The organism is Blautia wexlerae (assembly GCF_013300825.1).
In the GTDB taxonomy this organism is placed as follows: domain Bacteria; phylum Bacillota; class Clostridia; order Lachnospirales; family Lachnospiraceae; genus Blautia_A; species Blautia_A wexlerae_B.
In genome coordinates, this window is the sequence record NZ_JAAIMY010000016.1 from 1 (window position 1) to 57,671 (window position 57,671).

The window sequence follows — 57,671 nt, forward strand, 5'->3', positions numbered from 1 at the left end:
ACACCCTGCTGCATCACACCCAGGAAACGGTGAAAGAACTGACAGAGTTGTCCGAAAAATTTGAAACGAATTGAGCCAGTGAGTGAAATTTAACGATTCTCTCACTGGTTCTTTTCATTTCATATAAAATTAAAATTTCAATCAAATAAAAAAGTCAACTTGTACATATCAAATTTCTCTTCATAGGTTATAACTTATATTTTTATTTTCAAAGTATACCATATCCCATGATTGTTCCGTTATTAATATTATAGCTTCTCTGGTTCACGGCATTGCTGGAGTTTCCTTCTACGGTGTATACGGTACTGCCTTCGGTTTTCTCCACGATTCCCACATGGTCTGAGGTTCCGTCCCCGTTCCAGTCAAAAAAGATCAGGGTTCCGGGTGCTGGGGAATATCCCCGGCTTTTCCACTTTCCCTTGCTCTGGAACCATGCGATTCCATCATCGCACAGGGAGAATTTTGGCATCTTGCCGCTCTCGATGAGTCCTGCCTGATCCCCACACCAGCTGGCAAAGCAGGCACACCATGCCACATGGCTGTCAAAGCCATACCACGACCAGAACTTCTGGCCTCCCTCATTTCCAAGCTGGGTAAGTGCCACCGATACGATCTGGCCGCTGCCTCCAAACAGGCCGGCAAACAATCCGCCGCTGGAATAATACCGCAGGACATGTGGGACGTACTCTGGGTCGCCATAGGCACTCCATCCATGCGAAGCCGCCTGCTCGTTGGAGAACTGCAGGGCATTTTCGGCACTGTAACCGCCATACTTCCGTATCGCCCACGTTATGTATCCGTTGCCGTAGTTATATCCTTGCAGGGACAGTTTCAGCTTATCCATATCCTGTGGACTGGTGCATCCGGCTTCCTTCAGGCAGTCTGCATAATACTGGATTCCTACCTGTATGGAGTAATCTGCGTCCTGGATGGCATTGGGACTGTTGGAGTACCTAGTGTTGTATGGGCACTCACTGCTCTGCATGGGATCGGTTCCCCGGCCGCCGGATTCCTGCATCATGATTGCCTGTATCACGGAAACGTATTCGGGGATTCCGTACTGGTTGGCATATTTCTGGATAGCTGTTGTATAGGAAAGGACTTCCTGACTCAATGCTTCGTTGCTCTCTGAGCTTCCTGAAAATGCCGCACCGCCAATGATTCCAACCATGATAACCAATAAAAGAACGATAACTGCTCCGGCGGCTCCCAGTGCAGCCATCATGGACTGCACGGTTTTCGCTGCCACTTCCACGGCGGCCCTAGCTGCCTTGAATGTATTCTCCCCTGCCCTTGCCGTTTTCTGTATCCGACGGATTCCATCAGAAGTCTGCAAGGCTGCTTTCTTCGCCGCCTGTTTCGCTGCCCTTCGTTCCATCTGCTTCTGCATCCGGGCTGTCAGGGCGTTGGAGCTGGCCGCACGGAGCTTCTGCTCTGGCTGGACGCTGATCTTCGCAGACTGGGGAGCCGTCTTGATGATACGCTTCTGTATGGTTTTCGGCTCCGGCTGTTTCCTTGGTTTTTCTTTAATCCGAATGGTTTCCGGCTGTTTCTGTCGGATGGCGGTCTGCCTTACTGTATCTTTTGCTTCCTTCTTCCGGCTCTGTTCTCGGATGGAGAGCTGCTTCATTTCTGCTATTTCCTGTCTGTTCTGGATTCTTGGTGTCTCCCTGGCAGCCCGGATCTTCTGCTCTTTCGTTTTGACGGCATCTGAAACCACCTTTTGCCGCTGGGCTTCCTGGATCTGTACTTCCCGGATCTGTGCTTCCTGAGCTTCCCGGCTGGCAGGATTGGCGGTCTGTGTGTCCCCTGTTCCTCTGGCGGTTTCTTTCTCCGCTTCTTTTTTGCCAGCGGCTCTCTGTTTGATCTTCTCGTAGGAAGTCTGTGCGGCTGTCTTTCCGGCTCTGGTTACAGTTCTGCCTGTCTTTCTTGCAGCCCATTCCTCTGCGGATGTGACTTTCCCACTGGCATATTCGGATGGGGACTGTTCTCCCATGTCATTGTCCCTGGCATTTGCGATGGTCTGGGATTTTTCCTTGCTCTCCAGTATGGCCGTCCGCATCAGCTCCTTGGGGATTCTGGAGGCAGGATTTTTGGTCTTTGGTTTTGTTGTAACTTCTTTGGTTTTGATATCCTTCATCTCTCACCTCCAGTCCCGGCTTGTCCCGCTCTTACGCTTCGCCCGGCTTGGTTGTCATCAGGCGGTACAGTTTTGTATTTCTTGGAAACGAATTTTCAAACGGCACCAGATTCCCGGAACAGCGGATCAGACCATGGCCGGCACCCACATTGGTGATGTAGGATAACTGATTGTCTGAAATATTCAGAAGTGCCGCCAGCTCATCCCGGTCGGTGGTAGCCTGATTCAAAAGGATCAGGAACTCACTGTTCGCCAGCATCAGGCGGGCGGTATCGGATTTCAGAAGTTCCTCAACGTTCTGGGTAAGTCCGGTTACAAATCCGGAATACTTACGGATACGCTTGTACAGGCGGTAGAAAAAGTCCGCACTGTATTCATAGCGGAACAGCAGATAAAACTCATCCGCAAAGATCCATGTCGTTTTTCCCTTCTTCCAGTTCTGGATCACACGGTTAAAAATCGAATCCAATGTGACCAGCATGCCAAGGGGCATCAGCTGTTCGCCCAGCTCCCGGATGTCATAGTCGATGATACGGCTCTTCGTGTTGACATTGGTTTCCTGGGCAAAGGTGTTCAGACTGCCATTGATAAACAGTTCCGAAGACAGAGCCAGCCCTCTGGCTTCTTCCTCCGGCTGGAGCATGAGTTGTCGGTACAGGTCCTTTAAGGTCGGCACCTGCCCTTTGTAACCGCCCCTCATATAATCCCGGTACACATCTGCGGTGCAGCGGTCAAGGATGGATTTCTCCTTTGCCGAAAGGTTTCCGGCTCCTACGAGCTGCTCAAACAGGGAAAGGATAAATTCTGACTTCTCAATCAGAGGATTTCGGTCATTGCCATAGGCAGAATCCATATCCAGTGCATTCAGATGGGTATCCGAGGTTGCCGAGATCCGGATGACCTCTCCGTTTAAGGCTTCCACCAGAGAAGCAAACTCCGACTCCGGATCGAGGATGAGGATGTCATCTTCCGTGGAAAGGGCAAGGTCTACGATCTCCTCTTTTGCCGAGAAGCTCTTGCCGGAGCCGCTGACACCCAGTCGGAAAGAGTTGCCGTTTAACAGCTTCCTTCGGTCTGCCACCAGCATATTTTTGCTGACGGCATTCTGCCCATAATAGATGCCTCCCGGCTGCATGATTTCCTGCGTATGGAACGGGATCAGGACGGCGGTGGATTCTGTAGTAAGGGTACGCACTGCATCGATTTTCCGCAGGCCATACGGCAGGACGGTATTCAGTCCATCGACCTGTTGCCACTTCAAAGTTGCCATCTGGCAGAGGTGTTTTCTCGCAATGGAATACAGGGTTTCCGTATCGGAGTCCAGTTGTTTCTTGCTGTCTGCCATATGTACCATTGTCAGGATGCCGAACATCATCCTCTGATCCCTGGTGGTCAGATCGTCCAGCATTTCCTTGGTCTCTTTTCTCTGCAGCTCCATGTCATAGGGAACTACGGCTGAAAAGTTATTGTTGGCATTCTGGCGTCTCTGCCAGTTGGTGACGTTTGTCTCCACGCCCAGCAGTCGGTTCTGGATCTCACGCACCGCTTCGTCTGTCGGTACGGGGATGATATCAATGGACAGCATCAGGTTCCTGCCAAGGCTGCACAGTTCGGAGATCATCTCATCCTTTACATAGCTGGCGTAATCTTCCATAAAAAGGACTCTGCCGTACTGCTCGCCCAGCTTGAAATGGTCGTTATGGAATTCCATTGTGTCCGGGCAGATCCAGTCTTTGAAGCTGTGTCCTTTTTTCGCAAAGGCTTTCATGTCAAATGGAAAACTCTGTGGAACGTCTGCCTTGAAAAAGTCCCGGAAGATCTGTAGCCTCTGCTCTGCATCCAGCTCTTCCCCAATAGAGGACAGCTTGGCCAGATGGGTGATGATGTCCGTTCCCACACGTGCGAAATAGGTTCTGGCTTCATCGATGTTTTTCTTGTGGACGCTGATGGTCAGATAGCGTTCCTGGTAGATACTGTTGTTGGTACCGGAGATCTTGGAAAGGAGCATGTCATTGTACTCTTTCCGGTACTCGTCCAGACCGTCCCCTTTCATCGGGATCAGCAGGGACTGCTCAAACTCTTCCTTGTTGATCTTACGATTGTTCAGGGTGATCTTCGCCGTACAGCCAGAATCCAGTGCATTTAAAAGTTCAGAGTAGTCCAGGAACATTTCCGTCTTATCCGCTTTACTGGCAATGGAATAGTTGATATCCGTAAACCGGAATGTCCTGGAATACTTGCTCTCCACCTGAAAAATACCATCTGGCCAGATCTTGCGAATCGGGATGGCCTGCTGGACAGACTTCGGTACTTTAAATTTTTCCTTGTCCTGTTTCAGTGTCTGACTCAGGGTTTTAATCAAAGGCATCACCCCTTCCTCTTCGCTTCTTTGGTTTCTTCTGTTTCGTCCGCTTCTTTTCCAGAAGTTCCGCTCCGTTTCCCATCATCTTTTCACCCAGCCGCAGGCTCTCTTCCATGCAGGAAAAGTACAGGTTCTCTGATTTGAATACCAGCCGTTTCGGGTACAGCAGTTCGGATTTGATGACTGCCCATGCGAACTGTTCTGCCGTCATGCCGTGGTAACGGAAAAAGCCGCAGGCTGCAAAGGGAGCCGCCCCAAGCACGCACAGCCATCCGGTTACCTGTTCCCCGGCATATTTCCGGGTGACAAAATAGATTCCAAGGGCTGCCAGGATCGCCAGTACCGAAAATAAGCACTGCCGGAAGCTTAAGCCCCAGAACATTGACTCCTGATAGTCTCGGATTTCTTTATTCATTTTCACTTCCATGTTGTTTCCTACCTTTCTCTTTGTAATCTCTGTTTTTTCTTTTGTTTCTGTTTTGGTACATCCCTTTGCCGGATGCCATTTCTTTCCATAAATCTTTTTGTTCCTTCCGGATCAAGCTCTGCCAGTTTTTTCAGGTCGAATGCAACCCTCTGGAAGATGCAGTAACCGGAGGATGCGGTATCCGGCTGTATCGTTCCCAGCTTATGCTGCTTTATAAAACGAAGCTTTTCTTTGCTGAAATTGTGGTCGATATAGGCTTCATTGATACCGCCCAGCGGAGCAAAAGGCAGGTTTACCGTAAGGTCTGCAAAGCTTTCCGGGTATCCATCTTCCATATGGTAAAGCCCGATATAGAGATTGTCATCGCTCATGTAACTGTCTACCCTGAGAAATAATTCCTCCCGGCCATACTGCCAGTCGTAGCTCAGTGTCTTTGGTTCTTCCATTTTTTTCGCCTCCTATAATCCCATGATTTCTTTTACGATACGGTCGGATGCCTTGACTGCCCCGACCAGTACCAGCAGGTTAAATACCAGTTCCCCGACGTAATTCCAGACAATGGTCACGGCGGACAGGCTGGTGTCCCCGATGGCCGGCGGACTTGATGCAAACACCGAAAAGATGATGCAGGCCAGTGCGATGATGGCTCCTTCCAGACATACCCCGGCGTAGGAACGGATAAAGTTCTTTCCTACAGACTGGGTTGGCTCCCCGGCAAAGGTTGCCAATGGAATCGGTGCGATGGCTGTGTACATATACAGCTTAAACATTCTCCCGTATACAGTCAGAATCATGACAAATGACAATACCGTAATCAGCAGGCTTCCTAATAAAGTTACGATCCACAAAGGGATAGATTCCAGCATCCCGACCGCTTCGATCTTGTCCACGATCTCCGAGGGCAGTTCCGTTACGGTTCCCCCTGCCATCCCGGAGTGGGACATGATGTTGGTCACGATGCCCTGCACAATGGAAAAGATCGCTGTCAGAAGCTCCATGCCGGACATAACGGCTCCCTGTGCCAGTGCAAAACGGATAAAGGCTTTCACTACGTGTTCCGGCTTTTTCATATCCGTGAAACTCCCACAGGTTTTTACCAGCCCTGCCGCAAAGAACAGAACCAGCAGGCCGTACCCGATGGCTTTCAGTCCACCGTTGATGTTCGTCATCACGCTCCAGATTGCCCCGCCCTTGAAATTCTCCGGGCTTTGCGTCAGCAGTGTCCAGATTTCAGCCAGCTTGTCGCTCCAGGTCTGCAAGGCAGAATTTAGATTCTGTACGATCCAGTTATCACTCAAACAGTTTCACCTCCCATCCTCAAAAGTGAGCAGGGAGCCGGCATTTCGCATGGCTCCCCTTCTGGACTCTTCTCCTATCCCATGATTAGGTCCAGGATCTCTTTTGCAAAGGTAATGATGATACCGCCTGCCAGTGTCAAAAATCCGTTTGCCCTCTGGCTTGGATCGTGGCTCTTTAAGGACAGACCGACCTGCACGATACCAAATCCCAGCAGAATCAGGCCAATGGCGCGGATCAGGGAAAAGATAAACGTGGATAGGTTATTGACTACGGTCAGCGGATCGCCTGCGGCATAAACGCAGGTCGCCCCAATGCAGATCGACAGTACCATGACTGCATACAGAGCAAACAGTTTCTTCTGCCCTCTCTTCATCTTTAGCGGTGCGGTCTCTTTCCTGATTTCTGTGTGTTTCTTATTTTTCAGTAAATTCATTGGCATTCCTCCCATCAAAAAAGCTCCCCGATGATGTCCTCATCCAGAAGCAGTTCGTAATCGTCATATCTTGTTTCGTCAAATGTAAAATCGTCATGCGCCAGCGGTGCTTTCGCATAATTGAACGGGCCGGCACCTCCGTCCTCGGTATACCGGATGTTGGGATGCTTCATCAGGTCATACTTGGCATCCAGTATGGGCCGCTCCCCGCGGATAAACAGAAGTGCATTCTGGTTATCCAGCATACGGACTTCATCCGGCTGTAACAGCTCCCTTCCGCTCTGCTGGAAGTTGGTGGAGTAGCTGCCGGATTTTCCTTTGGTTTGCCCGTAGGTGTTGGTGTCTATGGTTTCTTTCCCCAGTAATTCTGATACATATTTGTGTGTCTCTTTTTCATTGCCGCCCAGGTACAAAAACTCATCGCAGTTGCCCACCAGACTTTCCCAGGAGTCCTTGAACAGAGCCTTTAGCTGGCTCATGTTCTGGATGATGATGCTGCAGTAAATGGAACGGGAACGGCAGGTTGCCAGGATCTTCTCAAACTCATTTGGCAGGGATACGTTTGGAAACTCATCCATGATGCAGTTGACCGGAACCGGGAGGGCACCGCCATGCACACGGTCTGCCATGTAATAAAGCGTCTGGAAAAGCTGGCTGTAGATCATGCCTACCAGATAATTCAAAGAGGTGTCTGCATCCGGGATACAGCAGAAAAGGGCAACTTTTCTTTCTCCCATGTTGGAAAGATCCAGTTCATCAGTATTGGTCAGCTTGGCAATCTGCGGCAGATTGAAGGCTGCCAGCCGGACACCTACACTGATCAGGATGGACTTGGCGGTCTTTCCTGCCGCCTGCTTGTAAATGTGATACTGCTTGACGGCAATGCTGTCCGGGTCCCGCATCTCCAGACGGTCAAACAAAATGTCCAGAGGGGACTCGTAGTCCTCGTCCTCTTCTTTTACCTGTGCCGAGCCTAACATCTCCATAATCATGGCGAAGTTCTGTTCTTCCGGCGGAGCTTCGTGGAGCAGATACAGCATCAGTGCCTGAAGCAGTGCGGTTTCGCTCTTCTCCCAGAAGGGATCGGAGGACTGGGAACCTTTGGGTGTGGTGTTTTGTATCAGATTGGAAATAAGACGGAGCACGTCTTTGTCATCGTGGACATACTCGAATGGATTGTAGCAAAAAGATGTGTCGGGATTGATGAGGTCAAAGACACGCACCTCATATCCTTTCTTTTCCAGCAGACCGCCTGTCTTTCGGAGCAGCTCGGCTTTCGGATCGGTGATGACCATCGAACAGCAGCACTGCATGATGTTTGGCAGGGCAAAGCCTCTGGATTTTCCTGCACCGGAGCCTCCCACTACGAGAATGTTGAGACATCTGCGGTGCTTGTGGGTGTCAAGGCTAATGCGGAAGTTCTGTGTCAGCAGGATGTTCTGGGAGTACGGCTTCTTGCTATATTTCTTACAGATCTGCCGGGCATCGCCCCATCTGGCAGAGCCATGTTCTTCCCCTCTGCGGTAGTTCTTCTGACTGGAATAAAAAATGCCGATCCCGGCTGCGTAAAGTAACGTGCAGACCAGCATCGACTTGATGGTGTATTCCGTATAATGAAACTGGAAGGGATGGTTCAGCTTTTCTGTGAGAACCTCCATCAGCTCGAAAAGATTCCTGCCCGGCTGGATGGCATCCGCAAGCAGGATTGCTACCCACCAGATGACAGGCAGTCCGGCAAGCCAAATCACCCAGTCTGACTTCCGGCTGTTTGTTACCGGGATGGCTGCTGTTTGGGCCTCTCTGCTCTTGGCAGGTCCGTAATGTGGAAGCTGTCCACTCCCGGAACGAGGGCAAGGCTGCTTCCATTCTCCCAGTTTACGTGGATCTGCCCTGCATCGTCTACCATATCCACCTTACCTTTTAAGCCGGGTGGCATGTGGCTCTCCCCCTCCATGCTGTTAAGCATGACCTCGGTTCCCGGCGGATATCTTCTCCGCATGGCTTCTATTCTTTCTTGTGTCATATTTCTGTATATTTGTACCACATCCTTTCTTCATCTTCCCCTTCCACGGTATGGGCGGTATCTGGATTTCATGATCTTTAACAGGACGCTGTCGATCCCATCGGAATAGCGTCCGTTTTTCAGGTATGTGTCCCGGAGCTGGTTTAAGGCTTCCACGGATTTGCTGTGTTCGGCTTCTGTCAGGTAGAGCTTTCCCTCTTCCTGCTCTGCCAGCTTCAGAACCAGATCCCGTGTGGTATCCACCGGAAGCCCCTGTTCTTTTTCCTGCCGGAACACTTCCCGGAGTGCATGGATCAGCATGTGGTTCATGATCCGGTCCATCTTTACATATCGCATTCTTGTCATAGGCGAGCCTCCTTTTTTCCTCTTTTTTCTCAACCACAACATACCACACTTCCTCCCGGAAAGCTACTGCAAAAGAGCCGGAAAAGCCCCTTTTTATCAGCGTTCCGGAGACTTTTTACTCTTGGCAGGTTTCTCCGTTTTTTCCTCCGGGATGGCAAATTCATCGGTCATAAATTCCTGCTCGCTTTTGCCAAGGTTGCGGTCTACCTGCTTGCCAATGGAATAGGCTGCACTCTTTACATCCTGGATAAAGGAGCGGAGTTCTTTCGGATCTTTCTGTCCGAATGCCTGCATCTGGCATACCTTGTCAAAGGAAAAACCGGAGACATCCACGCCGTATTTCTGTGCTGTCACATACGCCGCACAATAGGCCTGTGCCGATACCCCTGCCCGGCTGTAGCTTCCATCGTGATGGTCAAGGGATGCACAGGCCAGCTCCCGGCTGATGGAATGGAACGTTGCATTTTCGCTCATGCCATTTCGGACATAGATCGTCCGCTTATTCGGGATGTACTGTGCCTGTACCTTATCCGGCAGATTGTCTGCGATCTGAATCCGTACCTCGCTGTCGGTCAGCAGTGCTTCCATCAGCTGGTCCATCGGCTTTGGCTCTGCCTCTTCTGGCTGCTTGGTACGGATCTGGCTGATGTCATAGGCTTTCTGGATGGAGTACCCCTGCTGGATGACACCGTCCTTTTCATATTCCTGTCCGACAATGAAGTTGTATCCCTTGCTTCCGGTCTTGACTACCTTGCCTTCTTCCTTCCATTTTTCAAAGGTCTTGACCTGCCGGATCTCCGGATTCTGTGCATAAAGCAGGAACAGGTTGTCTGTCCTCTGCGGCTTGCACTGTCCCATAAAATCAAGGAATCCTTTTAAGGAGTCCCCATTCTGGAAGACCTCCTGTGCCTTTCCATCGATCATACCCCAGATTTCTTCCCTCTCCTGCTTTTTCTGTGCGGCATATTCTTCTTTCGATAACCGCTGGGCGGACTGCTCCTGCGAGTCCTGCCCTAAAAATTTTGTCAGGTCCATCTCCTACCTCGCTTTCACCTTTCGTTTCTTTCTTGCTTTCTTCTGCGTTTTCCTTGGTCCACGGTTCTTTTCCCGGCTCCGCTTCTGGGATTCCTCTGCTTTCTCCCGTTTGATGTTCTCCAGCTCCCGGCGGACACTGGGACGCTCCTGTTCCCTCTGCCCTGCATCAGTCCCTTTTTCCTGCCCGGTAGAAATATTTCTGCTGTGCAAGGAAGAGCCGGACAGATTCTCTTCCCCCTCTTCCTGCACCGGGATAAAATTTTCCGGTTCGGAAAACTCCTTTTCGGGATGATTCTGGTTCTTTTCCTCTTCAGAAAAGTCCATGTCACCGACCTGGAATGCTTCGTCCAGATCGCTGATTTCAAACTGCACCTCGCCCTCCGGCATCTGCACAGTTTCCTGTACTGCTTCGGTTTCCGGTGCTTCCATTCCGGCGGTTACCTCATGGACAGCTTCCCCGACTTCGCTCCTTACAAAATCAAGGTTCATCTTATCCATGACACGGTTGACTTTGGCTGCATCATCGGCAAAGACCATGACCTCGCTCATCTCCGGGTTCTTTTTATCCCGGATGATCACATAGAGCAGTCCTCGTTTCCTGCCCTCACTGCAGAATTCACGCAGGCGGTCAGATGGCACAGTGAAGAACTTCAATGGCTTGTTCTCCTTTAACATCCGCACCATTCTGGTCTTGCCCCTCGTTTTCTTCTGGTCTTTTAATACGGCGGCAACAAATACCGCCAGATGCTTTGCCAGCGTACCCGAAAGCCTGAGCCCGTGGTCCACGCCGTCTAGGGAATACCGGACGATCTGGTCCGCCGCATCGCCTCCATAATTCATGTTGTTCACCTGCTTTCTGTTCTCGGTTTTCTGTTTTTCTCCGTCTGTTCTTCTTCCTGTCTCTGGATCTGCTCTGCCAGACGCATCTTTTCTTCCATCTCCTGGGACTGCTGTTCGATCCGGATACAAATGCGGATATCCTTTCGAAGCGGCTTCAGTTCTTCGGTGATCTGACCGATCCTGACACTGTCCGGTTCGCTCCGGTAGAGCCGCTTCCGCTCTTTCGTGAGTGCCTGTACCCTCTCTTCCAACGATGTGCGGTAGGCGAGTAGCTCTTCACGGCTAGTAATCTGATGCTTCTGTAGAAATTCCATCTGCTCGATCCTGGCATCCAGTTTTCGGATGTCTGCCCGGAGCACCGGGGAAATCCTTTTCGGCTTCTGCTTTAGTGCACCCATCTGGTACAGATAGGAATAGTACAGGGCCTGTATCCCTTTTAACTTCTTTTTCGGGAATCTGGAATCTCCTTCTTTTCCAGCAGGTATCCTGCTCTTGGGCTGCAAGATCCACTGCCGGATGCTCTCTTCCGAGTAATGCTTCCCAAGGCTCCGCAGACGGATATACCGTTCCATCCCCGGTGCTTTTAATGCAATGTACTTCCGGTTCAGCTTCCACTGGTATCCCCTCTGCTTCATCTGTTCCAGAAACTGTTTCCATGTGAAGCTCTCTGCCACAGCATCCCGGATGTCCAGACGGATCGAGGTTCTCCAGGTCGGCTTTCCGTCCTGTTCTGCCATCCACTGTGCATAGGATTTCCCTTTGCCGTTTTTCGGTTCGATGACAGATAAGCCGTATTTCAGGCATAAGGCATCCGAAGCTTTCCGCACATCCTCATAGTAACTCCTGCTGTTGCTGTGGTACTTTTTCCCATCTTCCATGCTCACGGAATTAAACACGATGTGGTTGTGGTAATGCTCCGTATTCAGATGGGTGGTGATGACTGCTTCGTATTTTCCCTGAAGGAGCCTTTCTGCCATTTCCATGCCGATCTGGTGAGCAAGCTCCGGGGTGACTTCCCCTTTGACAAAGCTCTGCACCAGATGGTACCCCTGTACTCCGTCCATCTTGTGGTATCGTTTCTTCGTAGCTACCATATCTTGATAGGCAGTCTCACAGACGCAGCCGATGGCATCCTCAAAAACGGAACGCTCCGTCTTGTCCCGATTCATGGCGTAATCGATGGCTTCTTCCAGAGAGCCGGCACTCTGCCCTTTCTTGGTGGTCTTATCCTTGTTTCGGATGTACGTGATGGAATTGTCCAGACGGCTGACCGGGATGATACTGGTGTATGCCATCGGCTACCATTCCTCTTTGACCAGCCTCCATGTCTCTTTCGTCATGCGGAGCATTTCCCGGATACTCTCTTCCCCGGCCATCCCACAGCCGTTGGCTACATGGGCAAGCTGATTGGCGTTGTTGCACAGACCGGATATTTTCCGCAAAAGCTCCGTATGATGCTCACAGGGTCTTGCCCGGACTTCGCCACCCATGACAATGGAACGGATGTATTCCTCACGGGACAGGCCGCTTTTTTCTACCTGCTCTTCCAGAAAACGCAGCTCTTTTGCATTGAGGCGGACTGGTATCACATGGTTCCTTTTTCTCATCTCTTCACCTGCTTTCCAACGGGTTATTGGTTGCGTCATTACATTTCACGATTTTTCCAGATCAGGAAACCTGCCAGAACGCCGATGGCTACCGCTGCAGCAATGATCTTTTTCTTCATATGGGCCTCACCCCCTTTCCGATACCTGGCACAGCTCCATCGGGGCGAACATGATCCCTCTCTTTTCCATCTCTTTTGCGAATTCCAGGAGGTTCCATTTTTTCCCATCAATCATAGCAGAATCGGCATCCAGATAGTGGCAGGTGGATACGTTCCGCTCTCCATTTGGGGCATTCTGCACAAGGCTTTCCCCGTCTGCCAGACGGAACAGTTCCTCTCCCTGGCTGTTTACAAAACAGATGCACACGCCGTGGTCAATGATCTCCTTTGGTTTCATCCGGCACCGCTCCAGTGCCTCATCCTCACGTTTTCCAGCTATGAAAAGACACATTGCAAAAACGCCCATTACTCCTCCGGTCATTGTGCCAAGTATAAATCCCAACATTTTTTCGTTCTCCTTTCGTCTGTTTACGGCTCGGTATGGGGGATTGGGGTTCTCCCCAAAGTGCGTTTGGATATCCAAACGCTATGCTTGCAAAACCAGTCGCATCCGGTTTCGTCCCCTCTGAACCAGTCGTTTTTCTGAATCATTCATTTTCCTTGATTTTGCTCAACCCATCCAGTGTGGTACAGATGATATGGAGTCTGTCAGCCATGCTGATCTCCGTGTTCATCGTCCCGGTGGTCTCTTTTCCGCAGACAACCACCATCCTGCACCGCCTTAATATCTGGTGGGACATTCTCCGCATGGCCTGCATATCCTCTGCATCCCCGTCATCAAGGAATGGGGAAAAGCTGTACTGCGGGCAGATCGGCACATATCCCAGTTCGTAGATCTTCCGGCAGTACCGCTGTACTTTGGTCTTTCCTTCTTCTGCAGAACAGCAGACATAAGCAAGTGCCTGTTCCAATACGACCATCTCCTTTCCTGGCCGGACAGGTTTCCTCTGCCCGGCGTTTTTCCAAAAAGAAACACCCACAAAGCATTCCGCTCTGTGGATGTCTTGTGGACATCTGGATTCTTTTCTTCTCTTTTTCAGATGTCTGCCAGACATCCGGCTACTGTGGTTCTTTGTTTTCCGCTTCTTCCCCAGCTTCCAGTGCAATGCGGACACGGTCGCTTCCCAGCTTATAATACGCATCGGTCACTTCAATGCCGACTGCCTGAAACCCCGACTCTGCCGCCGCAAGGATGGTAGTACCAGCTCCGGCAAACGGGTCTAAGATCAGGCCGCCCGGCTCACAGATCTGGATGACATCCTTCATCAGCTGGAGCGGCTTTTCTGTCACATGGATGCGGTTCTGGGGATTCCCATAACGGAACACACCCGGAAGGCAGGACACCGGGCGGTTGATCGGCATCGGTCCGTTGCTTCCCCATACAATATATTCTGCCTGCTGGCGGAATCTGCCTTTCTGCGGACGGGAGTTCCCCTTGTCCCAGACGGCAGTCCCTCTCCAGATCCACCCTGCCCACTGGAGGGCATCGGTGATGGACGGGTACTGTCTCCAGTCAATAAAGAGGCAGATCGGAGCCCCTCTCTTGCAGGCTTTCCGCACATCGTACAGCCATTCTGCCATCCAGTGGGTCCAGGAACGCTGGTCTTTATTATCCCCATCAAAATCCGGCAGGGCATTTTCTGCTTTCATGCTGCTGTACTTCTGGTTGGTAGTTCGGTTGCGTTCGTTCTGCTTGGTTCCCCCGGACGCATAGGGCGGATCGGTTATAACTGCATCAAAGATCCCCGGCTGGAATCCTTTGACCAGTTTTAAGGTATCTCCATGCAGGATACGCCAGTTCTCCCCTCCGGCAGACTCATCCGGCACACAGTCCGGTTTTAAAAGATCTTCAAGTTTCAGGGTATTTCCCATAGGCATCATCCTTTCGGTCGCTTATTTTCCAGATTTCTCTGGAAGTGCTTTTCTTTATGGAACTGCTCATCGGCAGGTATCCTCTTTTTTCAGTGTTTCTTTTCTTGGCGTTCTGGGCTGTTCACGGTGGTCCGACAGCTCGGTTTCCACGTATTCGCTGATGATTCCCAGCGCTTCATAGTAATTGCTGCTCTTGTGGACACGATCCGCCATTTCGTTGGCCTGTTCGGACATCCCAGCACGTCTAAGCAGTCTTGCGGCATCCCCAAGGATTGAGAAAATATTTCCGTCATGCCCTAAGAGCTTAAGTTCTGGACGGGACGGCTTTTGTTCCGGCTGCTTTTCCTGCACACCGTTTTCCGGTGCTTTCACCTGTATCTGGAAATCCGAGCCGGCACCAACATAGAAATGTAAGTATAATTCACCACCGTCTACCTTGATCTCCCGCTGTTCCAGACTTTCTCCCCAGCCATCGCTGTACTGCCCTCTCAGATACTGCCCCACCACACGGTATTCCTCTGGTGTCAGATTCTCCCGGAGTGTCAGGTTTGCACAGCCATATAAAACGCCCTCCTGTTCCTTTACCGCCATTGTAATGCGTTCCACTTTTTCCTTAATGTCCTTGTTTTGGTCAAAATAATCGATCAGGTTGCATGGCTGGTTGTCAGGCATACCGAGCCGATTGATCTCGTCAACCTTTTCTGCGATGGATGTCTGATACTGCACCAGGTCAGGTCCTTCCAATGGCTCCGCATCATCCAGATCCACAATGTCTGAATAGTCCGGAATAAACTCTGCCATCAGAGGTGACAGCATTCCCACTTCTATTTTATCTTTCAAAGCATCACCTCGCTTCCCTATTCTGCCGTTTCTCCGGTGTACGGGCAGCCATTTTTGCCATGTCTGCCCAGTCTGCCCCTTCGATTTCCGGCAGGTTCTCGATGATCCGATAGCTTCCCTCGTAGGCTTTTCGGATATGTTCACACGCCCACCGTCCGGCAAAGTCATTGTCGGTACACACTTCGATCTCGGTGATCTCCGGGTGCTGGGACAGAAAATGTTCCAATGCCTGCGGCTTTTTCATGCTCCGCTGGCTCTGCCCTTCTTTTGGTGCGCTGATCCCGCCAAGCTCCAGACGGTACTTATCCCGGCTTCCTTGTCTCTGTTCCAATGTCATGTGGGCAAGCACATCCACACAGGCTTCATAAACAGCAACCCGTCTGCATCCCGATTTCGCCGGAACACAAAAAGCGTATGCCTTTTCACTTCCGGCCTGTTCCATCTTAAAAGACTTTCCGCTGGCATCGTAAATCCCACGCAGGAAAGCATATCTTGCCACCTGGTTTTCATCCCGTCCTATGAACACGGCATTGTGGTAGGGCAGACTCTCATATAAGATTCCCAAATGAACACACCGCTGTAAGACCTCGCCACTGATGCCCCGCTCTTTCAGATAGCGGAACACCCTGCGGCAGTCTGGGCTGGCCGTAGGCAGGACAAATGGCTTCTTTGGCTTTGCTTCCACTGGAGGAGGGATATAGGTGGGATACTCATCTTTCAGCATTTGCACTGCCTCCAGAAAAGAACACCCGTCTACATGAATCAGGAAACTTAAAGCACTGGTGCCCCCGATATCTCTGGATTTCCAGTGCCACTGGCTGGTCTGCTCGTTAATCTTAAAGCTGTCGTGGTCTGTCAGCTCCCATTCATTTCTGGCTGAAGATTTTTTCAGACGGTTTGGCTGATATTTCTTCAGGTATTCAATGGCGGTGATCTCCCTTGCACGTTTGATTTCTTCTTCCGGAATCCACGGCATTACATCACGGTATCCCGGAGCTGCTCTGCCTTATCCGTTTTCTCCCACGGGAATTCCTTTCTTCCAAAATGCCCGAACACCGCACTCTGTCGGTAGATTGGCCGCTTCAGGTGCAGGGTGTCACAGATCTGGCTTGGGGTAAGCCCGAACACCAGAGGGATCGCTGCGGCGAGGCAGTCATCCGCACAGATCTTTCCCGTTCCAAAGGTATCCACCTGCACCATGACTGGCTGGGCAACCCCAATGGCATAGGCAAGGGACACCTGGCATCGGCTGGCAAGTCCGGCAGCTACCATGTTTTTGGCGATGTAACGGGCCATGTATGCCCCGGAACGGTCAACTTTGGAACAATCCTTCCCGGAGAATGCACCGCCGCCATGCGGTACCAGGCTGCCGTAGGTATCCACCATTAGTTTCCTTCCGGTCAGTCCGGTGTCTGCATCCAGACCTCCGCACACAAATCTGCCCGATGGGTTAATCAGGATCTTGGTATCCTCATCCGGTGGCAGCATACGGAGTGCCGGGCGTAACACTTTCTCCCGGATCTCATGCTCCAGCTTCCGAAGGGATTTTTCCTTTTCATGCTGGCAGGACACAATGACGGTATCCAGCCGGGCAGGTCTGTCATCTTCATACTCCACGGTCACCTGCGCCTTTCCATCTGGCAAGATTCCCGTGATATATCCGCTTCTACGGCTTGCAGACAGTTCCCTTACAATGCGGTTCGCCAGAACCACTGGCATCGGCATAAGCTGCGGTGTCTCATCGCAGGCGTAGCCAATCATGATGCCCTGATCCCCGGTACCGCTGGCAAGTCCGCTCTGAACAAAAACAGTCCCTGCCCTTCGTTCTCTGGATCTCTCCACTGCCCCGGCGATATCCGGACTCTGTTTGTGGATGAGGGCATCCATGTGGATTTCCTCTGCTTCATAGCCTGCACTCTCCAGCACCTTTTTGATGATTTCAAACACCTGTGGCTCAAATCGGCTGGTGATCTCTCCTGCTACAATGATGTTCCTTTTGGTCGCCAGCACCTCGCAGGCCACTCTGGAATTTTCGTCCTCTTTCAGACACGCGTCCAGAATGCTGTCTGCGATCAGGTCGCAGAGCTTATCCGGATGTCCTTCTGTTACGGATTCTGCTGTATAAAATCGTTTCATAATCGTTACCATCCTTTCCAAGTAAATAATAACGGCAGGAAACGCTCCTTTCTGGAACACTTTCTGCCGGATCTGGGTTATAAGTTGTCTCACATTCTGCACTTTTCTGGTACTTTCAGACACTTTTTTCAACCTAAATACTACCAATGCACACCCTTCATAATCCCCCTGTTTTGAACACATCCCTGCCCGTGCGGTCATTATTTGTCTCATTTTCTGCACTTTTCGGGTACTTACGAACACTTCTGACTCCACACTGCCCCGGAAACCGGCACCGCCAGGACGATGTTCCTGGCACCGCTCCATTCATATGAACACGTGACGAGCGTCAAAACCTTATCGTATATACACTTCAGGTAATCATCCCCGGTTTCGAACACTTCCCTCTGCTTAGCTGCTTTTAAATATTCCTGCACTGCCTCCGCATCTGCGAGTTTCTGCTGGAATGGGAACAAATTCCTGTCTGCTTTCAGCACCGTGACAATTCGGTATTCCTGAATGCTATCCTCTGTCTGAAGATAAGCAAAGGGATGCTCCTGATAGTACGTTTCATCTGCATATAAGTCCAGATTTCCGAACATTGCCCCACTGTTCATGTTGTGACCGTAAATGATAAGGTTCCGACTTTCAGACACTTTACAGTCTGCCTGTAAAAACAGGCTTCCGTTGATGTCATATTCCTTTTTGTAATTCCGTTTCAGGTAAAACTCCCCATTCTCCTGTTCGGACTGAAGCACCGGGTAATCAATCCCGGTATCCGGTATTGTCAGCCATCCCTGCACATCCGGGTATTGTTCCCGAAGAGAAACAAGGTCTACCGCAGCCACCGGGCATTTTCTTCCAGCTGGTTGGTCTTTCTTTTCAGAGCCTGAGGCTCCCGGAGCTTCCGGCTCCGGGAAATTCCCTTTCAGCTCTGCCATCAGCTTTTTGTTCTCCATTGGAAGATATACCATGTGGTAAATCAGAAACCCGGCACTTGTCAGCGTCACTGCAAGGCAGATGATCTTGAAAAACCTCTGTAAGATTCCTGTCTTTGGTTTTTTCTTCATCGTTCCTGTCCGGCTTTTCTCTGCTTCTTTGGCTGACTCTTCTGCGTCTTTCCCGGCACAGGCGGTTTCCTTGCTGCTTTCAGGATCGGCTCTGTCGGGATTTGGTTCTGTCTGCAGCCCTTTAAGATCCCAGTCAGGTACGACCGTCCGGGCGGATTAAAGTTCTGCATGTAATCTTTTGTCATGATATAGACAATGGCTTTGATCTCTCTTCCATCTTTGTTCTTGACAGTGATCTCCTGCTTGTCGTAAAAATCAGGATAGCCTTCATAAAGATCCAGGCTCTTTTCACAGTCCCCGGTCAGTGACCAGAGGACGCCGTCCACATGGCTTCCCTCTTCCGGGAAGATGGTGGCAAGGCCGCTTCCTGCGGCTGCAAAGGTCAGCCGATACCCCTCCAGGCGGACGATTTCTACCACCTCCGCCTTTGGGCACCGATATGCCATCTGGTCCAGATCCATGTTGCTTCCATACGCAAAATATAATTGTTTCAGCCTATCTGCCCCCTTTTTTCTTCTTTCTTCTGGATGCCACACCCATGCCGATCAGACCGCCTGCGGAAAGAATCAGGCACAGGGCCGGAATCCAGAGGTTGGTGTCATCGCCTGTTTTCGGGTTGCTTACAAACGGGGTATCCTCCGGCAGCTTCTCGTTCGTCACTTTCTGGATGACTTCGATCACTGGAGTTTTGTCATCTACATAGGTAAATGTCACCTCATGTTTGGTCTCATCCAGCTGATAGCCCTCCGGTGCTTTGGTCTCAACCAGATAATAGGTGGCTGCCTTATCAAATTTGCCGTCCTTATAAGTTCCGATTGCAAGCAGTCCGCTGGTTGCATGGCCGTTTTCATCAGTGGTCAGGGTTTCTACCACTTTGCCATCCGCATCCCTCAGTTCAAATTCTGCATCTTTCAGTGCTGCTCCGGCATCCTTATCTGTTTTCTCAATGATCAGGCGTCCCTTTGCGGTGTCATCTTTCATGGCTACCTTCTGGATCTCTGCGGTATCTGCCACCTCGAAGGTGATCTCCTCTGCAACGACATAACCGTTTGGAGCCTGCTCTTCTTTCAGGGTGTATTTACCAATCGGAAGTTTTTCGATATAATGCGGCTCTTTACCGGAAGTCCAGGTTTCTACGATGTTGCCATTTTCATCTGTGATGGTCAGTTTGGCTCCTTCGATCTCATTATCTCCGGTAATATCCGTTTTGCTGATCTTCACTTTGGTCACGTCATCTTCCATTACCTGTTTCTGGATCTCCGCAGTATTCTCTACGGTGAATGTGATGCTTTCCGCAGTGGCATATCCATCGGCCGGCTTGTTTTCTGTCAGGGTGTAAGATTTTCCTACAACCAGTTCTTTGATGATGTGCGGCTCCTTGGTGGATGTCCATTCCTCAACAACAGCCCCGTTTTCATCCGTCAGCTGTAATCTGGCTCCCGGCAGTTCCTCGCCCGTGGTCAGATCGGTTTTGGAAAGCTCCACGGTTGTCGGCTCATCTTCAAATACAAATTCATAGGATGCTTCTGCTTCTTTATCCCCCTGGTACTCAAAAACAAATTCCTGCTCTTCTCCGGTGGTGACAAATCCATCCGGTGCATACAGCTCCTTCACATAATAGGTTCCGTCGATCGGCAGGTCTGCAATAAAGGAAATCTTTCCATCTGCATCTGTTGTTTTTAACTCGATCAGGGTATCTGCTTCCATCAGCACCTTTCCAGATGCGGACAGGATGTCGTTTCTGGTGTACAGTCCAAAGATGCCGCCTTTTAATACACGGTCGGTATCCTTTTCTTTCTTCAGGACGTTCACTTTTACTTTCTGACGGTTGTTCTGCCAGTCCTCATCGTATACGACAACCGGGGTATCCTGGTCACGGTAGGAAAGATCTACATATCGTGGTTTTTCATCCAGCACATAACCATATGCTGTGCCCACCTCTTTGACATAGTATTTTCCAACCGGAAGGTCAGATACTTCTGCAACACCGTTTGCATCAGTAGTCACGGTTGCCACCAGCTCGTCCTTAGCATAATAATCCGGGCTTACACCATCGGCTGCTTTGATATCCTCTGCAGTGTAAATCTCAAAGGTAACGTCTGACAGGCTTCCTGTGATGTACTCAAACAGATGCTCTACAACGCCTTTGACATTGTCCAGCAGGGTGATCTTATCAAGGAATTCACCCTTCTTGTTTACGATCAGCAGGGCTTTCGGCACATCGTCTTTCATTTCCACTTTCTGTACTTTTGCGGTATCCTGAACGGTGAATTCCACATCCGTGGTCTTTAAATAACCAAGCGGTGCAAGAGATTCACGGAGGGTATAAGTTTTTCCAACGGTCAGGTATTTGATCACATGAGGCTCATCCTTTACGGAAGTCCAGCTGTCGATCACATTTCCATCCTTGTCCAGAACAGAAAGGGATGCCCCGTTCAGCTCTACGCCTGTGGTCAGGTCGGATTTTGTCACCTCGATGGTGGTCGGCTGGTTCTTCTTCACAGATTTCAGCTTGATGGTCGGAATGTCCTGCCCCTGATAGGTGGCATCAAATTCCAGTATCTCGTCAGAAGATACAAAACCATCCGGTGCAGAAATTTCTTTCACATAATAAGTTCCAAGCGGCAGGTCCAGGGTGAAGTGTGCCTGTCCTTTTTCATCGCTTGTGATCTCCTGTAATAAGGTATCTGCTTTCACAATAATCTTGTCACCGGATTTGATCTCGTTCTTATTGTAAAGACCGAATGTAGCTCCAGCTACCGTGCTTCCTGTTTCTGCATCCTGTTTTTCCACGGTGATGCTTACTTTCTGGCGTTCATTGGTAAAAGTCACTTCTTCGTCTACGACTGGGGTATCCTGTCCGGCATAGGTAAAAGTTACTTCTTCGCCTTTGGCATTCCAGGTGTAGCCCTCCGGCGTTTTTTTCTCTTCTACACGGTATTTGCCGAGCGGAAGGTTCTCTACTACGGCACTTCCGGTTTCATCGGTTGTCACCGTTGCCACCAGTGTGTCTTTGGCATATTCCAGATAACGGTTGCCGTTCTCATCTTTCTGATGGTCTGCGGTATAGATATCTTCTGCGGCATAAACCTCAAACACGGCTCCTGCAAGGCTGGCTTCCTCGTGGATGAAATCCTTGTCAAAACCTTTGACTACTTCTCCTTCCTTGTGGATGGTCAGTCTGCCTTTTGCCGGGTGGTTCTCGAATTCCACCTCGATGATCAGGTCACCGCTGACCGGATCTTCCTGGTATGCAGTATCGCTGTCTACCTTGATTTCCACGGTATTGGCACTGTGGGTGTATCCATCCGGTGCAGTCACTTCTTCGATGCGGTAATTTCCACAAGCCAGATTCTGTGGCAGGATCAGGTATCCATTCTCATCCGTAAAATAAGATTTATGTACCATAGTAGATGGGTAGGTGGTCACCTGTTCCACATATTTCTTGTTATCCAGATCGTATACTTTAAACTCAGTATTCGGAACCAGGACAGATTTCTTTGTCTCGTCATCTTTTTTGACGATCTTTAATTTTGCTTCAAACTCTTCGTCCAGAAGCACACGCCATACCTGCGGCTGATCCGGATTGTTTTCCGAGATCACAACCTTAAAGTCATCGACTGGTTTGAAGTTGTGCGGTGTGGTGGTCTCCCTTACAATGTAGGTTCCGTATGCAAGCGGAATGGAGCATGCATATCCACGCTCATCCGTGAACATTTCTGTCTGTCCGTCTGCGGTCAGTACAACCGGAGTTGCAGATGCAAAGTCATAGGAACCGTCCTTATTTTTCTTCAGGCTGCTCTCCAGATATGCACTGAATCCCACACCTTTTAACAGATCGGCATCGGTCTTACCATTGTTGGCTGCTTTAATGACCTGGAACGGCTGTTTGATCACATCTTCCAGAGAAGTTGCGGTACGTTCTACCGTCTGAACCAGATCTCCCTCGTCATTACACTCCAGATCATGTTCTTCCGGGTCTGCCAGATATCCAACAGGCGGCGTCAATTCTTTCACGTAATACTTTCCGAGATAGAGGTCTGCGATTTCTGCATTTCCCTCTGTATCCGTAGTCAGGGTTGCAATCTGCGTTCCTGCCGGGTAAAGGACACCTGTCTGTCCATCCGGATGAACGATATCCTCACGGGCATACAGTCCGTAAACCGCACCCTCAAGGGTTGCATCTCCCTGTGCGGTCTTTCCGGTTTCGGAATCCTCTTTTACCAGTTTGATCTTCGCATTGACACGCTCGTTCTGGAACGTGTGGCTGAAAGAAACGGTTGCCTCTTTGTCTGTGGTGTACTGGAACGTAAAAGAGTACACATCCTCACTGTTTCTGGTATATCCGGCCGGTGCAGAAACCTCTTTCATGTAGTAGCTGTTAGCGATCGGCAGGTCTGCCTGATATACGGCTTTTCCGTCTGTTCCGGTCACTACCTTCTCAATGAGGGTATCTTTTTTGACCACAACGGTTCCGTCCGCTGCTTTGATGTCGTTTCCGGCATACAGGCCATAAGTGCCGCCCGGAAGGTATTTCCTGGTTTCCTTATCCTGTTTGTATACGCTTACGCTTGCTTTTTGGCGGTCATTTTTGAATGTCACGCTTCCCATGACCTTCTCCACATTGCTTCCGGCATAGGAAAGGGTGATTTCCTGGCTTTCGCCTGTGCATACCAGATTTTGTGGTGCCTGCATTTCTTTTACCACATATTTTCCCAGATATAGATTATCCAGTGTGACACTTCCGTCATCCCCGGTAGTAAGTCCGGCTTTGACCAGTGCGTCTTTTTTATAAATGACGGTTCCGTCTGCGGATACAATATCCGCTGCGGCATAAACATTGTAAACCGCACTCTTCTGTTTCTGCTCGGTATAAACAAAGGAAACACCATCATCAGTTACCTTTGCTCCGGTCAGGACTTCTCCTAATTTATAAACAGTCAGGCTTGCCATCTGCTCTGCATCGGTAACGGTTTGTTTTACAGTATCTCCGATGACCAGTTTCACATCGTAGGCTTTGGTATCCAGCAGATATCCGTTTGGTACGGAGATCTCTTTCAGGTATACGGTATCCTGTGTTTTGGTGATCGTAACGCTGGAAGCTCCGTTGGCATCTGTGGCCGGCATCTTTGTGATCAAGTTCTTTCCATCCTTGTCACTGTAAACGCCATAAACTGCACCTGCGATGGCTTTGTTGCTCTTGCGGTCCTTCTTTACGATCTCTAGAGTTGCCTGTTTTACCCATGACACTTTAAAATCTACATACTTCTCATCGGTCACGCCCTCGCCAAATACCAGGGCAAGGTCCTGTGTCTCGCTTCCGGTTGTGATCTTGTAAGCGGAATAGTCTTTGATGATGCTTCCCTTCATGGTAACAGACCATTCCCCTTTGACATCCACTGCCTGTGTCAGCGGTGCAGATAAGTAGAATTTGGTACCGCCGCAGATCTCCACGGATGCACCTGCACTGCTTGTTTTTCCCGTTGTCACATTATGCAGTTTGACACCGGAAGGCAGTTTCATGGTGATGGTCTGCAGTTCGGATGCCTTAAAGGTGATCTCTTCTGTTCTCTGGCTGTTGCCGCTGATATATGCGGTAACATCTGCATTGGAGAAACTCATGTCCACTTCCGGTATCTCCGGCTGGCTCATGCAATAATTGTAGAGTTCCATTGCCAGAGCCTGTCCGGTTGCATTCGTACCGGAAAAAGCGTCACTACTGTTATTGGCATAAGACGCAGCCAGATGGACAATGATAAACTGTTTTCCAGCGGAAAAATCAGGATGTTTCTCTGAGAAAAATCCATTTTCGCCGGATGCTTTTGTGCCGTAGTAGCATACTTTTGCCAGTGCTTTGCTGTCACCCAGTTTGGTGATCTTATAAACACCATCCCCAGGTCCTGCTTTTGACGGCTGCACACAGTAGGCAGTTGCAGACACGTTTCCAAATTTTACGATATATTTATAGGTTACATAAGAACCCAGACCGTAGTCTGCATAATAGTATGCAGTCCCTCTTGTCACATCTACATCCTGTGTTGCTCTTGTACTGGTATTGACTGCGGTGAAAGAAACGGTTTCCCCATCTTCCATTGCCATAAGGTCAATATCCTGTTCCCCTGCCTGCTCCAGAACATCGCTGAGTGTCAGCCCGGATTCTTTATCGGTTGTATTTTCTGTTTCGGCTTCCTCTAATGCGGCATCAAACTCAGATTCAGAAAGTCCACCCTGAAATTCGGGTTCTGTTTCTTCCGGTTCTTCTGTTTCAGATTCAGCTGTCTCCGGCTCAACAATTTCTGTCTCTACAGGCACTGTCTCAGTTTCTTCCTGCGAGGCAGCTTCCTCATCATCAGAACCTGTATCCTCTTCGGTAACTGCCTGTTCTGTCTGCGGTTCACTCTGAGCTGCTGTCACAGGCTCTTTTACGATCAGGTTTCTCCCAATCTGATAAACCGGGTGGTTCTGGTTGACTGGCTCCACATAATAAACGGCATGGTAAATGTCTGCATGGCTGGTGCTGAAGTTCTCCCCGGCGTCATTCTCTGCTTTCTGGAATGTCACTTTGACTTTGCTTTCGTCCTTGATTTCCAAATTTGTAAAATCCGTGGAAACATCAAAGTCCTGTCCGACTTCCAGCTCCAGATCGGTGGCTTTTACCACTTCATTTTCATCCAGCTGATCCTTTACGGATTCATACGCTGGCGGTTCCGCCGCTTTCGGCTCTTCCGAAGCATACACCGTCAGCGGTGAAATGACCGTGGATAAGATGGTGACTGCCGCCATCACCCCTGAAAGGATTCGCCTGAATCGATATTTACTCTTCATGTTTTCTACCTCTTTCTTCTTTTTCTTCATTTTGCATAAGAACAGCCGGATGTTTCCACCCGGCCTGTCTGTTCTCATTATTCTGTTATCTCGCATCATCTGTCCGTCTTGGATTCTGCAGACAGGCATAGGTACTTTTGTCATACCGCCATGCCTTATCCCCGTCCAGATTGGCAAGTAGATGCTTCCGTACATTTTTGTATTCGTCCCCGATCAATCCGAGGCGGAGCAGAAAGGTGCGGAACGTAAATGCCGGGTTATCCCCGATCTCCGTCTTTTTTGCATGGGTACAAGATTGGTTGATCGCCTGTGCGGATATGGCAAGTGCCAGTGTGATATTCGACCGGACTTTTCCTGCATGGAGGGTGCTTTCAAAACAACGCCATTCCAGTGTTCCCTTGGAAAAAACAGCATGTAGGTTTAAGGCATAATACCTTGTCCAGTTGTAATGCTCGGAGCTTCCGTCATTTCCCTCATACCATGCCCTTTTGAATTTTTCCATCGTGATGGTGCTGTTTGGCATCCGGCGGATCTTCTCCAATACCATAGGACGGACTTTCTGGCAATACTCATCTTCCCTTCTCGTCTGTACATTTAAGGCTTTGAACAGAATATCCTCTTTGCAGTACATGATCGTCAGTGCATTTTTCAGACTCCTTGGTGTATGATTGGATGCGTCCACATGGACATGCATGCCACAGGATGAATTGACAAAAGCACCTGCGTTTTTGACACACCGCACCACTTCCTGGAGTTTTCCCATTTCCGAATATTCCAATTTCGGGGATACCATTTCTGTCGAATAATCTCCATCGGCATCTATTACAGTACCATTTGCCAGCCTTTCACAGTCGATACTGCTGTCTCTTGAAAATTTCCACGTTTTTCCATCTGAATCTTTTACACACCAGGAATCGTAAGAACGGATATGATATGGCTCTGTTCCGAACATTCTTCCAATCGCAACAGCCGCATCATAGCGGCTGATACCTGTCATCTCAATCTCTGTACCAAAATACTGGTCTTTTAGGTCGATCTGCTTCACCCACCCTTCGCTTCTGGAACAGGTGAGCCGCTTTGGATCTCTTCATCTACTGCTTTCAAATTTCTGCCTATTGCTTCAATGACATTGACAGTGACACCATTACCGGCCTGCTTGTAAAGCTGGTTATCCGATGTTTCTTTTTCCATCTTGGAAATCTGACCATCCCGATATCCCTGCAGCCGCAGACACTCCCTTGGCGTCAGCCTGCGGATTCTGCCGTGGTAAATCACTCCATGACGGTCAGTTGCCGTAATGGTGAACATTGGCTCTTCCGGTTCTTTCATCCTTCTTCCATTCTGGCGGACTTTTTCCTTGGCCGGTGTCAGCACTGCCCTTGGCGGTTCTTCCACCAGCACCCCGGAACTTTCGCCTCTGTGGTTATGGATGCTGGAATCCTGTCTGGTATTCAGACATCTTGCAACGTCTGTCACCAGCGGCGGAGGGGAGATATCTACAAAATGCAGTGTTCCCTGCTGGTTTCCGGTCGTCAGGGTATGGGCGATCTCATGCCCGACTCTCCCCCTGCGACTGTTGATTCCCGGATATCCGAGATCGATGCTGTCCCCCTCGTAGGCCATCTTGTATCCTTTTCGGGTGTTTTCCTTGATTGGGATACCGACTTCGTATAATCCGGTCTTGCCGCCCATACCACCAGCCCCGCTGGTCAGCGTGCAGCTCAGTCCTTCTTCTGCGTAGACTCTTTCTCCCTGTTTGCCAGCATGGACTTGTATAAGAGCTGTTCCATTTGCTTTTGGGAAAGGTAATATTTTTCCGGCACATCTTCCATCAAGATATCCGACAATATACACCCGCTTCCTTGACTGGGGGACTCCGAAATCCTTGCTGTTAAGCACTTTCCATTCGACATGATACCCCAGTTCAGATAGCGTACTGAGGATGGTGTGAAACGTCCGCCCTTTGTCATGCGAAAGCAGACCGGGTACGTTTTCAAGGAGAAAATACGCAGGTCGTTTGTCTGCAACCAGTCTGGCAACTTCAAAGAAAAGGGTTCCTCTTGCATCGGCAAATCCTTCCCTTCGTCCAGCGATTGAGAATGCCTGGCAAGGAAATCCCGCACATAAAAGATCAAAGTCCGGCATTCGTTCTGTTTCAATATTTCTTGCGTCATTGCAGAACCACTCTCCTTCCGTATCAAACAGCACCCGGTAGTTGTGGTCTGCATATGCATCTGCTTCACAGTGTCCGACACAGGTGAAGCCCCCTGCCCTGTGCAGCCCTTCTCGGAATCCTCCGATTCCACTGAACAGGTCAAAAAATCGAATTGTTCCGGCTATCAGCCTCCCTTCGCTGCGAAAAAAACAGTGCAGATTTCTCTGCACCGTTTCCGTCTCTTGGTTTCTGTTTTGTGATGTCTATTCTTCTGATTCCGCTTCCTCTGGCTCAGATTCTTCTGCTTCTTCGGTTTCCAGTTCTGTTGGCTCTGCTTCCGCTGGCTCTTCGTTTTCTGGCTCTGTCGGCTCTTCATCTGCTTCAGCTTCGTCCGGTTCTGTCATTTCTCCGTCTGTTTCAGCTTCCAGTGCTTCTGTCTCAGGCTCTTCTGCTTCAGGTTCTACTGACTCTTCATCCGGTTCTGATTTCGCAGTCTCAGGATCTTCCATTTCTGTTTCTTCGGCTTCCTCTGACTCTGCTTTCCATTTGGCTTCTTCTTTTTCGATTGCATCTTCGATAAGCCCGATTAAGAAGTCTTTCTGTTTCATGCCATTCCTGGCGAGGACTGCTTTCAGTCTGGAAAATAAATCCTCGGTTACCTGTACTGCTACTGTTCTTAAATCTGCCATGTTCGTCTTTTCTCCTTTTCTTGTCATGTGTTCTTCGATTACCATTTCAAGGTATTTTGGTATGCTGATTCCTAACTCTTCGACTTCCAGTTTTAGCTTTTCATGCAGCTCTACCGGGATTTTTCCGCATATGTTTTTCATCTCCATTGTGTTCGTTCTCCTTTCTTTTTTCTACATACAACATACCCTAAAACGTGACAGAAAGCTATTCACAATACCCAACGAATATGAGGCTCTCAAAAGCTCCCAAAGGATGCAGATCCAATAACATTCAATAGGCATCACCCCTTTCAAAAATCCGTGATTTATACTAATTTGACTGCTTGAAATTTGGCTATTTTATCACCAGGAAAGACTTGACTTTTTCAGAATGCATCCTCAAGCCCGGAGAGAAAATCCAGCATCTGGGACGGGATTTCTTCCTTTTTTGAAACACTCTCCCCGGAGCCAGAAATGGAAACACCTGCCAGTTCTTCCCGGATTGCCTGCCGGATGCTTTTCTCCAGCTGGTTGTTTTCCTGATCTTTTAAGATCACCTGAACCAGATAGCTGCTCTTCTGTCCATCTGGAACACTTTGCAGGATCTCCCATGCCTTTTTGTGATCTGGGTTATCAAGGTTCAGGCGGAACGAGAAAACGGGTCTCTTTACTTCGCGCACATCTGCCCCACAATCCGCTCATAGCCGGAAGCATTGGCGTGTACGTCTGTCAGGTAAATCTGCCGACACAGCCCGTCCTGCGGTGTCACGTGCCGTTTCAGAATGCTGGCTCCGCCGCCCATGATCACGGACGGAATTGCCTTCAGATCGAACCCGGCTTCCATAATTGCAGACAGTATTTTCTCCGTGTAGAGCCTTCCCTGCCGGACAATGATTTCTTTTGCGGCCGGGTCCATGCTGCAGCTCTGGCCGTTCAGAACACGTTCGATCTGAATATCCGTTACAGACAGTCCGGTATTTCTGCGTACCTGCTCGGTGATCTCATCCACACACCGGATCACACCAAGTTCCAGGCTGCGGCAGGTAGCGGCATTTGGAACACTGTTGTCCAGCCGCATCAGGTCTACGGTCCAGCCACCGATATCTGCGAGAAGAACAGAAGGCTCGTCCCGAACACATTCCGGGTGGAGAGCCAGGGCTGAGTATCCCTGTGGGAACAGTTTTACATCCTGAATCCGGATCTCATAGCTCTCATCCTCGTACCGGAAACGCAGAGGCTGCTCTTTCCGAAACAGATATTCCCGGAAGCCTTTTTTCTCCCTGCCAAAACTTGCCAGTGGAAGACCGGCTGCCAGAACTACATCTGTTTTCCGCTCTCCCCGGCGATAGCGGATTTCTTGGGCAATGGCTGCCATTGTCAAAAGATAATAATTGTCATTGGAAGTCTTACTTCTCACCAGCGTCTGCCGCCCAGTTCCACACACATAAAATTTCCCATTGTACTGCAGGACATTCTGCATGGTATACGGCTCATAATCGTACCCGGTCAGTCCAGTCGGGAAACACACATGGGGAGTTTTGATGGCATAATATCCATGATCGATTCCTATAATGATAAGTCACCACATCCTTTCAGGTTTTTCTTGTTCTTTTCCAGCAGGTGGTCTTTTGGTCTGGAAAAAGAAAAAGGGCAGAACCCCGAAGAGCCCTGCCCATGATATTTGCATTAGTTTACGTTGCTATTTATTGTTCGTTATTAAAAGCGAATACTATTGTTTCTAGTAATTTTTTCATATTTTTCCATTCTTCTGTTTTAAAAACTTCATCACATCTCTCAATTTTATTACGCATTTCATGAAACTTATGCTTTATATCATCTTTATAAGAAATCACTCCTTGATATAATGCTTCTTCAACATTATTTTTATTTCGTATTCGTTTTCTCGATTCCCATTCAATTGGATAATAGTTCCCACCAGTTTTTATAATGGAATCTGGCAAATACAATTCAATAGAAGCAGCTTTCTTGTTAATGTCATCAGGCACAATTTTCCCATTAGGTGCAATAGTTGGGTATTTATGAAACATTGTAATTTCTGGATATAATAATATTCTAAAATTTGCCGGCCAGTTTTTTATTTCATTTAATAATGAGCATTTACTAGAATATCCCTCTGCATCATTATCAAAAATTGCAATAAAATTTGCTCTAATTTTTGAAAAATAAAAAGTTTTAAGATTTTTTATTACATATGATGTTCCTCCATCTCTTTTTCCACCAGATTCATCACTGAAATCCATAAAATAAAATAAATCTGAAAGATGAGGATATAACTGTGACATCGCAAATTCTAAAATATCTTTATCGCTTGACCCTTCAACAAGAACAATTGTTTTTGAAACGTTCTCTGTCGCTGCTAGTGCTTTGGGAATACAATCATCTGCCCAATTATCCAAATTTGAGAAATCCAATATTATCTCCATATCATTTGCACAATATTCTAGTATAAGTCTGTATACATATTTATAATTGATTATTTCAGGATTTAAAGCATAAAATGATTCGCTATCCTCATCTTTCAAAGAATAAAATATAACTTTGTCACACTCTGTTGTAATATTAACCTCTGAAAGTGTTCCTCCAAATTGTATGTTTCCATTTGCAAGTTCATAAGAAACAATTTTTTTCATTGCATTTTTCCATTTTTTTAATGAAACATTTTTCTTAATCCGAATTTCATTATTCTTGTCCTCTTCATCATAATCTCCCTGTAAATGATACAAAAAAGATGAGTAGTCTACTGCTTGAACCATTTCATCATTAAATATTTTTTCAAAATTATTAAGTCCAAATCCCTGTGCATCTAAGCGTTCTTTTGCACGCCGAACAGTCGTCCTATACATATATTTAGTGTATGTTCCGGCATCTTTATCATCATCGTCTATATTACAATTATTTACTACAATAAGGTCATTTTTTGAAAAAAACAGACTAACGATTTTGCTATCCAAATAGTTTCTAAACCAATGTAATGATAAATTTCCAATTACTATATCTGCATATTCACTCATAATTAGCTTCACACCTTTTCGCTTCATTATTCTTTTACAAATTCATAAAATACAAATCTGCTCTATTGATAATGATATCACAAAAATGTTCTACTGCATATTTTAATTCAATTTTTGAATCCATTCTCTGCTTTCTTTGGGTGCATTTTTACAAAAATTCTGCATCCACATTTTATGCAAGCTAATTTCTGATTCTGTATTTCCTATGTTTCCAACACAGCCCCCCATTTCCTGAAGTGCTTCCAGACAATCCCATTCCTTTTTGAACTCTCCTGCAAATTCCATCCACACTTTTATATGGTATTCCTTAAAACCAAAATGGTAAATCAAGTAGGTCAACCTGTCAAAATCAGCTAACGGCATTTTTTCTTTTTTCAGCAATAACCTTTTATCATGCTCGCTGCATAGATATAAAAATGCAAGCTGTTCTATCTTTGCCTGCTCCATATATTTCTCCCTTCTCTTCTACTTTGTCTCACTTTTACAACCGATTCTACCTTGTCCAATCGTTAAAATCAATACAGATGGTGCAAAAAGTGAGACAAGCCATCCTTTTACCAGAGAGGAAGAGATTTAAGATGCCAAAGCCAAGGACACAGTCTGGTGAGAAGAATCTGATTAGCCAGCGATTGATTGAACTTCGCAAGACCCACAATATGTCTCAGCGTGATCTTGCCTATAAACTCCAGTTAGCTGGTTACGATATGGATAAAAATGTAATCACCAGAATCGAAACAAACAAGCGTTATGTCACTGATCTTGAATTAAAAGCCATTGCTGAAATCTTTCAGGTTTCATACATATTTCTCATTGATGGCAAAGATGAATAGAAGTGACAAATGGGGAAGTTCCTTTCGTGCTTCCCCATTTTATCCGTCCCTTTTTTACAAATTTAATAGTTCCAGAATTTTCTGCATGCCAGCCTGATATAAAGATTCCGCATATAATATCCATCTCTCACTAACTTCAGTAACGTATTTGTCTATTGTTTTTCGCTTTTCTTTTGATAATCCCATTGTCTGAACCTGTTCTTCATATTTCGATATTTTTTCAAGCATTCCCTGGTACACTGTATTTTCTTTCAGCTGATCTTCAACCTCATCAATCCAGGTATCCAGCAGCAACTCCAGCAGTTTCTTTGTGTCACCGTCATCATTTCCCAATATTGCTTTTTTAATTTTTCCAAGCATTGCTCCATAGGAGATCATTTGAGCCTGTCCCATATAAAAATGGTACTCTTCTTCTATCATTTCCTTTTCGCTCTCCAGTTGAAAATATCGATGTACTGCCTTATGCTCTTCTTCTGTTAGGCTGATTGACTGATTCGACTCCATAAATGTTTCTATCACTGGATACTTCTCTGTAAGTTCCAGTATTTTCTTTTGCAGTCTCTGGTATTCCGCATCATGCTTTTTCAGATAGGTGCATACCTGTTCTCCTATCCGTATCCCCAGGCACTGCTCATTCCAGATAATATCTGGCTGTGTTGTCATATCGGTGTCTCCCTTCTGTGTAGTTTTCCTGTTCCAAGCACAAGACTATACCACACTTCTGGAAGAAAGCTATTCATCAAACCTACTGAAATCTCCTGGCAGATCCTGTGCAACCTATCCCTTTTCCCACAAAAAACTGGTATGAAAGACTCCTTGTTCTCTCATACCAGCTATCTATTTCTTATTTAACTGAATACACATTCTTTTCTATTCTCTGTGTATCCTGTACTTATTTATGGCAAAAATCAGACTACAGACACGCTATACACTCTTATGCTACATAATCCAGTTTACTGCATCCAGGTTCAAATGTTACATTGAAAATCCCAACCTGAGAAGTGGAAATCGGTACAAGAAAACTCCTTCCGGAAAAATACTGTGCAAAGCCATCATTTGGTGCGCCAATTGGGAACACCATCTCTTTTGCATGAGCACGCATTGCTTCCTCTTCGTATGGCAAATCTCCTTCGCCTGCTTCCCACACTTCTTTTGCAAGATTGAAAACGGCCCATGCTTTTGGCCATCCTGCATAGAATGCGATATGTGTGATCACTGCAGCAATCTCTTTTTGTGTCACTCCATGATCTTTGGCATTTTGAAGGTGATACTTTAAAGAAGAATCTGTAATGCCGGAAGCCATCAGAGCAACTACTGTAATGATACTTCTTGTTTTTACATCAATATCCTGGTTATTCCAGTTTTCACCGAACAGCACATCATCGTTAAAATGTGCAAACTCTGGTGCAAATTCGCCAAGTGCATTTCTTCCTGCTGTCTGTACTATTTTCTCCATATTCTGTATGCCTCCGATTCTCTATGATTTATAAGGATTTTACCCATTCTCTGATTTCCTGTTTTGTTCCGCGGTTTAATAATCTGCCTTCTGTAATAACTGCATCTGGTGCAGACGGCTGTAATTCTTTTACAGTGTTACCAAATCCACTTCCACCGGATGTTGCAAAAAGCACGATCTTTTTACCGCTGAAATCATGGGCTTCCAAAAATGTATTGATAATTGTCGGAGCCACATACCACCATATCGGAAATCCCAGAAGAATCTCATCATAAGAGTCCGTATCAATCTCTTTCTTTACGATTTCCGGCCTATATTTCTTGTCATTCATTTCCACACTGCTTCGGGATTTTTTGTCCATCCAATTCAGATCTGCCTTTGTATATGGAACCTTCGGCTCAATCTCAAGTAAATCTGCTTTTGCTTCCTCCGCAATCATCTCTGCCACTTTTTTTGTTGTTCCACTTGCACTGAAAAATGCCACTAATTTTTTACTCATAATACAAATCCCCTTTCTTTGCGTACAAATCTCTTGCATCAAAAATAGATGTATAAGATTTACATTCATCTTACACATCTATTTTATACACAATCCTCTCACTATGTCTAATACTTATATCGAATTTTGTTTTATGCCTGGAAGGCATTAATTTCCTCAATCATTTTACTGACCGCCAAAGAATATGGAATGTTTCGTCTCCAGGCAATTACCGTACTTGTCGTAATTTCAGGAGAAATTCTCCGCTGCACAAGGATGTCTTCTCTCCAATACTTTGCAGCGCCCTCAATAGATATGGGATACCCCAGTCCATTTGCCGCCATGACTCCTGCATTGGTTCCAAGATTACTTGTAAAAGCAATCTGCAGTTTGGAAAAATCTTTTCCAAACCAATTGGCAATTTTTTTAACACTGACCCTCACTTATAACAATCCTCAAAAACTTTGAGCATCCAAAGATAACATATTCTCTTTACCATTCAATCTCTCTAATATCTCTTCCGCTTCATCACTGACTCTTCCAAATGCACGTTCTGGTTTTCCGAGGAAAAATCCCTGGCCGTAATGCACTCCCAGGCTGTGCAGGCATTCCAGCTCTTCTGCTGTTTCTATCCCTTCTGCGATCAGAATCGCTCCTGTTGCATTACAGTAATCCAGCAGGAGTTTCATCATGATTTCCTTTTTCTTATATTTATGGATATCCCTTACTAATTCTATATCGGCTTTCAGATAGTCAGGTGTGGTATTTACCACACGGTTTAATCCTGAATGTCCAGCTCCTACATCATCCAATGCTATCTCATATCCCTGATCTGCATAATGTTTCATGATCTGCTGCAATATCTGGTAGTTTTCTATGTCTGACCTCTCTGTTATTTCGAATACAATATCAGAAGCAGGAACCCCGGCTTTGATAGCCTTACGGTTTGTAAATCCCTGTATAAACGCTTTATCCTGAATAATATTGCCATCAACATTAAGAAATAATTTTACTTTCTCCGGTTTTTCAACTGCAGCCTTCAAGGCTTTGTTTCTGCATAGTTTCTCTAATTTCCACACGCATCCCAACTGTTCAGCAATCACAAACAAATCTGAGATCGTAAGTGTCGTACTGCTTCTGTCTATACGGCTGAGTGCCTCATAGCCGGACACCCTGCCGGTCTGTAAATTGACGATTGGCTGAAACACCGGATATATGGCTTTTCTCTCTAATATCTTATAGAATTCATCTGCTTTGTTTACTTTCATCGTTTTATGATCCCTCCTGCGAGAATCACTTTTTCAATGCTTTTCCTGAAATAAAGAAGGCTCCTGCCAGCGAGGTAAAGGGAACTGTAAGGATTACTCCCATACTTGCGGAAATCCCCTGCATCAGTTCGATTCCAATAGAATACATATTGATAATCTGATGATAGGAATAATTATAAGTAAAAATAAATACCAGTGTATTGAGAGAGCCGCCTGCAAAAGCAAGGATCAGCGTATTTGACATAGTTCCCATCATATCTTTTCCAACATTCATGCCGCTTTTAAACAATTCCCACATTCCAAGATCCGGGCGTCTGCTGTATATTTCCTGTAAGGTAGAGGCAATAGACATTCCTACATCCATCACTGCTCCAAGTGATGCGATCAGGATCCCTGCAAACAGAAGTTCATTTATTTTTATAGCGGTTTTCTCTTCCAGATAAATCAGCTCTTCAATATCACTTACATTATATCCTGTGATCTGAGTTACTTTTCCAAATATCCCTGCAAATATAACAGCCATAACAACTCCTGTTACAGTTCCTAAAATTGCAGTTAATGATTTAACAGAAATTCCGGAAATCAGATAAATTGTTACTACAGTGGTTATAACGGCAACAACTACCGCTGAAAGGATTGGCGAAACACCTCTGTATATCATCGGAAGAAACAGAAACAATACACATACAATGGTAAATCCCAGCCCCAGTACAGAGGCCGCACCTTTTTTTCCACCGATCAGGATGATTGCCAGAAGAAACACTGCGATCATAAAATATAAGGAAAATTCACGGTCAGCACTATATACAGATGCAATGACTTCTCCCTGTGATTCACTGACCAGTGCAATGACTTTCATACCCTTTTTACAGGTCGCACCAAACAGATAGCTTGAAGAACTGATTGCTTCCACTTCTTCGTTCTTAAATTTACCGGAACAAAGTTTCAGCCTGACCGTCTGATTGCCTACTCTGTTTCCGTTTTCTGTAAGGTTATCTGAAACAATCTCTGTTACTACTGCTTTCTCAAAGGTTCTGCCCTCTGTGGAAAGAAGTTCCGTTTTCTCGATCTTATTGTATTGCATCAGAAAAATCAGGAAAAGGATGCCTGCGATCACCAGGCACCCTCTCCGAAGGAAATTTTTGTTTAACATTATTTTGCTTTCACCTTAATTGTTTTGCTTGCTGCACCATACACGTTCTTGTCTGAAACTTTGGTAAATGCTTTTACTCTTACATAGTAAGTTTTTCCTTTGGACAGATTTTTAAGAGTATATGTAGTTTTTGCTGTACGGTAAGTAATTACCTTTTTAAATGAAGAATCTGTAGAAACCTGGACTGCATAGCCGGAAACTTTTCCGCCTGCTTTTCCGATTGTAACAGTAGCTGTTCCGGATTTTTCGGCTTTCACAGTTTTTAATACTGCTTTCTTCGGCACAATCTTAAATGTTACTGTCTGTGTTCCTGCATACTTTCCGGTTCCATTGATGGTTGCTTTTGCCAGACCTGTATTTTTGTTATCTGTATAGGTAACTGTGTAGTCTTTTCCTGCCTTTAAGTTCTTTCCATTCAGAGTTACTTTAAGAGCCGGCTGAATCTGTTTTCCTGTATAAACCTGATTCTTCACTTTACCTACAGATGCAGACTTAATATCTTCTGTCACACCTTTTTTAATGGTGAAGGTTTCATCAATTTTCTGGTCATTATCTGTACGATAAGTATTGATCGTAAATGTATTATCTGTTACATCAATAACAGAATAAGTCGGGACATCTTCCTGCCATCTGTTTGCAATATAGCTCTGCATTCTTGGTACAAGATCATAATACTTGCTTCCTGATGAAGAGTTTGCTGTCATATAGAGAATACCATCCGGATTTACAACTGTCTCACCCTTTTCTGTATCCTCTACCGCATCCTTATCCATAACTGCATTCAGATAATTCAGATAAGCCACATCAGCCGGTTCCCTGGAATCTGCGGAAATATTTGCCGGTGCTTCATATCTTGTAGCCGGATTCTCTCCTGCATCCATATCCTTTTTCAGCTCTGCATCAAACTCATCATCTGTATATTCTACTGTTTTATGTCCACCCTCAAGAATGTGTGTACGGGAATAAGCATGATCATGTCCTGTAAGAACAACATCTACATCATTTGCTTCAAAATACGGTACCAGTGTGTATCTGAGGTTTGTAATCTCCGGCTCATTGGAATGCTCTGCAGAACCATAAATATCCTGATGTAAGGTTACAACTCTCCAGGTACAGCTTGGATTTGCAGCAATCGCCTGTTCCATGAACTGTTTATGTTCAGCAGCATTGGTATCCTGTGTATTGAGCATCATAAACAGAGTGTTTCCATATGTGAAATAATAGTCTCCGCCAACAACTCCGTTAGAACCCAGGTCACTGCTGTTTGGTGTGTTAAAATGATATGTGTAGTTTGCATTATCTGCGTCATGGTTTCCAACTGTTGTTGCAACAGGAAGGGATTTCAACACATCCGGGCTTAAATATCCGGTATACTCAATCTCACTGGTCATTTCACTTTTTCCCGGAGATTTCTTCTTAGTTGTCTGGATCTGGTCACCTGCTGATACTACGAAGCTTGCATTTCCGCCTGTTTTATCCATAGCTTCATTTAATGTGGTGTTCCAGTTAAAGGAATCATTTCTGACTGCATCGGACTGTGCCTGATAAAATTCTGCTGTGTCAGATCCTTTCAGTTCATTGGAAGATCCGATCTGCGGATCGCCTACGAAAATAAAGCTGTAATTATTGGTTGATTTTGTAGCGTATTCTGCAGGTTCTGTGTAGGTTCCATCCTCTTTTTCATAGCTGTAATAGTACACAGTATTGGCACTCAAACCTGTTGCTGTCACTTTATTGGAAACATATGCCTCATTGGTCTTTGTATTTGTCGTTGCATCTGTCTGCTCTGCAACATACACTTTGGCATTTTTCATATTTCTGCCTTCACCGATGATCAGTTTCGGTGCAGTTGTATCAGCCTGTGCTCCAAGGATATCTGCTACCATTGCAGCAATTGCACGACTTTCATCACTTTCTGTATCAAAATCAGGAAACGCCTCATCAGCGTTTTCTTCTGCTGAAAATTCCTCTGCGTCATTCTCAGAAGTACTAAATGCTGCTGTGTTTTCTCCTTCTTCCGCATTAAATGCTGCTGTGCTTTCTTCTGCTGCTGTATCCTCTTCAGCTATTGCAGTTTCCTCTGCTGTATTTGCTTCTGTTGCTACATTTGCTTCTGTCTCTTCAACCTGCGCTGTTTCCAATGTCTCATCTGTTGCTGAAATACCGGCTTCTGTCCCTGCAAAGACAGGTTCACTGCTGTCACTGAAAGCATCACCTGTCTGAGCGGAGAACTCCTGTGCAGCCTGTTCTTCTTTTTTTTCTGCTGTGTCAGAGTTATCTTTTTTAGAATACCATGCAAAATTTAACTGACTAAAGTCAGAGCCCGGAGTAAGTGAAACCTGAGTCCAGTCATTCTTAATAGCTTCCCATTCTGCTTTCCAGGATTCCCAGTTCTGGGAAATTCCCATTCCTCCTGCAAGAGAAGCAGCATCTGTTTTTCCGTCTGGTGCTGCACTCGCAAATACCGGAGTAACCGCACCTGCAGTCAATGAAACTGATAAAATACCTGCCATAAAACTTTTTCGCCACAAATTGTTCATTTTTTCATAATCCTCCTGAGAAATGAATGTTTCATCACACGATCACAGATCGGGTGGTCATTACATTGGAGAGTATAGAAACATTGAAAAAAAAGTTCAATAGACTTTACTGAGGTTTAACTATATTTAACACAGGTCTTACAATACAGTCTGACAACAAAGTGTATCCTGCAAGAAATTCAGCTCAAAGTGCTTTCCTCGGACAGGCTTTGACACACTTAACCCTGACTACAGAGAAATAACTCATAGGTTTCAGAAAAACCGTGACTGGACAAATTTCCCCACGATAAAAGCTATAAACATAATTTTTTCCATATTCCCTACATGATTCAGAAAAAGCATCACCACGAAAAGAAACGAAAATGCTTAAGCTGAAACAGCAAAAGCCCAACAGTAATCGACGTTCCAAAGGGTACCAGATATTTGTCAGACCAATTCGCCATAAATACCAGAATATCAGGATTTACAAAGGCAATTTATAGTAGATTTTGGCATATACATTTCGATTTTTTTTGAGTATAATAATTCCGAAAAAGTACTTTGACAGTAAATAAAATGCGACATCATCGCACAGGAGGCATGGGATATGATTATTACAATAGCAAGACAGTGCGGAAGCGGCGGACATGAAATAGGAAAAGAACTGGCTTCCAGACTTGGACTGGAACTTTATGACAGAAAGAAGCTCGAAGAAGAGGCAAAAAAACTGGGAAAGCTTGACGAAAACAAAGAATTTTTCCAGGAAAAAGCAGTAAACAGCCTGCTCTACAGCATTGCTGTAAGCTACGGAGAAAGCAATCCAATGGAGAAATCTTTTGATCTTATACGTGAACTTACACAGCAAAAATCTGCCGTAATCATCGGACGCTGTTCAGGAGCAATCTATGCAAATGATCCTGACGCAACTACCGTTTTTCTTCACGCAGATAAAGACTGCCGTATCAAACGTGTAATGGAGCGAGACGGCATCAATGAGAAAAAAGCTGCAAAACTGATAAAAGAAGTAGATGAAAAGAGAGCATCCTTTCACAAATTCTGCACAGGCAAAGAATGGGAAGACGCCAGTCAGTATCAGTTGTCTATTGATACGGGAAAACTTGATATTTCCGATGTAGCAGACATGATCATAAATTATATCAACGCTAAAAATATCGGACAAAAGCACCTGTAATTTCCAAATAATACTATAAAAATCAGGCACAAGTTTCCGAAATATAACTTGTGCCTGATTTGCATTTTCTTTTAATATTTACTGTTTGACTGATGGGATTCATCTATCGGATATCTCTGTAAATTCGCAGATAAACTTCTCAAATATGCCATACAACTCCATCAATTTTCCAGAATATATTCCATCTGTCTTTCTTTTGTTTTCATGCCCATTTTTTCATAGAACTTTTCAGCTGAAGTATTTCCTGCCCATACGTTCAGTGTCACTTCATAACAGCCCATTCGCTTTGCTTCGTTTTTTACATACTCAAACAAACGCTCACCAATATGCTGTCCTCGTGCCTGCTGATCCACACATAGATCATCTATAAAAAGAGATTTAAACGGTACCATATTGGTTGAAAAAGGCTGTTCCTGTAATTGACAAAATGCATATCCTACACAGATATCTTCCTCGTTCACTGCTACATATATAGGTTTTTCTTCTTTTCCTAATAGCTCTGTCAATTCGCCTACAGTATATTTTGTGGTACCAGGAATAAAAATATCAGGTCTTATATCTGCATGGATCTGCAATACCTGTCCCAACAATTCAATTATTCTTGGAATATCTTTTTCTTCTGCTTTTCTAATAGTCATTTTTTCCTCCATGTAACAGATTATTACATAATCAAGTCAAGCAGATAAAATTATCCGCTTCACTACTTTCTCATAATCTGTTTTCTGTAAATTTCCCCATAAACTCTTCATACCCACAGGGTCTCCCCCAGAAATACCCCTGGGTGAATTCCGGGCACAGCTTTCGGATTTTGAGCCATTCCCGGGCATTTTCCACGCCTTCGATGCAAATCTTCATATCCAGATTATGGACCATAGTACAGAACTGATTCAGCAGATAATATTCCTGTTCATCTGCAACTGCTTTGGCAGTGAAAGAGCGGTCAATCTTAATGATCTCCGGTTTCAGTTCACTGAGATAATGGAAGTTCGAGTACCCGGTCCCAAAATCATCCAGTGCAAGACTGATTCCCATCCGTCTCAGTTCTGTGAGAAAATGCTTCTCATTGATATTTTGTTCCAGAAGATCACTCTCTGTCAATTCCACGATCAACGCTTCCAGCGGCAGCCCTGTTCTGTTCATCTCCGCACTGATATCCTGGATCACATCAGACTTGGATGCCTGCACCTGAGAAATATTAATACTCACCCGAAACTTAGGAAGTGCTTTCCGGATTTCATCGCATTTTCCCATAGCCTCTCTCATCATCCAGCGGCCAGCAGGAATAATAAGTCCTGTTTCTTCCAGAATTGGAATAAACTCTGCCGGTGAAACCATTCCGAATTTTTCAGAAGTAAAACGCATTAAAGCTTCTGCTCCATAAGGCACCTTTTTATCTTCAGCAAATACAGGCTGATAAAAAGCTGTAAAGCCCTGAAATTCATTGTTCACAGCCTCTCTCAATTCCTGGGTAATCTCCCTCTTCCGAAGAAATCTTTGGTAGGTTTCCTTATTATATATATAACAGCGGTTTCTTCCCAGCTTCTTTGCCTCATTCAAAGCAAAATCCGTCAGCTTCAGGGCTTCCGAATACTGATCCGCTTCTAACGCCGCAAATGGCACAATTCCTCCTGAAATCGTATACATGACCTTAAACTCATTGGATTCAATAAATTTGTCTATTGCACCTCTCACTTTATCATAAAGTTTATCTGCATCCTTCATCTCATCAGAAGAAACATCCAGAATCAGAAATTCATCAGCCACAAGCTTGTACACTTTCTGTCCTTCTGATATGCAGCCGGAAATACATTCCGCCGTTTTCCTAAGTACAAAATCACCATACTCCTGCCCAAAATTCTCATTAATTTCCTTAAAATGATCAATTCCGATACGAAGCAGATATCCTGTTTCCAGAGGAGTATCCTGTTGGTTCATATACTCCCGGAAACCTGTCTCTCCCAATAACCCGCTTACATTATCAGCCTTCTGTCTCTCTCCAATCTCATTGATACAGCCAATCATGTAAAGAGGTTTCATATTATCATCACGGACCAGATAACCTTTACAATGAATCCAGACCGGCATTTTTTTCAGATCCAGCCATCGATATTCCATACTATGGATACAACGGTCTGTTTTAAGAAGATCATCAAATTCCTCTTTCAGTTTTTCATAATCAGGTTCATATACAAATTCTTTATGATTCGAAATTACATTATGAAAACCATTTTTCGGGATACAGAAACGATCAAGAGCCTGGTTTGCTATGTAATAAAAATCTGTCCGAAAATCAACCACATACGGGTAATTATCTGTGGTCGGACTCAGAAGATCAATCATACTGCAAAGCTCATCTACCGACATACTCTGATACTTTTTCTCCTGCTGGATGATCTCATCTGTGATCTCCTCTGTCGAATACTTTTCCATATGGGAAAGCAGATTCTCCGGACCAGTTGACTGTACCATCTTCTTCCTGCGTTTCTGACGGTACAGCATGGTATCACTCCGTCTTACAATATCTTTAAAATCAAAATCTACATCCGGCTGATAATAAGCGTATCCTGCTGATATACTAAGCGGATACTCCAGCTTGTGTATTTCCGCTGTTTTCTTCAAAATCAGTTCCAGTGCCTTCAGCCGTTCCGGAACCCTGTCCTTCTCGTCACTATGATATACATACGCAAACTCATCGCCGCCAATTCTGAAACAGTTCTTTACATTCTGAAATATCTGACTGATACACTGATAACACAGCTTCAGCGCCTCATCTCCTTTTTCATGTCCAAAATTATCGTTGATTACTTTCAGGTTATCCAGATCAAAAAGCACCACGCCTGTGGTACGCAGTTTAATTTCACCTTCATCCAGATATTTCACCATATCCTCGTAAGCATTTCGGTTCATGGCCTCTGTGAGCATATCCATATTGGCTATTTTCTGCAGATAGATTACCTTTTGTTTCTGGATATATTGATCGTAATATTGAGAAACCTGGATCCAGATCAGCATAATAATAAACAGCACGGTTCCTGTGGGAAGTAAAATGGATGTCTCTTGAAATTTTCTTAAATAATAAAGAAGCATTTCCGCCATTCCAAATCCCATGGCCACACACATAGGATACTGAAATTTCCTGGCTACATCATTTTCTTTTTTTCTGGCTTCATAAAAAATGATCAAAACTGTATAAATCGCATTTGCAATCATAATAACATGAGTTACAGAAAGTAACCGGGATATATCAATAATTCCTGCACACTGAAGCAAAACATCGACTGCCATATTTGCAAGATAAAGAATGGAAAAAATCAATGCACCTTTATGGTACCTGCTTTTGCAGATATCATATAGCAGGAAATTAAATGGTACCGGAAAAAGAAAGAATGAAAAATAATCCACAAAATATAAGGTTCTTCCATCCGGGATCAAAAACTGCAGAAAACCACATTGTACCAGTGTCCATACTGCGACCAGCAATGAAAAAAATCCAAGGTTTAAAAAAATCTCGATTTTTGCTTCTGTCCTGTCTCTTCTTTTTCTTCGCACTGCTCCAAAATAAAGAAGCAGGCAGATAACAGCGGCAAACAGGATTCCACAACTGATTACCAGAGTTCCAAGACTGTCCGTTAAGATTTTCAGAATACAATCGCCTCGTGTTCCGTATACAAGACTGACTTCATTTCCATAATAGCCGTCATATACCGGAACAATTCTGACCTCCAGATTTTTACCTGCACTGTCTCCCGGAATATCCACAATATGCCAGCAGCTTCCCGGTGACTTCATAAAGTCCGGGGCATCCGCTTCATTTCCGTATTCGTATATTTTTTCTCCATCCAGCCAAACTTCTGCAATGGTGTGTGTGGTTTTAAATAAGATAGATCTGGGGATATCGAAGTCTTCGGGCAAAGCAATATTCTCTGATTTGATTTCTCCCTCTGCCAGTTCTTTTGTTTCGCACCGGATCGTATTATCCCAGAACAATTTTTCCCTGGTCGTACTCTGGCTGAAGATCCAACCTGAAAAACAAATGGCAAACAGCCCAAATGCGAACAGGGTGATCCATAGTTTTTTTTCTATTTTCATAATCTCTCCCTTATCCATATATCTGTATTCTGAGACATATCCAATATAAGAATCAGATATTTTCTGTATTTCACTTATTCCATTGTACCATAGATTTCTGAATAATTGTTAGTGCTTTTTGACACTTTCTTCAGGTAAGCATTCATATGTTGACATTTTATAAAAGCCATCTGATATTGTTCCTGGCTGTCTGCCAGGTTCTCCATCAGATGGCTTGGTATTATTACTTTGTTTCTGTAAAACTATTGCCTGCAGTCCAGTGTAAACCAGAATTCTACACCATTATCGTAATTGCATACCCCGTATTTCTGATTCATACTCTCCATAATCGCCTTGACAATCGAAAGACCGATACCGCTTCCGCCATATTCTCTTGTACGGGCTTTATCCACTTTATAAAATTTATTCCAGAGATTTGGGATGTCCTCTTCCGGAATCGGAGTACCTGTATTAAATACGGTTACTTTCACACAGTCATCTTCCCGCAGAACCTTAATTTCTACTTTTCGTTCTCCGTCCAGATGGTTCAGTGCATTACTTGTATAATTAGTCACTACCTCTTCTATCTTAAATTCATCCGCCCATACATATACAGGTTCTGTTTCTTCAAAGATCACAGTTGCATCTTTCTGTTCGGTCATAATATGCATGGAACCAAGTACACCCCTGATCAGAGATACAATGTCAAATCTTTCCATCACAGGTGCATCTTTACCGGATTCCAGTTGATTCAGAGTCAGCAGATTTTTGACCAGCTTATTCATCTTGGCTGCCTCATCCATAATAACTTCGCAGTAAAATTCCCTGCTTTCCGGATCATCAGAAATATTTTCATTCAGACCTTCTGCATATCCCTGAATCAATGCGATAGGAGTTTTTAATTCATGAGAAACATTATCAAGAAATTCCTTACGCATCTCATCAATTTTAATTTTATCTTCAATATCTTTCTGAAGCTTGTTATTGGCTGATTTCAACTCTGAAATCGTACTTTCAAGTTTTCTTGACATTTTATTAAAATTATCACCAAGCACATCGATCTCATTTCCCGCACAGCTCTGGTATCTCGCATCGAAATCCAGATCAGACATTTTCTCTGATAATCCGGTCAGTTCACTGATCGGACGTGTAATACGATTCGTCACTACCAGAATCACAATACCACTGATCACAATTATAATTGTTCCTACAATGAAATAAAAACTGTTGGAAATAGCAGCACTTTCTTTGATACTTTCCAGCGGAGAACGGATCAGGAAATAGTAACCATTGTCAAACTGTCCCCAGCATTCTACATACTCCATGCCTGCGAAGCGGTCATGTACCTGCCACATGGTACAGGTGTCTGTCTTTTTGAGTACACGGCTGCGCTGCATATCCTGGTCCAGATTATTAACATACCCAAACAGCTTACTGCGGAGCATTTTGGCCATATTATTCTCTCCCCAGTAGTAATAACCGCTGTTTTCCTCATTTACTATAATCCATGTAAGATTATTTCTGGAACTGCTTCTCTCAATCTCATCAGGAATCTCATCTGCCGCTTCTTTTTGGTCTTCTGCTGTATCTGTATCATACTGCAGGATATCATCCAGATTCATCTGAGACAAAACTTCTTTTGCTTCCTCAAGCACTTCTACTTTCTTGGATACATAATATTTTTCAAGAAAAAGACCATTGATCAGTGTAATGGTAAAAATCGAAAGCAACAGTAAGCTTATAAATAATACTGAAATCTGATGCTTCAGTGTGTGAAATTTTTTTTGTTTTAAATGCTGTTTTGATTTTTGCTTTGGTTTTTTCGGAATTTCTTTCCCGGTTACTATCATTCGTCTACCTCAAACTTGTATCCCATGCCCCATACAGTCTTTATATATTCACCTTTATCTCCCATTTTACTTCTCAGTTTCTTGACATGGGTATCAATCGTACGGGCATCTCCAAAGTAGTCATAATTCCATACAGAATTCAGTATCTTTTCTCTGGAAAGTGCAATTCCCTGATTTTCCAGAAAATATGTCAGAAGCTCAAATTCCTTAAAACTCAGTTCCATAGGCCTGCCATCCACAGTAGCCAGATGCGCAGCCTTATCTATTACAATACCACCGGCAGAAAGCACGTCTTCCGGATTGCTCTGCCCGGTACGTCGAAGGATTGCTTCTACTCTCGCAACAAGGATCTTCGGACTGAATGGCTTGGAAATATATTCATCTACACCCAAGTCAAATCCAAGAAGTTCATCTCTCTCATCGCTTCTTGCTGTCAGCATAATGATCGGAACTTTTGAATTCTTGCGGATTTCACGACAAACTTCCCAACCATCCATTTTGGGCATCATAACATCCAGAATTATCAGTGCAATGTCCTTCTCATCATAAAAAATGTCCATTGCCTCTTCACCATTACCTGCTTCCAGTACCTGAAAATTCTTCTTTGTCAGGAAATCCTTTACCAGTTTTCTCATGCGGCTCTCATCATCCACCACCAGAATTTTTAATGCATCCATTTTATCCCCTCCGTTTTTCTTCATTGTTTTCCGAAACAGTTCTTACTTTTTATTTATACTGTTTTCCAAGTATTGTTAAAATCCACAACTGTTCAGCGACTTTACAGCCACAACTCAAAATCCGGAAGAATCGCCCTCAGTAACAGATTTTATCTTTCATATGGTTACTATAGCAGAGATTTATGTAAGATTTGTGAACATGTGACAGAAAAATATAAGTATTGATGTTCATAACACCAAATATAAAAATCTTCTTGACAAATTCTGTTTTTATTTCTATACTGTTAATCAGTCGACATATCCTATACAATGAATGATATGTCAATATTGAAAATGCGCTTTCGTCTCATCACCAGTGCTGTTTTATAGAGAAACAGTGTAGCAGACTCATTTTTCGGGCTTGTACTGGTTTCGACGGGGGCTTTGAAGTTGGGGAAGCCATCCGCAGACTCCTGGACTGCGTACCAACCGGGAAACTAAATATAAACGCAGACGAACAGTACGCGTTAGCAGCCTAATTGCTGCTCGTCAGCCCTGATGCACTCACACTTCAGGGATCTGGCGTCGACTATGTGAGAAACCTTGCCGGGTAAGCTTTGCCCCGGTAGATGTATCATGAAGCTACTAAGGTTGTAAGCCTGTCGGTGGGCGTACATCCAAGGGAATGTTAAAACAGCGACTGTGATGGGAGATGCCTCAATGAATAGGCTTTCGGACGCGGGTTCAATTCCCGCCAGGTCCATAAAAACATCCACAGGGTAATTCCTGTGGATGTTTTTTATTCACCAAACTGTTGTGCACATTCTTTCAGCATTTCACGGATTGGCAGATGGTACGGACATCTGGTTTCACATTTGCCACATTCTATACAGGCGGAAGCCTTCACTGCAAGAGAACTGTAACGGTTTCTTGCCCATTCCCTCAGTCCGTAACGATTAAGATATCCTGCGAACAGGAACACACCCGAAATATCGATTCCCACACTACATGGGGCACAATAATTACATCTGCGGCAGAAATTTGTGCCAAGCTGATCCCGTACTGTCCGGATTTCTTCCAGTTCTTTCTCGCTTAACGGAGAATCATCAAGACAGGCCTTTATATTCTCCTCAATTTCCTTCTCTTCCGCCATTCCCGGAATCACAATGGTAACATTCTTATTTGCACAGATATAACGCAATGCCAGTGTTCCGTTTTCAATTGCACCGCCAGCCAGAGGTTTCATATCAATAAAACCGATGTTTTTCTCCTTACACTTTGAGATCAGTTCTTCCCCCTGAGTTTCTACAATATTATATGGGAACATAATAGTTTCCACCCAGTCAAGCTCCAGAGCCCGGGCAAAAACCTCCACAGAATGAGCGGTCAGACCAATATGTCCGATTTTTCCTGCTGCTTTTGCCTCCTGCAGTGCTTCAAGAGCACCACCTGCCGCCAGTACCTGATCCAATTGTTCCATACTCGGATTATGCACCTGGTATAATTCAATATGATCTGTACAAAGATTATGAAGGCTCTTTTCAATATCTTTTTCCATAGCTTCCTTTGTGCGTGCCATGGACTTTGTGGCAATTATGAATCTGTCCCTGATGCCTTCCAGTGCATATCCCAGATATTCTTCACTTACTGTATATCCTCTGGCTGTATCAATATAATTCACTCCCTGGTCTGCCAGCTTATGCAGCAGTGTCTTTGTTCCTTCCGCATCAATTTTCTGGATCGGTATCCCACCAAGGCCCATTCTGGAAACCCTGAGACCGGTTTTTCCAAGTGTTACGTATTCCATATTTTTTCTCCTATTCCAATCAAAGATAAAAACTGCCATCGGATCTTACCGATGGCAGTCTGATTATCTCTTTACAACTGTTAATCAGAAAAAGCAAACAACTGGTTTCATCCTGATTATACTCGAGAAAGATATTCTCCTGTTCTTGTATCGATTTTCAGTTTATCGCCCTGGTTAACAAACAGCGGAACCTGAACCTGTGCACCAGTCTCTACAGTGGCTGGTTTTGTAGCACCCTGTGCTGTATTTCCGGCGAATCCCGGCTCTGTCTCAGTAACTTCAAGTTCTACGAACAGAGGAGGCTCAATAGCAAATACATTTCCGTTGTGGGAACAGATCTTAACCATCTCGTTCTCCTTAACGAATTTAAGAGAATCTCCAACCTGATCTTTTGTAAGACCAACCTGATCATATGTCTCTACGTTCATGAAGTAGTACAGATCACCATCATCATACAGATACTGCATGTCTACACGCTCAATACGTGCAGCCGGGAATTTCTCTGTTGGACGGAAAGATTTCTCAAGAACTGCTCCTGTAATAATGTTTTTGTATTTTGTTCTTACGAAAGCAGCACCCTTTCCTGGTTTTACGTGCTGGAATTCAACGATCTGACATACGTTTCCGTCAATTTCAAGTGTGATACCGTTTTTGAAATCACCTGCTGAAATCATAGTTATATTTCCTCCTTAATAGTACAGTTCAGCAATGCTGTGTCTTTTGACAACAACAGCCGTTCAAAGTGTGTGTCCCTCTCATGCTTTTCTCAGTTTTGTGACACACTCTTATTTAATTTTATAATATTCTGCTGTTTTTTTCAACTATTTTTTACACATGTTTTCAATTTTTCTTCAAGCTGAGCGATCAGATCCTCAAATGGCTTATCTCCTGTGATCATCTCAACATCTGCAAACTTCGCATATACCGGATCACGCTGTTTAAGAAGTTTCTTGATTTTATCTTCTCTGTCTTCTCCCTCGATCAAAGGATTGCTGCTGGAATTTTCCAGTCTCTTCTTCAATGTTGCATAAGATCCCTTCAAATATACTACAGTTCCCAGTTTTTTAATATATTTTTCATTCTGTTCCTGCATCGGAAGACCGGAACCAAGAGAAATGATCTTCTGCTCCGGATCGTCGATCAGTGCCTTGATCACAGTTGTCTCAAGAGCTCTGTAAAATGGTTCTCCGAATCTGTCAAAGATTTCTTTCATTGTAAGGTTCATCTTCTTTGATACTACGCGGTCAACGTCTACAAAAGGAAGATTGAAATCTTTTGCCAGCCGTTTTCCTACTCTTGTCTTTCCTGAACCCATAAATCCTATAATAACAATATGGTTCATGAATTCCCCTCCTCTTTACGGTAAAAATATAGTACAATTCTTTCAAGATATCGTTTCAGTACGATCTGAATCTCTTCTTTCGGATTGAGTGGTTTCACCAGAATATTCCGGATTCCTGTGCGTTTCGCACCATATATATCAGTAAAAAGCTGATCTCCTATAAAAATTGTATTACTTCTGTCTGTCCCAAGAAGTTCCATTGCCCTGATATAATTTTTCGTTGAAGGCTTGTGTGCATTCTCGATAAACTGCGCTCCTATCGCATCATTAAAAGAAGAAACCCTCTCGTACTGGTTATTTGACAGAAAGCAGCATTTAAACCCAAGTTCCTTCAGATGTGCAAACAGCGCACATGCTCTCTCATCTGCCGGTGCACCATGAGGTACCAGAGTGTTATCTATATCAAACAGAAGTCCTCTGTATCCCTGCGCATACAGATCATCAAAGTTTATCACATAGGTAGAATCCAGATATTCATCCGGAAAAAAACAATTAAACATCCGTAGTCATTTCCTTTATTTGTATTTTTCTGGTTACTGTTCACCGACAATATCCCGCAGGATATTTTGTCATGAATATGACAAATCCCAGATCATTATGATCAACGTTCATTAAGAGGAACATATACTGCCGGTTCCAGAACATTCTTATATGCCGGACGGATAATCTTATCTGCATTAATGAGTTCTTCCATACGGTGCGCACTCCATCCTACGATACGTGCAACTGCAAACATCGGTGTATATAATTCCAGTGGCAGATCCAGCATACTGTACACAAAGCCGCTGTAAAAGTCCACGTTGGCGCTTACACCTTTATAAATACGACGCTCTTCTGCAATCACTTCAGGTGCCAGACGTTCCACCATGGAATACAGGGCATAATCTTTCATTCTGCCTTTTTCCCTTGCCAGAGTTTCCACATATGCCTTGAAAACTTCAGCTCGCGGATCAGACACTGAATAAATCGCATGTCCCATTCCATAGATCAGACCCTTCCGGTCAAATGCTTCTTTGTGAAGAAGTTTCTTCAGATATGTACGAACTTCGTCTTCATCCTTCCAGTCCTTAACTTCCTTCTTCATATCATCAAACATCCTGACAACTTTAATGTTGGCACCGCCATGCTTTGGTCCCTTTAATGAGCCAAGTGCTGCGGCAATCGCAGAATATGTATCAGTTCCTGATGAGGAGACCACATGAGTTGTGAATGTAGAGTTATTACCTCCGCCATGTTCCATATGAAGGATAAGCGCAATATCCAGGATCTTTGCCTCCAGATGTGAATACTTCTTATCCGGGCGAAGCATTCTCAGAATGTTCTCTGCTGTGGTAAGTTCTTTCTTCGGATTATGGATATAGAGACTCTTATCTTTGATATAATGGTTATAAGCCTGATATCCATAAACAGATAAAAGCGGAAATACACTGATCAGATTCAGACACTGTCTGAGCACATTCGGCAATGATGTATCGTCTGGGTTGGTATCATAAGAATATAAAGTAAGCACACTTCTGGAAAGCCCGTTCATGATATCCTTGCTCGGAGCCTTCATTATAACATCACGCACAAAATTTGTAGGAAGTGACCGCTGATTTGCCAGAAGCTGTGTAAAATCTGCAAGCTGTTTCTTATCCGGAAGACTGCCAAATAATAAAAGATAGGTAACTTCTTCAAATCCATATCTGTCATCTTCGATAAATCCCCTGGTCAGATCTTTGATATCATATCCTCTGTAGGAAAGACTTCCCGCACATGGAACTTCTTTGCCATCAACAATCTTTGTGGCTTTCACATTAGAAACCTGAGTCAGGCCTGCAAGAACCCCTTTTCCATTAATATCACGAAGACCTCTTTTCACATCATATTTTGCATACAGAGAAAGATCCAGACTTGTATGTTCCCTGCAAACCTCCGTCAGATTTTCAATTTCAGGTGTTACTTTTGTTTTAAATCCCGCCATGTAATAAATCTCCTTTCTTCACAATTCTCTCGATAATGATTCCCTCCTCGTTTCTGTCATCGCAACAATTTTTGCAGATGCACATCTCTGTAAATTATTATAGCATTTTTTTCTCTTTCGGTCTACATCTTATATATTCTGTTTCTGAACATAAAAAAATCAGATTACTGTTCACACACTACTATCCTGCAAGGTGTTTTTAACTTCCATTGGCAGTCTCTTACGGATACATGGCAATATAAGAATCGAAACGTACAGCACGAATTTATGCAGTTCTTATGAATATACTGTATTTTTTCGGAATTGCTATAAATTGTATGGATGATTTTTAACATTTTCTCATACTTAGTGGCATTTCGCAAGTACCAATTTTGTTCAAAAAAATTTCATAAAAAAATTTTCATTTGGCTCTTTCCATTTGTAACACTTTAGTGTATAATAACGTCGATTTAAAAAATAATTATACGATGGACGAGGAGGAAATCATAATGTCTTATACTGAAGAGGTATACGAAAGAGTCGTAGCACAGAATCCAAATGAGCCTGAATTCCATCAGGCAGTAAAGGAAGTTTTAGACTCCCTTAAAGTCGTAATCGACAAAAATGAAGAGAAATACCGCAAGCTTTCCATTCTGGAACGTCTTGTTGAGCCTGAAAGAATCATCTCTTTCCGAGTTCCGTGGGTAGACGATAAAGGTGTTGTACAGGTAAACAAGGGTTATCGTGTACAGTTTAACAGCGCAATCGGACCATACAAGGGCGGTTTAAGATTCCATCCGTCAGTAAATCAGGGAATCCTTAAATTCTTAGGTTTCGAACAGATCTTCAAGAACTCTCTTACAGGTCTTCCGATCGGCGGTGGTAAAGGTGGTTCCAACTTCGATCCTAAAGGAAAATCCGACAGAGAGGTAATGGCATTCTGCCAGAGCTTTATGACAGAACTTTCCAAATATATTGGTGCTGATATGGACGTTCCTGCAGGTGATATCGGTGTAGGCGGACGTGAAATCGGTTATCTGTATGGCCAGTACAAGAGAAACCGCGGTCTGTATGAGGGAGTTCTCACAGGTAAGGGACTTTCCTATGGCGGATCTTTAATCCGTACACAGGCTACTGGTTATGGTCTTGTATATATGCTCGATGAAATGGTTAAAGCTAAAAACGATACAATCTCCGGCAAAACTCTCATCGTAACAGGTTCCGGTAATGTTGCTATCTACGCTGTAGAAAAAGCTACTGAACTTGGCGGCAAGGTTGTTGCCATGTGTGACTCTAACGGATATATCTATGATCCGGAAGGAATCAAACTTGACATCGTTAAAGATATCAAAGAAGTAAAACGTGGACGTATCAAAGAATATGCTGACCGCGTTGAAGGTGCTTCTTACACAGAAGGAAAAGGCATCTGGAACATCAAATGTGATATCTATCTTCCATGTGCAACTCAGAATGAACTTGATCTTGATGCTGTTAAGACTCTTATCGCAAACGGATGCAAATATGTTGCAGAAGGTGCTAACATGCCTACTACCCGTGAAGCAACCGATTACCTTATGGCAAACGGTGTAACATTTATGCCTGGTAAGGCAGCTAATGCCGGTGGTGTTGCTACTTCCGCACTTGAAATGTGCCAGAACTCTGCAAGACTTTCCTGGACAGCAGAAGAAGTTGATACAAAACTTCACCAGATCATGGTTGACATCTTTAACAAAGTTGATGACGCTTCCAAACGTTACGGTATGGAAGGCAACTATGTTGCAGGTGCTAATATCGCAGGATTCGAGAAGGTCGTAGATGCTATGATCGCTCAGGGTATTGTTTAATTATTAATATTAATCCAAAGTATTATCTGAGTTGATATCAGTTATACTACCCCATAAAAAATATAATGTAACACCGGTCAGAATTTGTTTTTATTGATTCTGGCCGGTGTTACATTTTTTATTTTCCGGATTTATATTTTTCTGAATTGCTATATATTCATGAATAACATCACTATTTATCGAATGATTACATCAGTTCATAAATTTCTTCAGTTCATCCATAAATGTACTGACATCCTTAAATTCCCGGTAAACAGAAGCAAATCTTACATAAGCTACCGCATCCAGCTCTTTCAGATGTTCCATTACTATCTCTCCAATCTTATTACTGGAGATTTCTTTCTCTTCCGTATTAAAAATCTCGCCTTCAATAGCATCCATCATCTCTTCTACTTTATCTATGGATATCGGTCTTTTATAGCAGGCTCTCAGAATTCCTGACTGAATCTTGGAACGGTCATACTGTTCTCTGTTCTGGTCTTTCTTGATCACAGTAAGTGGAATACTTTCCACTTTCTCATATGTAGTAAATCTTCTGCCACAGACATCGCACAGACGACGTCGCCGAATAGAATTAGTATCTTCTACAGGTCTTGAATCCACAACTCTTGTATTATCCTGATTGCAAAATGGACATTTCATAAAAAGTCCCCCTTAAGTCATAACATTAATCTTTCATTGTTTCTGTTTTCAATAATATACTATAGATTCATTATACTGTATTTCACTTTCCGGTGTCAATAAAAGGACTTGCATAAATGTTCAAAAAAATACATAAATTTAATAAAACAATCAGATTATAGGATATTTCTCATGCGCATCTGCGAATTAAAACAAAAAGAAGTTATCAACACCTGTACATGCCGCAGTCTCGGTTGTCCTGTTGATATAGAATTCAACTGTAAAACCGGTCTTTTTACATCACTAATCGTTCCGGCTCCCGGAAGATTATGTTGCTTTTTTGGAGGAAATAATGAATATATCATCCCCTGGGACTGTATCCGCCAAATCGGAGATGATATTATCCTTGTAGAGATTGACGAAGAAAAATGTTTTCATAAAAGCTGATATTTTTTGTCAAGGGCTGATATTTTTTATATTTTCTCTTCCATGGTATAAACATTCTTCCATCTGAGAATCATTTTTATTATAACATTCCCGGAAAATAATCCTTTTAAAGTCAGAGTTTCCGGGATTTCTGTAGAACATGAATAAATCTGTTTTACATTCAAAGATAATAAGGAGGATTCAATAAGATGGCACTGAACAAAGTAGAAATCTGTGGAGTCAATACATCGAAACTTCCTGTTCTCAATTCAGAAGAAAAAGAGGAACTGTTCAGACGGATCAGAGAAGGCGACGGGCAGGCACGGGAATTATACATCAAAGGAAACCTCAGGTTAGTTCTCAGTGTGATACGCAGATTTCAGAACAGCAATGAAAATGCAGATGACCTCTTCCAGATCGGATGTATCGGACTGATCAAGGCAATCGATAATTTCGATACTACTCTGCAGGTAAAATTTTCCACCTATGCAGTTCCGATGATCATCGGTGAGATTCGCCGCTATCTCCGGGACAATAACAGCATCCGCGTCAGCCGTTCCCTCCGTGATATTGCATACAAAGCAATCTATACCAGGGAAAATTATATGAAACAGCATCTCAAAGAACCAACCATCACTGAGATCGCTCAGGAGTTAGGAATTGAAAAAGAAATGATCGTTTACGCCATGGATGCTATTCAGAATCCAGTAAGCCTTTTCGAACCTGTTTATACAGAAGGTGGAGATACTCTGTATGTCATGGACCAGATCAGTGATAAGAAAAATAAAGAGGACAACTGGATTGAAAATCTTGCTCTGAGAGAAGCTGTGCACAAACTCACTCCCAGAGAAAAACATATTATTGAACTGCGCTTTTATGAAGGAAGGACCCAGATGGAAGTAGCACAGGAAATCGGCATTTCCCAGGCACAGGTCAGCAGGCTGGAAAAAAATGCCCTGAAATATATGCGTAATTATCTTCGTCCTTAGAGCGTATCTGAAAAATCAGTAACATTAAAGTCATAAGGACATTTAATTTTTCAGAGAAAAAGCAGTCCGGTACTTCTGTATTCCCAGACTGCTTCTACATAACATGGATATTCCTTATCTGTTTACAGGATATTCTCTGTCCTGTTATAATTTCAGAATTTCCCTCCAGTTATCCCCGGTAAAAATCCTTTTTACCTGTATTTTCTTTGACATAACAGGGAAGAATTCTTTTCTTTCAGTAAATACTGCCACATAATTAAATTGCGACTTGCCAGTCAGTCTTCCAAATTCCCTGCTATAAAAATCTTCCAGCATTTCCGGCACATCCTGCGATTCAGATTTCATAAACCTGTCATGACACACATATTCTTCATCTGTTGCCGGATAAGAAGGTTTCCAGTACAATACTCTGATCTTCTTCGAAAGCTCTTCTAATTTTTGTGCAGTTTTTTCATTTTCTGCTCCGGTGCCGATCAGGGTAATATCAAATCGTTCCATATCCACTGACTTCAGAAATTCATCAAACTCACCTGCCTGATCAGTATTTTCAAAGTTTCCGGCATAAACAAGAATCTTTATTTTTGAAGTTTTATTAAGAAATACAGGATTCTCCGGCTTTGCCCCCTCAAAAACTGCCGCTGCAATCCTCTCACAGGCATGTCCGTCATCCCACAAACAATTTTGGCTTTTTATCTGCCTGTATCGTTCCTGATATGGTTCAACTGCACTGGAAATATTCTGCAAAAATCCTCCCAGGGTTTCTTTATCTGCCGCCACTGGTCCCGGAAGATTTTCCTCTTCAAAATACAACCCTCTGTTATGCTCAAAATCATCTTTATCCGGATGATAAAACAGAACAGATCTGTCTGTATTGAGAAAATCATAAAAAATACTTGAATAATCGGAAATCAGTACATCCGTAATTGCAAGTAATTCATTTGTATCCATAGTTGCAGGTACGAATATATTATACTCAGAACCTGTTTCCACCTGATATTCTTTCATGTGGTAATATACAATCTGATGCAATTTTATGATCAGTTGATACTTCGCACTGTCTATATTCTCTCTTACCGTTCGGATCAGCTCATATATTGTTTCCATTTCTGTCTCGGGAGTACTGTATTTTTCTCCCCGCCAGGTAGGCGCATAAAGAATGATTTTTTTATCATTCTCCAGATTAATCCCACATCTGTGCAGTTTTCCCAAAGTCTCTTCTCTGTTATTCCGGAAAAATGCATCATTTCGTGGAAATCCCTCTTCCAGCACAACACCCTCATAAATATTTTTCAATTTATAGGAGTTTTCATATGCTGTTTTTGTCATATAAGATCCTGATGATACAATATAATCTGCGTTCAAAAGGTTTTCAGCCGTATTTCCCTGTGCCACACCTGCCCCCTGGATATCAAATCCCATATATTTAAAAGGTGTCCCATGCCAGGTATTAAGATACACCTGCTCTTTCCTTTTTGCAAAATAACTTGGGAAACTCACATTATTGATCAGATATTTTGCAGTAGAAATCGCTTTACAATACTCTTTTGATTTATACTTCACAAACTTCACATTCGGATATTTCTTATACTTCTCAATTTCTTCTCCGTTATCCAAATAATCATCAATGATCCAGATATGTTTATAATCCCTGTACATTTCTTTTGACATCAGATATTTAAAGATAGCATAAGGGTTACAGATCATCCCCCTCCCGCCAAATGCCTCATAAAGGATTGTTTTTTCCTCTACCGGATATTCCTTTACATATTCCGCGCATGTGGTACGCATCTGATATTTATATCTGCACTGGAGAATTGCTTTTTTATTCTGCTCGTAAAATTCGCCCCTTCTCATAAGCTCTTCAAAAAGATGATTCCATTCGGAAACTGCCTTTTCAATAGCAAAATCCTCTGATTTCCAGATTGCATTCCGGGACATTTTTCTTCGTAACTCATCATCATGGGCAAGCTTCAGCATTGCCTGAGCAAATTTATCCACATCAAATGCCTCAGGTAAAAATCCTGTTTTTCTATCATCAATGATCAGATCCATTGCTCCTGTATGGAAAGCAATCACCGGAAGT

General features: G+C 44.5%; 51 protein-coding genes, 1 other RNA gene and 3 pseudogenes (1 of these 55 running past the window's edge). 6 read left to right on the plus strand and 49 right to left on the minus strand.

The window, feature by feature from the left end; genetic code table 11:
• Positions 1–208: 208 nt before the first annotated feature.
• From G4417_RS09470 to G4417_RS09610, 29 genes are all read right to left on the minus strand, one after another.
• Positions 209–2,140, minus strand: coding sequence for a lysozyme family protein (locus G4417_RS09470; protein WP_008400034.1), 1,932 nt, complete (start codon positions 2,138–2,140; stop codon positions 209–211).
• A gap of 31 nt (positions 2,141–2,171) precedes the next feature.
• The gene (locus G4417_RS09475) at positions 2,172–4,508 is read right to left on the minus strand and encodes a VirB4-like conjugal transfer ATPase, CD1110 family (RefSeq protein WP_008400035.1); all 2,337 of its coding nucleotides are present in this window, start codon (positions 4,506–4,508) and stop codon (positions 2,172–2,174) included.
• The gene (locus G4417_RS09480) at positions 4,495–4,929 is read right to left on the minus strand and encodes a PrgI family protein (RefSeq protein WP_008400036.1); all 435 of its coding nucleotides are present in this window, start codon (positions 4,927–4,929) and stop codon (positions 4,495–4,497) included. The genes G4417_RS09475 and G4417_RS09480 overlap by 14 nt, the downstream gene beginning before the upstream one ends.
• 8 nt (positions 4,930–4,937) lie before the next feature.
• A complete protein-coding gene (locus tag G4417_RS09485) occupies positions 4,938–5,375 on the minus strand; it encodes a DUF4313 domain-containing protein (RefSeq protein WP_015513380.1) in 438 nt (145 codons plus the stop codon).
• A 12-nt stretch (positions 5,376–5,387) separates the two neighbouring features.
• Positions 5,388–6,227: a hypothetical protein gene (locus tag G4417_RS09490; RefSeq protein WP_008400038.1), complete on the minus strand. Its 840-nt coding sequence runs from the start codon at positions 6,225–6,227 to the stop codon at positions 5,388–5,390.
• 74 nt (positions 6,228–6,301) lie between these two features.
• A complete protein-coding gene (locus G4417_RS09495) occupies positions 6,302–6,676 on the minus strand; it encodes a hypothetical protein (protein ID WP_008400039.1) in 375 nt (124 codons plus the stop codon).
• Positions 6,676–8,442: a VirD4-like conjugal transfer protein, CD1115 family gene (locus tag G4417_RS09500; RefSeq protein ID WP_349093466.1), complete on the minus strand. Its 1,767-nt coding sequence runs from the start codon at positions 8,440–8,442 to the stop codon at positions 6,676–6,678. The genes G4417_RS09495 and G4417_RS09500 overlap by 1 nt, the downstream gene beginning before the upstream one ends.
• Positions 8,433–8,684 (minus strand): DUF4314 domain-containing protein, encoded by a 252-nt coding sequence (locus tag G4417_RS09505; RefSeq protein ID WP_008400041.1) that lies wholly within the window; start codon positions 8,682–8,684, stop codon positions 8,433–8,435. Before G4417_RS09505 ends, G4417_RS09500 begins: the two co-directional genes overlap by 10 nt.
• 30 nt (positions 8,685–8,714) lie before the next feature.
• Entirely contained in the window at positions 8,715–9,029 is a 315-nt protein-coding gene (locus tag G4417_RS09510) for a hypothetical protein (protein ID WP_015513376.1), read from the minus strand.
• 96 nt (positions 9,030–9,125) lie between these two features.
• Entirely contained in the window at positions 9,126–10,064 is a 939-nt protein-coding gene (locus G4417_RS09515; RefSeq protein WP_008400043.1) for an ArdC-like ssDNA-binding domain-containing protein, read from the minus strand.
• A 3-nt stretch (positions 10,065–10,067) separates the two neighbouring features.
• Positions 10,068–10,904 (minus strand): PcfB family protein, encoded by an 837-nt coding sequence (locus tag G4417_RS09520; protein WP_008400044.1) that lies wholly within the window; start codon positions 10,902–10,904, stop codon positions 10,068–10,070.
• A 5-nt stretch (positions 10,905–10,909) separates the two neighbouring features.
• Positions 10,910–12,199, minus strand: a complete 1,290-nt coding sequence (locus tag G4417_RS09525) for a relaxase/mobilization nuclease domain-containing protein (protein ID WP_008400045.1) — start codon at positions 12,197–12,199, stop codon at positions 10,910–10,912.
• A gap of 3 nt (positions 12,200–12,202) precedes the next feature.
• Entirely contained in the window at positions 12,203–12,511 is a 309-nt protein-coding gene (locus tag G4417_RS09530) for a plasmid mobilization protein (RefSeq protein WP_019162193.1), read from the minus strand.
• A 126-nt stretch (positions 12,512–12,637) separates the two neighbouring features.
• On the minus strand, positions 12,638–13,015 hold the full coding sequence (locus G4417_RS09535) for a DUF3789 domain-containing protein (protein ID WP_025577043.1): 378 nt from the start codon (positions 13,013–13,015) through the stop codon (positions 12,638–12,640).
• 142 nt (positions 13,016–13,157) lie between these two features.
• Complete coding sequence (locus tag G4417_RS09540) at positions 13,158–13,481, minus strand: hypothetical protein (RefSeq protein WP_019162195.1); 324 nt, start codon at positions 13,479–13,481, stop codon at positions 13,158–13,160.
• A gap of 148 nt (positions 13,482–13,629) precedes the next feature.
• Positions 13,630–14,442, minus strand: coding sequence for a DNA-methyltransferase (locus G4417_RS09545; protein ID WP_015513369.1), 813 nt, complete (start codon positions 14,440–14,442; stop codon positions 13,630–13,632).
• A 66-nt stretch (positions 14,443–14,508) separates the two neighbouring features.
• On the minus strand, positions 14,509–15,282 hold the full coding sequence (locus G4417_RS09550; RefSeq protein ID WP_008400050.1) for a hypothetical protein: 774 nt from the start codon (positions 15,280–15,282) through the stop codon (positions 14,509–14,511).
• A 4-nt stretch (positions 15,283–15,286) separates the two neighbouring features.
• On the minus strand, positions 15,287–16,258 hold the full coding sequence (locus G4417_RS09555) for a DUF3991 domain-containing protein (protein WP_173683277.1): 972 nt from the start codon (positions 16,256–16,258) through the stop codon (positions 15,287–15,289).
• Positions 16,258–17,418 (minus strand): methionine adenosyltransferase, encoded by a 1,161-nt coding sequence (gene metK, locus G4417_RS09560; protein ID WP_025577044.1) that lies wholly within the window; start codon positions 17,416–17,418, stop codon positions 16,258–16,260. The genes G4417_RS09555 and metK overlap by 1 nt, the downstream gene beginning before the upstream one ends.
• Positions 17,419–17,651: 233 nt before the next feature.
• Positions 17,652–18,467 carry a class B sortase gene (locus G4417_RS09565; protein WP_008400054.1) on the minus strand — a complete coding sequence of 272 codons (816 nt, stop codon included), beginning with the start codon at positions 18,465–18,467 and terminating at the stop codon, positions 17,652–17,654.
• Positions 18,464–18,961, minus strand: coding sequence for a gamma-glutamylcyclotransferase family protein (locus G4417_RS09570; protein ID WP_025577045.1), 498 nt, complete (start codon positions 18,959–18,961; stop codon positions 18,464–18,466). Before G4417_RS09570 ends, G4417_RS09565 begins: the two co-directional genes overlap by 4 nt.
• Position 18,962: 1 nt before the next feature.
• Complete coding sequence (locus G4417_RS09575; RefSeq protein ID WP_334296876.1) at positions 18,963–25,292, minus strand: SpaA isopeptide-forming pilin-related protein; 6,330 nt, start codon at positions 25,290–25,292, stop codon at positions 18,963–18,965.
• An 85-nt stretch (positions 25,293–25,377) separates the two neighbouring features.
• Positions 25,378–26,328, minus strand: a complete 951-nt coding sequence (locus G4417_RS09580; protein ID WP_071849528.1) for an amidoligase family protein — start codon at positions 26,326–26,328, stop codon at positions 25,378–25,380.
• Positions 26,329–26,333: 5 nt separating this feature from the next.
• The gene (dcm, locus tag G4417_RS09585; RefSeq protein WP_147554346.1) at positions 26,334–27,635 is read right to left on the minus strand and encodes a DNA (cytosine-5-)-methyltransferase; all 1,302 of its coding nucleotides are present in this window, start codon (positions 27,633–27,635) and stop codon (positions 26,334–26,336) included.
• Between the two features lie 75 nt (positions 27,636–27,710).
• Positions 27,711–28,283: a hypothetical protein gene (locus tag G4417_RS09590; protein ID WP_006428276.1), complete on the minus strand. Its 573-nt coding sequence runs from the start codon at positions 28,281–28,283 to the stop codon at positions 27,711–27,713.
• A 218-nt stretch (positions 28,284–28,501) separates the two neighbouring features.
• The gene (locus G4417_RS09595; RefSeq protein WP_006428275.1) at positions 28,502–28,795 is read right to left on the minus strand and encodes a hypothetical protein; all 294 of its coding nucleotides are present in this window, start codon (positions 28,793–28,795) and stop codon (positions 28,502–28,504) included.
• A complete protein-coding gene (locus G4417_RS09600; protein ID WP_161208660.1) occupies positions 28,783–29,691 on the minus strand; it encodes a ParM/StbA family protein in 909 nt (302 codons plus the stop codon). The genes G4417_RS09595 and G4417_RS09600 overlap by 13 nt, the downstream gene beginning before the upstream one ends.
• A gap of 127 nt (positions 29,692–29,818) precedes the next feature.
• Positions 29,819–31,147, minus strand: coding sequence for a HEPN/Toprim-associated domain-containing protein (locus tag G4417_RS09605; RefSeq protein ID WP_173683278.1), 1,329 nt, complete (start codon positions 31,145–31,147; stop codon positions 29,819–29,821).
• A gap of 102 nt (positions 31,148–31,249) precedes the next feature.
• Positions 31,250–31,594 (minus strand): hypothetical protein, encoded by a 345-nt coding sequence (locus G4417_RS09610; RefSeq protein WP_025577053.1) that lies wholly within the window; start codon positions 31,592–31,594, stop codon positions 31,250–31,252.
• A 131-nt stretch (positions 31,595–31,725) separates the two neighbouring features.
• Between G4417_RS09610 and G4417_RS09615 the strand changes: the two genes are divergently transcribed.
• Positions 31,726–31,977, plus strand: a complete 252-nt coding sequence (locus G4417_RS09615; protein WP_015513363.1) for a helix-turn-helix domain-containing protein — start codon at positions 31,726–31,728, stop codon at positions 31,975–31,977.
• A 54-nt stretch (positions 31,978–32,031) separates the two neighbouring features.
• Here the strand turns inward: G4417_RS09615 and G4417_RS09620 are convergent, their stop codons facing one another.
• From G4417_RS09620 to G4417_RS17515, 8 genes and pseudogenes are all read right to left on the minus strand, one after another.
• The gene (locus tag G4417_RS09620; RefSeq protein WP_173683279.1) at positions 32,032–32,640 is read right to left on the minus strand and encodes a DUF6664 family protein; all 609 of its coding nucleotides are present in this window, start codon (positions 32,638–32,640) and stop codon (positions 32,032–32,034) included.
• A 295-nt stretch (positions 32,641–32,935) separates the two neighbouring features.
• Positions 32,936–33,433 (minus strand): annotated as a pseudogene (locus tag G4417_RS09625) (carboxymuconolactone decarboxylase family protein); the annotation flags it as partial.
• 28 nt (positions 33,434–33,461) lie between these two features.
• Entirely contained in the window at positions 33,462–33,932 is a 471-nt protein-coding gene (locus G4417_RS09630) for a flavodoxin (protein WP_173683281.1), read from the minus strand.
• Positions 33,933–34,063: 131 nt separating this feature from the next.
• Positions 34,064–34,336: pseudogene (locus G4417_RS09635) on the minus strand (LysR family transcriptional regulator); the annotation flags it as partial.
• A gap of 30 nt (positions 34,337–34,366) precedes the next feature.
• On the minus strand, positions 34,367–35,179 hold the full coding sequence (locus G4417_RS09640; protein WP_173683283.1) for an EAL domain-containing protein: 813 nt from the start codon (positions 35,177–35,179) through the stop codon (positions 34,367–34,369).
• Between the two features lie 25 nt (positions 35,180–35,204).
• Positions 35,205–36,332, minus strand: a complete 1,128-nt coding sequence (locus G4417_RS09645) for a YibE/F family protein (RefSeq protein ID WP_173683284.1) — start codon at positions 36,330–36,332, stop codon at positions 35,205–35,207.
• On the minus strand, positions 36,332–38,872 hold the full coding sequence (locus G4417_RS09650) for a metallophosphoesterase (RefSeq protein ID WP_243872112.1): 2,541 nt from the start codon (positions 38,870–38,872) through the stop codon (positions 36,332–36,334). Before G4417_RS09650 ends, G4417_RS09645 begins: the two co-directional genes overlap by 1 nt.
• 208 nt (positions 38,873–39,080) lie before the next feature.
• A pseudogene (locus G4417_RS17515) lies at positions 39,081–39,238 on the minus strand (4Fe-4S ferredoxin); the annotation flags it as partial.
• 220 nt (positions 39,239–39,458) lie between these two features.
• On the opposite strand from G4417_RS17515, the gene G4417_RS09655 reads away from it, so the two are divergent.
• The gene (locus G4417_RS09655) at positions 39,459–40,043 is read left to right on the plus strand and encodes an AAA family ATPase (RefSeq protein ID WP_173683285.1); all 585 of its coding nucleotides are present in this window, start codon (positions 39,459–39,461) and stop codon (positions 40,041–40,043) included.
• 161 nt (positions 40,044–40,204) lie between these two features.
• On the opposite strand, the gene G4417_RS09660 is transcribed toward G4417_RS09655, so the two are convergent.
• The 5 genes from G4417_RS09660 to G4417_RS09675 form a co-directional block, all read right to left on the minus strand.
• Positions 40,205–40,681: a GNAT family N-acetyltransferase gene (locus G4417_RS09660; protein ID WP_173683286.1), complete on the minus strand. Its 477-nt coding sequence runs from the start codon at positions 40,679–40,681 to the stop codon at positions 40,205–40,207.
• Between the two features lie 70 nt (positions 40,682–40,751).
• The gene (locus G4417_RS09665; protein WP_173683287.1) at positions 40,752–44,132 is read right to left on the minus strand and encodes an EAL domain-containing protein; all 3,381 of its coding nucleotides are present in this window, start codon (positions 44,130–44,132) and stop codon (positions 40,752–40,754) included.
• Between the two features lie 74 nt (positions 44,133–44,206).
• Complete coding sequence (locus G4417_RS17170; protein ID WP_274603783.1) at positions 44,207–44,338, minus strand: hypothetical protein; 132 nt, start codon at positions 44,336–44,338, stop codon at positions 44,207–44,209.
• A gap of 36 nt (positions 44,339–44,374) precedes the next feature.
• A complete protein-coding gene (locus G4417_RS09670; RefSeq protein ID WP_173683288.1) occupies positions 44,375–45,961 on the minus strand; it encodes a sensor histidine kinase in 1,587 nt (528 codons plus the stop codon).
• On the minus strand, positions 45,958–46,638 hold the full coding sequence (locus G4417_RS09675) for a response regulator transcription factor (protein ID WP_173683289.1): 681 nt from the start codon (positions 46,636–46,638) through the stop codon (positions 45,958–45,960). The genes G4417_RS09670 and G4417_RS09675 overlap by 4 nt, the downstream gene beginning before the upstream one ends.
• A 396-nt stretch (positions 46,639–47,034) precedes the next feature.
• Here G4417_RS09675 and ssrA point away from each other — a divergent pair.
• Positions 47,035–47,383: a transfer-messenger RNA gene (gene ssrA, locus G4417_RS09680) on the plus strand.
• Positions 47,384–47,416: 33 nt separating this feature from the next.
• Here ssrA and G4417_RS09685 read toward each other — a convergent pair.
• From G4417_RS09685 to G4417_RS09705, 5 genes are all read right to left on the minus strand, one after another.
• A complete protein-coding gene (locus tag G4417_RS09685) occupies positions 47,417–48,424 on the minus strand; it encodes an aldo/keto reductase (protein ID WP_173683290.1) in 1,008 nt (335 codons plus the stop codon).
• Positions 48,425–48,540: 116 nt separating this feature from the next.
• Entirely contained in the window at positions 48,541–49,098 is a 558-nt protein-coding gene (efp, locus tag G4417_RS09690; protein WP_008703519.1) for an elongation factor P, read from the minus strand.
• Positions 49,099–49,241: 143 nt separating this feature from the next.
• Positions 49,242–49,766, minus strand: a complete 525-nt coding sequence (locus tag G4417_RS09695) for a shikimate kinase (RefSeq protein ID WP_173683291.1) — start codon at positions 49,764–49,766, stop codon at positions 49,242–49,244.
• Entirely contained in the window at positions 49,763–50,266 is a 504-nt protein-coding gene (locus G4417_RS09700) for a YqeG family HAD IIIA-type phosphatase (RefSeq protein WP_173683292.1), read from the minus strand. The genes G4417_RS09695 and G4417_RS09700 overlap by 4 nt, the downstream gene beginning before the upstream one ends.
• A gap of 101 nt (positions 50,267–50,367) precedes the next feature.
• Entirely contained in the window at positions 50,368–51,729 is a 1,362-nt protein-coding gene (locus G4417_RS09705) for a citrate/2-methylcitrate synthase (protein ID WP_173683293.1), read from the minus strand.
• Positions 51,730–52,217: 488 nt separating this feature from the next.
• On the opposite strand from G4417_RS09705, the gene gdhA reads away from it, so the two are divergent.
• A complete protein-coding gene (gdhA, locus tag G4417_RS09710; protein WP_173683294.1) occupies positions 52,218–53,552 on the plus strand; it encodes an NADP-specific glutamate dehydrogenase in 1,335 nt (444 codons plus the stop codon).
• Between the two features lie 192 nt (positions 53,553–53,744).
• Here the strand turns inward: gdhA and nrdR are convergent, their stop codons facing one another.
• The gene (gene nrdR, locus G4417_RS09715; protein ID WP_173683295.1) at positions 53,745–54,194 is read right to left on the minus strand and encodes a transcriptional regulator NrdR; all 450 of its coding nucleotides are present in this window, start codon (positions 54,192–54,194) and stop codon (positions 53,745–53,747) included.
• A 171-nt stretch (positions 54,195–54,365) separates the two neighbouring features.
• On the opposite strand from nrdR, the gene G4417_RS17520 reads away from it, so the two are divergent.
• Both G4417_RS17520 and sigG read left to right on the plus strand, forming a co-directional pair.
• On the plus strand, positions 54,366–54,620 hold the full coding sequence (locus G4417_RS17520) for a PRC-barrel domain-containing protein (RefSeq protein ID WP_173683296.1): 255 nt from the start codon (positions 54,366–54,368) through the stop codon (positions 54,618–54,620).
• A 188-nt stretch (positions 54,621–54,808) separates the two neighbouring features.
• Complete coding sequence (sigG, locus tag G4417_RS09725) at positions 54,809–55,588, plus strand: RNA polymerase sporulation sigma factor SigG (RefSeq protein ID WP_173683297.1); 780 nt, start codon at positions 54,809–54,811, stop codon at positions 55,586–55,588.
• 144 nt (positions 55,589–55,732) lie between these two features.
• Here sigG and G4417_RS09730 read toward each other — a convergent pair whose 3' ends face one another.
• A protein-coding gene (locus tag G4417_RS09730; RefSeq protein WP_173683298.1) for a CDP-glycerol glycerophosphotransferase family protein crosses the window boundary here: on the minus strand, positions 55,733–57,671 show its 3' portion. Its footprint extends 950 nt past the window's final position; only the last 1,939 of its 2,889 coding nucleotides appear in the window; its start codon lies off the right edge, out of view — the gene reads right to left on this strand; its stop codon occupies positions 55,733–55,735.

Coding starts and splice junctions, on each gene's coding strand:
- G4417_RS09610 (WP_025577053.1), bottom strand. CDS start 31,594: ATGGAGCAGGCAAAGATAGAACAGCTTGCATTTTTATATCTATGCAGC.
- G4417_RS09510 (WP_015513376.1), bottom strand. CDS start 9,029: ATGACAAGAATGCGATATGTAAAGATGGACCGGATCATGAACCACATG.
- G4417_RS09650 (WP_243872112.1), bottom strand. CDS start 38,872: ATGAACAATTTGTGGCGAAAAAGTTTTATGGCAGGTATTTTATCAGTT.
- G4417_RS09535 (WP_025577043.1), bottom strand. CDS start 13,015: ATGTTGGGATTTATACTTGGCACAATGACCGGAGGAGTAATGGGCGTT.
- G4417_RS09675 (WP_173683289.1), bottom strand. CDS start 46,638: ATGGATGCATTAAAAATTCTGGTGGTGGATGATGAGAGCCGCATGAGA.
- G4417_RS09615 (WP_015513363.1), top strand. CDS start 31,726: ATGCCAAAGCCAAGGACACAGTCTGGTGAGAAGAATCTGATTAGCCAG.
- G4417_RS09575 (WP_334296876.1), bottom strand. CDS start 25,292: ATGAAGAGTAAATATCGATTCAGGCGAATCCTTTCAGGGGTGATGGCG.
- G4417_RS09545 (WP_015513369.1), bottom strand. CDS start 14,442: ATGGGAAATACCCTGAAACTTGAAGATCTTTTAAAACCGGACTGTGTG.
- G4417_RS09665 (WP_173683287.1), bottom strand. CDS start 44,132: ATGAAAATAGAAAAAAAACTATGGATCACCCTGTTCGCATTTGGGCTG.
- G4417_RS09645 (WP_173683284.1), bottom strand. CDS start 36,332: ATGTTAAACAAAAATTTCCTTCGGAGAGGGTGCCTGGTGATCGCAGGC.
- G4417_RS09660 (WP_173683286.1), bottom strand. CDS start 40,681: ATGACTATTAGAAAAGCAGAAGAAAAAGATATTCCAAGAATAATTGAA.
- sigG (WP_173683297.1), top strand. CDS start 54,809: ATGGCACTGAACAAAGTAGAAATCTGTGGAGTCAATACATCGAAACTT.
- G4417_RS09520 (WP_008400044.1), bottom strand. CDS start 10,904: ATGAATTATGGAGGCGATGCGGCGGACCAGATCGTCCGGTATTCCCTA.
- G4417_RS09530 (WP_019162193.1), bottom strand. CDS start 12,511: ATGAGAAAAAGGAACCATGTGATACCAGTCCGCCTCAATGCAAAAGAG.
- G4417_RS09525 (WP_008400045.1), bottom strand. CDS start 12,199: ATGGCATACACCAGTATCATCCCGGTCAGCCGTCTGGACAATTCCATC.
- G4417_RS09655 (WP_173683285.1), top strand. CDS start 39,459: ATGATTATTACAATAGCAAGACAGTGCGGAAGCGGCGGACATGAAATA.
- G4417_RS09505 (WP_008400041.1), bottom strand. CDS start 8,684: ATGACACAAGAAAGAATAGAAGCCATGCGGAGAAGATATCCGCCGGGA.
- G4417_RS17520 (WP_173683296.1), top strand. CDS start 54,366: ATGCGCATCTGCGAATTAAAACAAAAAGAAGTTATCAACACCTGTACA.
- G4417_RS09700 (WP_173683292.1), bottom strand. CDS start 50,266: ATGTTTAATTGTTTTTTTCCGGATGAATATCTGGATTCTACCTATGTG.
- G4417_RS09695 (WP_173683291.1), bottom strand. CDS start 49,766: ATGAACCATATTGTTATTATAGGATTTATGGGTTCAGGAAAGACAAGA.
- G4417_RS09590 (WP_006428276.1), bottom strand. CDS start 28,283: ATGGAGATGAAAAACATATGCGGAAAAATCCCGGTAGAGCTGCATGAA.
- G4417_RS09485 (WP_015513380.1), bottom strand. CDS start 5,375: ATGGAAGAACCAAAGACACTGAGCTACGACTGGCAGTATGGCCGGGAG.
- G4417_RS09470 (WP_008400034.1), bottom strand. CDS start 2,140: ATGAAGGATATCAAAACCAAAGAAGTTACAACAAAACCAAAGACCAAA.
- G4417_RS09605 (WP_173683278.1), bottom strand. CDS start 31,147: ATGAGTGAATATGCAGATATAGTAATTGGAAATTTATCATTACATTGG.
- G4417_RS09670 (WP_173683288.1), bottom strand. CDS start 45,961: ATGATAGTAACCGGGAAAGAAATTCCGAAAAAACCAAAGCAAAAATCA.
- G4417_RS09685 (WP_173683290.1), bottom strand. CDS start 48,424: ATGGAATACGTAACACTTGGAAAAACCGGTCTCAGGGTTTCCAGAATG.
- G4417_RS17170 (WP_274603783.1), bottom strand. CDS start 44,338: ATGGAGAACCTGGCAGACAGCCAGGAACAATATCAGATGGCTTTTATA.
- G4417_RS09480 (WP_008400036.1), bottom strand. CDS start 4,929: ATGGAAGTGAAAATGAATAAAGAAATCCGAGACTATCAGGAGTCAATG.
- gdhA (WP_173683294.1), top strand. CDS start 52,218: ATGTCTTATACTGAAGAGGTATACGAAAGAGTCGTAGCACAGAATCCA.
- G4417_RS09630 (WP_173683281.1), bottom strand. CDS start 33,932: ATGAGTAAAAAATTAGTGGCATTTTTCAGTGCAAGTGGAACAACAAAA.
- G4417_RS09515 (WP_008400043.1), bottom strand. CDS start 10,064: ATGGACCTGACAAAATTTTTAGGGCAGGACTCGCAGGAGCAGTCCGCC.
- G4417_RS09495 (WP_008400039.1), bottom strand. CDS start 6,676: ATGGGAGGAATGCCAATGAATTTACTGAAAAATAAGAAACACACAGAA.
- G4417_RS09565 (WP_008400054.1), bottom strand. CDS start 18,467: ATGAAGAAAAAACCAAAGACAGGAATCTTACAGAGGTTTTTCAAGATC.
- G4417_RS09705 (WP_173683293.1), bottom strand. CDS start 51,729: ATGGCGGGATTTAAAACAAAAGTAACACCTGAAATTGAAAATCTGACG.
- efp (WP_008703519.1), bottom strand. CDS start 49,098: ATGATTTCAGCAGGTGATTTCAAAAACGGTATCACACTTGAAATTGAC.
- G4417_RS09640 (WP_173683283.1), bottom strand. CDS start 35,179: ATGAAAGTAAACAAAGCAGATGAATTCTATAAGATATTAGAGAGAAAA.
- G4417_RS09555 (WP_173683277.1), bottom strand. CDS start 16,258: ATGCCGTGGATTCCGGAAGAAGAAATCAAACGTGCAAGGGAGATCACC.
- G4417_RS09620 (WP_173683279.1), bottom strand. CDS start 32,640: ATGACAACACAGCCAGATATTATCTGGAATGAGCAGTGCCTGGGGATA.
- G4417_RS09475 (WP_008400035.1), bottom strand. CDS start 4,508: ATGCCTTTGATTAAAACCCTGAGTCAGACACTGAAACAGGACAAGGAA.
- metK (WP_025577044.1), bottom strand. CDS start 17,418: ATGAAACGATTTTATACAGCAGAATCCGTAACAGAAGGACATCCGGAT.
- nrdR (WP_173683295.1), bottom strand. CDS start 54,194: ATGAAATGTCCATTTTGCAATCAGGATAATACAAGAGTTGTGGATTCA.